General features: G+C 65.6%; 59 protein-coding genes, 1 pseudogene and 1 riboswitch (2 of these 61 cut by a window edge). Of the genes and pseudogenes, 24 read left to right on the plus strand and 36 right to left on the minus strand.

What is annotated here, in order from left to right; all coding sequences use genetic code 11:
* Positions 1 to 1835, plus strand: partial view of a PhoX family phosphatase gene (locus ASC68_RS06395; protein ID WP_055876593.1) — the 3' portion only. 139 nt of this gene lie to the left of the window's left edge; only the last 1835 of its 1974 coding nucleotides appear in the window; its start codon lies off the left edge, out of view; it ends in the stop codon at positions 1833 to 1835.
* A gap of 226 nt (positions 1836 to 2061) precedes the next feature.
* Here ASC68_RS06395 and ASC68_RS06400 read toward each other — a convergent pair whose 3' ends face one another.
* The 10 genes from ASC68_RS06400 to ASC68_RS06445 all read right to left on the minus strand — a co-directional run bounded on the left by ASC68_RS06400 (position 2062) and on the right by ASC68_RS06445 (position 12523).
* Positions 2062 to 3036, minus strand: coding sequence for an ABC transporter substrate-binding protein (locus ASC68_RS06400; protein ID WP_055876595.1), 975 nt, complete (start codon positions 3034 to 3036; stop codon positions 2062 to 2064).
* Between the two features lie 25 nt (positions 3037 to 3061).
* Positions 3062 to 3952 (minus strand): ABC transporter permease, encoded by an 891-nt coding sequence (locus tag ASC68_RS06405; protein ID WP_055876809.1) that lies wholly within the window; start codon positions 3950 to 3952, stop codon positions 3062 to 3064.
* A 221-nt stretch (positions 3953 to 4173) separates the two neighbouring features.
* A complete protein-coding gene (locus ASC68_RS06410; RefSeq protein WP_055876597.1) occupies positions 4174 to 5070 on the minus strand; it encodes an ABC transporter permease in 897 nt (298 codons plus the stop codon).
* Entirely contained in the window at positions 5067 to 5615 is a 549-nt protein-coding gene (locus ASC68_RS06415; protein ID WP_055876600.1) for a hypothetical protein, read from the minus strand. The genes ASC68_RS06410 and ASC68_RS06415 overlap by 4 nt, the downstream gene beginning before the upstream one ends.
* Positions 5616 to 5618: 3 nt before the next feature.
* Positions 5619 to 6419 (minus strand): ABC transporter ATP-binding protein, encoded by an 801-nt coding sequence (locus ASC68_RS06420; RefSeq protein WP_055876603.1) that lies wholly within the window; start codon positions 6417 to 6419, stop codon positions 5619 to 5621.
* A 4-nt stretch (positions 6420 to 6423) separates the two neighbouring features.
* On the minus strand, positions 6424 to 7878 hold the full coding sequence (hydA, locus tag ASC68_RS06425) for a dihydropyrimidinase (protein WP_055876605.1): 1455 nt from the start codon (positions 7876 to 7878) through the stop codon (positions 6424 to 6426).
* Between the two features lie 67 nt (positions 7879 to 7945).
* A complete protein-coding gene (locus tag ASC68_RS06430; RefSeq protein WP_055876608.1) occupies positions 7946 to 9196 on the minus strand; it encodes a Zn-dependent hydrolase in 1251 nt (416 codons plus the stop codon).
* Between the two features lie 2 nt (positions 9197 to 9198).
* Positions 9199 to 9618: a hypothetical protein gene (locus tag ASC68_RS06435; protein WP_055876611.1), complete on the minus strand. Its 420-nt coding sequence runs from the start codon at positions 9616 to 9618 to the stop codon at positions 9199 to 9201.
* A gap of 7 nt (positions 9619 to 9625) precedes the next feature.
* On the minus strand, positions 9626 to 11122 hold the full coding sequence (locus ASC68_RS06440) for a CoA-acylating methylmalonate-semialdehyde dehydrogenase (RefSeq protein WP_055876614.1): 1497 nt from the start codon (positions 11120 to 11122) through the stop codon (positions 9626 to 9628).
* 69 nt (positions 11123 to 11191) lie between these two features.
* On the minus strand, positions 11192 to 12523 hold the full coding sequence (locus ASC68_RS06445; RefSeq protein ID WP_055876616.1) for an aspartate aminotransferase family protein: 1332 nt from the start codon (positions 12521 to 12523) through the stop codon (positions 11192 to 11194).
* Between the two features lie 135 nt (positions 12524 to 12658).
* Here ASC68_RS06445 and ASC68_RS06450 point away from each other — a divergent pair, with 135 nt between their 5' ends.
* Together ASC68_RS06450 and ASC68_RS06455 are read left to right on the plus strand one after the other, a co-directional pair.
* The gene (locus tag ASC68_RS06450) at positions 12659 to 13330 is read left to right on the plus strand and encodes a TetR family transcriptional regulator C-terminal domain-containing protein (protein WP_055876812.1); all 672 of its coding nucleotides are present in this window, start codon (positions 12659 to 12661) and stop codon (positions 13328 to 13330) included.
* On the plus strand, positions 13327 to 14346 hold the full coding sequence (locus ASC68_RS06455; protein ID WP_055876619.1) for an ATP-grasp fold amidoligase family protein: 1020 nt from the start codon (positions 13327 to 13329) through the stop codon (positions 14344 to 14346). Before ASC68_RS06450 ends, ASC68_RS06455 begins: the two co-directional genes overlap by 4 nt.
* On the opposite strand, the gene ASC68_RS06460 is transcribed toward ASC68_RS06455, so the two are convergent.
* The 7 genes from ASC68_RS06460 to ASC68_RS06490 all read right to left on the minus strand — a co-directional run bounded on the left by ASC68_RS06460 (position 14297) and on the right by ASC68_RS06490 (position 20808).
* A complete protein-coding gene (locus tag ASC68_RS06460; RefSeq protein ID WP_248310499.1) occupies positions 14297 to 15223 on the minus strand; it encodes a DMT family transporter in 927 nt (308 codons plus the stop codon). The two genes, ASC68_RS06455 and ASC68_RS06460, sit on opposite strands and share 50 nt — an antisense overlap.
* A 6-nt stretch (positions 15224 to 15229) precedes the next feature.
* Positions 15230 to 15607, minus strand: a complete 378-nt coding sequence (locus tag ASC68_RS06465) for a hypothetical protein (protein ID WP_055876622.1) — start codon at positions 15605 to 15607, stop codon at positions 15230 to 15232.
* Positions 15608 to 15799: 192 nt separating this feature from the next.
* Entirely contained in the window at positions 15800 to 16264 is a 465-nt protein-coding gene (locus ASC68_RS06470; RefSeq protein ID WP_055876626.1) for a carboxymuconolactone decarboxylase family protein, read from the minus strand.
* A 30-nt stretch (positions 16265 to 16294) separates the two neighbouring features.
* Positions 16295 to 16798, minus strand: a complete 504-nt coding sequence (locus ASC68_RS06475) for an Rrf2 family transcriptional regulator (RefSeq protein WP_055876628.1) — start codon at positions 16796 to 16798, stop codon at positions 16295 to 16297.
* 78 nt (positions 16799 to 16876) lie between these two features.
* Complete coding sequence (locus ASC68_RS06480; RefSeq protein ID WP_082527962.1) at positions 16877 to 17905, minus strand: GGDEF domain-containing protein; 1029 nt, start codon at positions 17903 to 17905, stop codon at positions 16877 to 16879.
* A gap of 222 nt (positions 17906 to 18127) precedes the next feature.
* Positions 18128 to 19447, minus strand: coding sequence for an NAD-dependent dihydropyrimidine dehydrogenase subunit PreA (gene preA, locus ASC68_RS06485; RefSeq protein ID WP_055876635.1), 1320 nt, complete (start codon positions 19445 to 19447; stop codon positions 18128 to 18130).
* 11 nt (positions 19448 to 19458) lie between these two features.
* The gene (locus tag ASC68_RS06490) at positions 19459 to 20808 is read right to left on the minus strand and encodes an NAD(P)-dependent oxidoreductase (RefSeq protein ID WP_055876637.1); all 1350 of its coding nucleotides are present in this window, start codon (positions 20806 to 20808) and stop codon (positions 19459 to 19461) included.
* A gap of 499 nt (positions 20809 to 21307) precedes the next feature.
* Here ASC68_RS06490 and ASC68_RS06495 point away from each other — a divergent pair, with 499 nt between their 5' ends.
* The gene (locus tag ASC68_RS06495; RefSeq protein WP_082527963.1) at positions 21308 to 21619 is read left to right on the plus strand and encodes a septal ring lytic transglycosylase RlpA family protein; all 312 of its coding nucleotides are present in this window, start codon (positions 21308 to 21310) and stop codon (positions 21617 to 21619) included.
* A 77-nt stretch (positions 21620 to 21696) separates the two neighbouring features.
* Here ASC68_RS06495 and ASC68_RS06500 read toward each other — a convergent pair whose 3' ends face one another.
* The 7 genes from ASC68_RS06500 to ASC68_RS06525 form a co-directional block, all read right to left on the minus strand.
* Positions 21697 to 22383, minus strand: coding sequence for a hypothetical protein (locus ASC68_RS06500; RefSeq protein WP_055876642.1), 687 nt, complete (start codon positions 22381 to 22383; stop codon positions 21697 to 21699).
* A gap of 194 nt (positions 22384 to 22577) precedes the next feature.
* Positions 22578 to 22793 (minus strand): hypothetical protein, encoded by a 216-nt coding sequence (locus ASC68_RS06505; protein ID WP_156384622.1) that lies wholly within the window; start codon positions 22791 to 22793, stop codon positions 22578 to 22580.
* Positions 22777 to 22929, minus strand: a complete 153-nt coding sequence (locus tag ASC68_RS28930; protein WP_197421105.1) for a hypothetical protein — start codon at positions 22927 to 22929, stop codon at positions 22777 to 22779. Before ASC68_RS28930 ends, ASC68_RS06505 begins: the two co-directional genes overlap by 17 nt.
* Before the next feature lie 54 nt (positions 22930 to 22983).
* Positions 22984 to 23538 carry a phosphonate metabolism protein/1,5-bisphosphokinase (PRPP-forming) PhnN gene (gene phnN, locus ASC68_RS06510; protein ID WP_055876646.1) on the minus strand — a complete coding sequence of 185 codons (555 nt, stop codon included), beginning with the start codon at positions 23536 to 23538 and terminating at the stop codon, positions 22984 to 22986.
* Entirely contained in the window at positions 23538 to 24674 is a 1137-nt protein-coding gene (locus ASC68_RS06515; protein WP_055876649.1) for an alpha-D-ribose 1-methylphosphonate 5-triphosphate diphosphatase, read from the minus strand. Before ASC68_RS06515 ends, phnN begins: the two co-directional genes overlap by 1 nt.
* Positions 24652 to 25374: a DUF1045 domain-containing protein gene (locus ASC68_RS06520; protein ID WP_055876650.1), complete on the minus strand. Its 723-nt coding sequence runs from the start codon at positions 25372 to 25374 to the stop codon at positions 24652 to 24654. Before ASC68_RS06520 ends, ASC68_RS06515 begins: the two co-directional genes overlap by 23 nt.
* 100 nt (positions 25375 to 25474) lie before the next feature.
* Positions 25475 to 25966, minus strand: a complete 492-nt coding sequence (locus ASC68_RS06525) for a hypothetical protein (RefSeq protein ID WP_156387269.1) — start codon at positions 25964 to 25966, stop codon at positions 25475 to 25477.
* A 304-nt stretch (positions 25967 to 26270) separates the two neighbouring features.
* On the opposite strand from ASC68_RS06525, the gene ASC68_RS06530 reads away from it, so the two are divergent.
* Complete coding sequence (locus ASC68_RS06530; RefSeq protein ID WP_055876655.1) at positions 26271 to 27527, plus strand: glycerate kinase; 1257 nt, start codon at positions 26271 to 26273, stop codon at positions 27525 to 27527.
* 65 nt (positions 27528 to 27592) lie between these two features.
* Here the strand turns inward: ASC68_RS06530 and ASC68_RS06535 are convergent, their stop codons facing one another.
* On the minus strand, positions 27593 to 27793 hold the full coding sequence (locus tag ASC68_RS06535) for a hypothetical protein (protein WP_055876658.1): 201 nt from the start codon (positions 27791 to 27793) through the stop codon (positions 27593 to 27595).
* A 129-nt stretch (positions 27794 to 27922) separates the two neighbouring features.
* Between ASC68_RS06535 and ASC68_RS06540 the strand changes: the two genes are divergently transcribed.
* The 3 genes from ASC68_RS06540 to ASC68_RS06550 all read left to right on the plus strand — a co-directional run bounded on the left by ASC68_RS06540 (position 27923) and on the right by ASC68_RS06550 (position 30492).
* A complete protein-coding gene (locus tag ASC68_RS06540) occupies positions 27923 to 28861 on the plus strand; it encodes a Gfo/Idh/MocA family oxidoreductase (protein WP_055876660.1) in 939 nt (312 codons plus the stop codon).
* A 259-nt stretch (positions 28862 to 29120) separates the two neighbouring features.
* On the plus strand, positions 29121 to 29618 hold the full coding sequence (locus ASC68_RS06545) for a 2,4'-dihydroxyacetophenone dioxygenase family protein (protein WP_055876662.1): 498 nt from the start codon (positions 29121 to 29123) through the stop codon (positions 29616 to 29618).
* 145 nt (positions 29619 to 29763) lie between these two features.
* Positions 29764 to 30492: an SDR family oxidoreductase gene (locus ASC68_RS06550; RefSeq protein ID WP_055876665.1), complete on the plus strand. Its 729-nt coding sequence runs from the start codon at positions 29764 to 29766 to the stop codon at positions 30490 to 30492.
* On the opposite strand, the gene ASC68_RS06555 is transcribed toward ASC68_RS06550, so the two are convergent.
* Complete coding sequence (locus ASC68_RS06555) at positions 30482 to 30949, minus strand: anthrone oxygenase family protein (RefSeq protein WP_055876669.1); 468 nt, start codon at positions 30947 to 30949, stop codon at positions 30482 to 30484. The two genes, ASC68_RS06550 and ASC68_RS06555, sit on opposite strands and share 11 nt — an antisense overlap.
* Complete coding sequence (locus ASC68_RS06560; RefSeq protein WP_248310500.1) at positions 30946 to 31764, minus strand: NmrA family transcriptional regulator; 819 nt, start codon at positions 31762 to 31764, stop codon at positions 30946 to 30948. The genes ASC68_RS06555 and ASC68_RS06560 overlap by 4 nt, the downstream gene beginning before the upstream one ends.
* Positions 31765 to 31864: 100 nt before the next feature.
* On the opposite strand from ASC68_RS06560, the gene ASC68_RS06565 reads away from it, so the two are divergent.
* A complete protein-coding gene (locus tag ASC68_RS06565; RefSeq protein ID WP_055876674.1) occupies positions 31865 to 32488 on the plus strand; it encodes a TetR/AcrR family transcriptional regulator in 624 nt (207 codons plus the stop codon).
* Here the strand turns inward: ASC68_RS06565 and ASC68_RS06570 are convergent.
* The 3 genes from ASC68_RS06570 to ASC68_RS06580 all read right to left on the minus strand — a co-directional run bounded on the left by ASC68_RS06570 (position 32474) and on the right by ASC68_RS06580 (position 34381).
* Positions 32474 to 32983, minus strand: coding sequence for a hypothetical protein (locus tag ASC68_RS06570; protein ID WP_055876678.1), 510 nt, complete (start codon positions 32981 to 32983; stop codon positions 32474 to 32476). The genes ASC68_RS06565 and ASC68_RS06570 overlap by 15 nt on opposite strands.
* Positions 32980 to 33906 (minus strand): aldo/keto reductase, encoded by a 927-nt coding sequence (locus ASC68_RS06575; protein ID WP_055876681.1) that lies wholly within the window; start codon positions 33904 to 33906, stop codon positions 32980 to 32982. The genes ASC68_RS06570 and ASC68_RS06575 overlap by 4 nt, the downstream gene beginning before the upstream one ends.
* Before the next feature lie 85 nt (positions 33907 to 33991).
* Positions 33992 to 34381, minus strand: a complete 390-nt coding sequence (locus tag ASC68_RS06580) for a VOC family protein (protein ID WP_055876684.1) — start codon at positions 34379 to 34381, stop codon at positions 33992 to 33994.
* Positions 34382 to 34658: 277 nt separating this feature from the next.
* Here ASC68_RS06580 and ASC68_RS06585 point away from each other — a divergent pair, with 277 nt between their 5' ends.
* The 6 genes from ASC68_RS06585 (at position 34659) to ASC68_RS06610 (ending at position 42203) form a co-directional block, all read left to right on the plus strand.
* Complete coding sequence (locus ASC68_RS06585) at positions 34659 to 36254, plus strand: ABC transporter substrate-binding protein (RefSeq protein WP_055876686.1); 1596 nt, start codon at positions 34659 to 34661, stop codon at positions 36252 to 36254.
* Between the two features lie 57 nt (positions 36255 to 36311).
* A complete protein-coding gene (locus tag ASC68_RS06590; protein ID WP_055876689.1) occupies positions 36312 to 37319 on the plus strand; it encodes an ABC transporter permease subunit in 1008 nt (335 codons plus the stop codon).
* Positions 37319 to 38224 (plus strand): ABC transporter permease subunit, encoded by a 906-nt coding sequence (locus tag ASC68_RS06595; protein ID WP_055876692.1) that lies wholly within the window; start codon positions 37319 to 37321, stop codon positions 38222 to 38224. The genes ASC68_RS06590 and ASC68_RS06595 overlap by 1 nt, the downstream gene beginning before the upstream one ends.
* A gap of 4 nt (positions 38225 to 38228) precedes the next feature.
* The gene (locus ASC68_RS06600) at positions 38229 to 39065 is read left to right on the plus strand and encodes an ABC transporter ATP-binding protein (RefSeq protein ID WP_055876694.1); all 837 of its coding nucleotides are present in this window, start codon (positions 38229 to 38231) and stop codon (positions 39063 to 39065) included.
* On the plus strand, positions 39065 to 39901 hold the full coding sequence (locus tag ASC68_RS06605; protein WP_055876698.1) for a dipeptide ABC transporter ATP-binding protein: 837 nt from the start codon (positions 39065 to 39067) through the stop codon (positions 39899 to 39901). Before ASC68_RS06600 ends, ASC68_RS06605 begins: the two co-directional genes overlap by 1 nt.
* Before the next feature lie 154 nt (positions 39902 to 40055).
* A complete protein-coding gene (locus ASC68_RS06610) occupies positions 40056 to 42203 on the plus strand; it encodes a phosphodiesterase (RefSeq protein ID WP_055876701.1) in 2148 nt (715 codons plus the stop codon).
* Positions 42204 to 42415: 212 nt separating this feature from the next.
* Here the strand turns inward: ASC68_RS06610 and ASC68_RS06615 are convergent, their stop codons facing one another.
* The 3 genes and pseudogenes from ASC68_RS06615 to ASC68_RS06625 all read right to left on the minus strand — a co-directional run.
* The gene (locus ASC68_RS06615) at positions 42416 to 42850 is read right to left on the minus strand and encodes a Fur family transcriptional regulator (RefSeq protein WP_055876704.1); all 435 of its coding nucleotides are present in this window, start codon (positions 42848 to 42850) and stop codon (positions 42416 to 42418) included.
* Between the two features lie 3 nt (positions 42851 to 42853).
* The gene (locus tag ASC68_RS06620) at positions 42854 to 43693 is read right to left on the minus strand and encodes a metal ABC transporter permease (RefSeq protein ID WP_082527964.1); all 840 of its coding nucleotides are present in this window, start codon (positions 43691 to 43693) and stop codon (positions 42854 to 42856) included.
* Positions 43694 to 43703: 10 nt separating this feature from the next.
* A pseudogene (locus tag ASC68_RS06625) lies at positions 43704 to 44474 on the minus strand (metal ABC transporter ATP-binding protein); the annotation flags it as partial.
* A gap of 119 nt (positions 44475 to 44593) precedes the next feature.
* Here ASC68_RS06625 and ASC68_RS06630 point away from each other — a divergent pair.
* The 4 genes from ASC68_RS06630 to ASC68_RS06645 all read left to right on the plus strand — a co-directional run bounded on the left by ASC68_RS06630 (position 44594) and on the right by ASC68_RS06645 (position 49104).
* On the plus strand, positions 44594 to 45550 hold the full coding sequence (locus ASC68_RS06630) for a zinc ABC transporter substrate-binding protein (RefSeq protein WP_055876710.1): 957 nt from the start codon (positions 44594 to 44596) through the stop codon (positions 45548 to 45550).
* Positions 45551 to 45673: 123 nt separating this feature from the next.
* Complete coding sequence (locus tag ASC68_RS06635; protein WP_055876713.1) at positions 45674 to 46879, plus strand: metallochaperone AztD; 1206 nt, start codon at positions 45674 to 45676, stop codon at positions 46877 to 46879.
* Positions 46880 to 46930: 51 nt separating this feature from the next.
* Positions 46931 to 48127, plus strand: coding sequence for a GTP-binding protein (locus ASC68_RS06640; RefSeq protein WP_055876716.1), 1197 nt, complete (start codon positions 46931 to 46933; stop codon positions 48125 to 48127).
* Positions 48128 to 48195: 68 nt separating this feature from the next.
* The gene (locus tag ASC68_RS06645; protein ID WP_055876718.1) at positions 48196 to 49104 is read left to right on the plus strand and encodes an NAD(P)/FAD-dependent oxidoreductase; all 909 of its coding nucleotides are present in this window, start codon (positions 48196 to 48198) and stop codon (positions 49102 to 49104) included.
* Here ASC68_RS06645 and ASC68_RS06650 read toward each other — a convergent pair.
* Together ASC68_RS06650 and ASC68_RS06655 are read right to left on the minus strand one after the other, a co-directional pair.
* Positions 49079 to 49435: a DMT family protein gene (locus ASC68_RS06650; protein WP_055047697.1), complete on the minus strand. Its 357-nt coding sequence runs from the start codon at positions 49433 to 49435 to the stop codon at positions 49079 to 49081. The two genes, ASC68_RS06645 and ASC68_RS06650, sit on opposite strands and share 26 nt — an antisense overlap.
* Positions 49436 to 49506: 71 nt before the next feature.
* A complete protein-coding gene (locus ASC68_RS06655) occupies positions 49507 to 50700 on the minus strand; it encodes an FAD-dependent monooxygenase (protein ID WP_248310501.1) in 1194 nt (397 codons plus the stop codon).
* A 67-nt stretch (positions 50701 to 50767) separates the two neighbouring features.
* On the opposite strand from ASC68_RS06655, the gene ASC68_RS06660 reads away from it, so the two are divergent.
* The 5 genes from ASC68_RS06660 (at position 50768) to cobW (ending at position 54292) form a co-directional block, all read left to right on the plus strand.
* Positions 50768 to 51247: a MarR family transcriptional regulator gene (locus ASC68_RS06660; protein ID WP_082527967.1), complete on the plus strand. Its 480-nt coding sequence runs from the start codon at positions 50768 to 50770 to the stop codon at positions 51245 to 51247.
* 78 nt (positions 51248 to 51325) lie between these two features.
* Positions 51326 to 51925: a hypothetical protein gene (locus tag ASC68_RS06665; protein ID WP_055876723.1), complete on the plus strand. Its 600-nt coding sequence runs from the start codon at positions 51326 to 51328 to the stop codon at positions 51923 to 51925.
* 20 nt (positions 51926 to 51945) lie between these two features.
* Positions 51946 to 52166: riboswitch (cobalamin riboswitch) on the plus strand.
* Between the two features lie 95 nt (positions 52167 to 52261).
* Entirely contained in the window at positions 52262 to 52444 is a 183-nt protein-coding gene (locus ASC68_RS06670) for a CbtB-domain containing protein (protein WP_055876724.1), read from the plus strand.
* A gap of 31 nt (positions 52445 to 52475) precedes the next feature.
* A complete protein-coding gene (locus ASC68_RS06675; protein WP_055876725.1) occupies positions 52476 to 53243 on the plus strand; it encodes a CbtA family protein in 768 nt (255 codons plus the stop codon).
* Entirely contained in the window at positions 53240 to 54292 is a 1053-nt protein-coding gene (gene cobW / locus ASC68_RS06680) for a cobalamin biosynthesis protein CobW (protein ID WP_055876728.1), read from the plus strand. Before ASC68_RS06675 ends, cobW begins: the two co-directional genes overlap by 4 nt.
* Here cobW and ASC68_RS06685 read toward each other — a convergent pair.
* A protein-coding gene (locus tag ASC68_RS06685) for an acyltransferase family protein (RefSeq protein ID WP_055876731.1) crosses the window boundary here: on the minus strand, positions 54289 to 54590 show its end. 898 nt of this gene lie beyond the right edge of the window; only the last 302 of its 1200 coding nucleotides appear in the window; its start codon lies beyond the right edge, outside the window — the gene reads right to left on this strand; it ends in the stop codon at positions 54289 to 54291. The two genes, cobW and ASC68_RS06685, sit on opposite strands and share 4 nt — an antisense overlap.

The following is a 54590-nucleotide window of genomic DNA, read 5'->3' on the forward strand; positions in this document are numbered from 1 at the left end:
CCGGCCTCGGCTTCAGCCGCGCTGCCGCCGCCACCAACTCGCCCTCGAGCCTCACCTTTCCTGAGCTGAGCCGCGTCACCGACAAGACCGACCACTGGCCCGAGGGTTACTCTCGCCAGATCCTCATCAAGTGGGGCGACAAGCTGTTCGCCGACAGCCCGGCCTTCGACATCGCCAGCCTCGATGGCGCCGCGGCCGAAAAGCAGTTCGGCTACAATAACGACTTCACCGCCTTCCTGCCGCTGCCGCAGGGCAGCGAGGCGAACGACCACGGCCTGCTGGTGGTGAACCACGAATACGCCTCGCCCTACCTGATGTTCCCCGGCATGACCGATGAGGATTACCGGGAGAAGCTCACCGACGAGCAGATCCGTGCGGTCGCCGCGTCCACCGGCATCTCCGTCGTCGAGGTCAAGAAGGCCGGCAGCGAGTGGCAGGTCGTTACCGACGGTCAGTACAACCGCCGCGTCCATATGGGCACCGAGATGCGGCTGAGCGGCCCCGCGGCCGGCGACGACCGCTTGAAGACCAGCATCGACCCCACCGGCACCGTCGTCTTCGGCTCGATCTCCAACTGCTCGGGCGGCATCACCCCGTGGGGCACCATGCTCTCGGGCGAGGAAGGCGGCATGGATATCTTCGCCGGCGACTACACCACGCTGCCCGACCAGGAGCTGGTCGAGCGCCAGGGCTGGGATGAAGACGAGAACGACGGTTACGCGCTGGGTCGCGTCGACGCCCGCCTGAAGTTCGAGAACGAACCCAACGAGTGGCTGAAGTTCGACTGGGTGGTCGAGATCGATCCGTTCGATCCCACGGCCAAGCCGGTGAAGCGCACCGCGCTCGGCCGCTTCACTCACGAGGGCGCACAGGTCGCCGTGGCGCCGGATGGCCGCGTCGTCCTCTACATGGGCGACGATGACGACTTCGAGTATCTCTACAAGTTCGTCACCTCGAAACCGTGGAACCCCACCGACCGCGCCGCCAACAAGGACCTGCTCGATGAGGGGACGCTCTACACCGCCCGCTTCGATGCCGACGGCAAGCTGACGTGGCTGCCGCTGGTGCAGGGGCAGGAGCCGCTGACGCCGGAGAACGGCTTTAGCACCCAGGCCGACGTGGTGCTCCGCACCCGCATGGCCGCCGACCTGCTCGGCGCCACTCCGATGGACGCACCGGAAGGCTTCGTGCCGCATCCGAAAACCGGTCGCGTCTATATCGCCATGACCGAGAACGAGGATCGCCTGCCGGCCGGCGAGGGTGATGCCGGGGAACAGGTCAACGTCGCCAATACCCGCGCCCCCAACCCCGACGGACACATCCTCGAGCTCACCCCGCCCGGCGCCCCCGATGCCCCCGACCATGCCGCGACCGACTACACCTGGGACGCCTTCATCCTTTGCGGCGACCCCACCGATCCGGCCTCGTACGCCCTCTGCCACCCCGAAACCTCGGCCAATGGCTGGTTCACCGACCCGGATAACCTGTCGGTTGATCCCGCCGGCCGCCTCTGGGTCACCACTGACGGCCCGCCGGATGCCGGCTTCAACGACGCGCTCTATGCGGTCGATACCGAAGGGGACGGCAAGGCCCTGCCAAAACTGTTCTACTCGCCGCCGGTCGGCTCGGAAGTCTGCTCCCCGGCCTTCACTCCCGACGGCAGGACCATGTTCCTCTCCATCCAGCACCCGGGCGAACTGCGGCTCGAGGACGGCGAGGATTCCACCTCGATTGCCGACGCCGGCACCAACTGGCCCGATTTCATCGACGGCCAGGGCCCGCGCCCCTCGCTGGTGGTGATCAGCAAGGACGATGGCGGGGTGATCGGCAGCTGAGGACAGGGCGGGCTAACTGAAGCAGACGGCCCTCTTCCATCCTCCCCATAATGGGGGAGGCGCTCCGCCGGTTCACTTGGCACGAACCAAGACAGAGCTCCGACTCTTCACCTCCCCCTTTATGGGGGAGGCCGGGAGGGGCCGTCTCTATCAGTCAACGTACAAAAAAGGCGGGGATCGCTCCCCGCCTCGTCACTCCTGAAACCCCAAGTCTCAGGGAAAGTTTTCAGAGCTTGTCGGTGATCGCCGAGGTGAAGGCGCCCGACGGCTTGTTCTGGATGATCTTCTGGTCCAAGAGCGCCTTCTCGGTGCGGTCATAGGCGGCCGCGTCGAGCTTGAAGTCCTTGGCGTCGACGAGCTTGGCCACTTCGCCCATCATGTACTTCTGATGGTCGAGGGTCTGTGCACCGCTTTCGTCGTTGTCGATGACGATCTGGGCGGCTTCATCCGGATTGTCGATCGCGTACTGCCAGCCCTTCTGCGAAGCGCGGACGAAGCGCACCATCTTGTCGGCGAAGGCCGGGTCGGCGAGCTTGTCTTCCATCGCATAAAGGCCGTCCTCGAGCAGGTCGTTGCCGAGGTCGGTGTAGTTGAAGATCACCAGCTTGTCGGTGGTGAAGCCGGCGTCGATCGCCTGGCCCAGTTCGTTATAGGTCATCACCGAGATGCAATCCGCCTGCTTCTGCACCAGCGGCTGCACGTCGAACGACTGCTTCAGGACGTTCACGCCATCGGCGCCGCCCTCGGTCGGGATGCCCAGCTTGTTCATCCAGGCGTAGAACGGATACTCGTTGCCGAAGAACCAGACGCCGAGCGTGTGGCCCTTGAAGTCGGCTTCGGTCTGCACCGGGCCATCCTTCGGGCAGATCATCAAGAGGCCGGATTTCTTGAACGGCTGCGCGATATTGACGAGGCCGACGCCCTGTTCACGGGCCGCCAGCGCGCCGCCCATCCAGTCGACGATCACGTCGGCGCCGCCACCGGCGATCACCTGTTCGGGGGCGATATCCGGTCCGCCCGGCTTGATCGTGATGTCGATGCCTTCTTCGGTGTAGAACCCCTTGTCCTTGGCGACGAAGTAGCCGGCGAACTGCGCCTGCGTCACCCACTTGAGCTGTAAGGTGACCGGATCGGCCGCGTAAGCCGCGGTGGCACCGAGCGCCAGAGCGCCCGCCACCAGACCAACGAGAAGCTTCTTCATTTTTTGCGTTTCCCTTTTCCCCTGATTACGCCCGACCACCACGGACGGACGGATGCCAGAAGGTGACTGCCCGCTCGATGAGCGCCACCACCCAGTAGAAGACAGAGCCCGCCAACGCCGCCACGGCGATCTCTGCCCAGACCATCTCGACATTGAGCTTGCCGATCTCCGATGAGATGCGAAAGCCCATGCCGACGATGGGTGTTCCGAAGAATTCAGCCACGATTGCGCCGATCAGCGCCAGAGTCGAGTTGATCTTCAAGGCGTTGAAAATGAACGGCGCCGCAGCCGGCAACCGGAGCTTGAACAGCGTCGACCAGTACCCCGACGCATAGGTGCGCATCAGGTCGCGCTCCATGTGCCCGGCGGCGTTCAGCCCGGCGACGGTGTTCACCAGCATCGGGAAAAACGTCATGATCACCACGACGGCGGCCTTACTTGGCCAGTCGAAGCCGAACCACATCACCATGATCGGCGCGATGCCGATCAGCGGCAGCGCCGAGATGAAGTTGCCGAGCGGCAGCAAGCCGCGTTTGAGGAACGGCGAGCGGTCCACGGCAATGGCGACGAGGAAGCCGGCGCCGCAGCCGAGCGCGTAACCTGCCAGCACCGCCTTGAGGAAGGTCTGCTGGAAATCCGCCGCGATCCTCGGGATGTTGCCGATCAAAGTCTCCCAGATCCCTGATGGCGAGGGCAGCAGCACCTTGGGCACGTTGCCGCCCCGGGTGATCGCTTCCCAGGCGACCAGGATGGCAACGCCGAAGATCGCCGGGATCAGCACCCCTACGGCATCCGGCACCTCGTCCCGCGCAATCGCCAGCGCCAGCCGCTCGGCGAACAGCCAGGCAAACAGCCAGCTCGCCACCAGCGCGAACCAGTAGCCCGGCTCGGCCTGCTGCAGCGTTTCGAGCGCCATGACGAGCCCCACGGCACCGATCGCCGCCAGCACCCCATCGACCCAGTAGCTGACTTTTACCCGGAAACGGACGAGGCTCAGCACCGCCAGCACCAGGAACACGCCGACCAATGGGAACTCCCACACAGGCAGCGGTGCGCCTTCGGTCGAGGCGAAATCGAAGATCAGGGCCAGCAGCGCAAAGCCCGAGGCGAAAGCGGCGAGGACCCGTTGCAGCGCCGTCATGCTCGGGCTCCCAGCCGCTGGTTGGTTAGCCGCTCGGCCAACCCGACCAGCGCGATCAGCGCCCCGGCCAGCAGGGCGGCGGCCAGCAGCGCCGACCAGATCTGGATCGTCTGCCCGTAATAGGACCCGGCCAGCAGCCGTGCCCCGATGCCGTTGCTGGTGCCGGCCGGCAGCTCGCCGACAATGGCGCCGACGAGGCTCGCCGCCACGCCCACCTTCATCGAGGTGAAGAGATACGGCAGCGCAATCGGCCAGCGCAGCTTGGTGAACACCTGGAAGCGCGCCGCATTGTAGGTCCGCATCAGATCGAGCTGGATCGACTCGGGGCTGCGAAACCCCTTCACCATGCCGACCACCACCGGGAAGAAGCTGAGATAGGTCGAGATCAGCGCCTTGGGGATCAGCCCGGAAATGCCGACGGCGTTCAGCACCACGATCACCATCGGTGCAATGGCGAGGATCGGGATGGTCTGGCTGGCGATGATCCACGGCATCAGCGAGCGGTCCATCGCCTGGTTGTGGACGATGAACGCCGCGAGCCCGATGCCGAACACCGTGCCCATGGCAAAGCCGAGCAGCGTCGCCGAAAGCGTGATCCAGCCGTGGTAGACGAGGCTGCGCTTCGACGTCACCGCCTGCTCGACCGTGGTCTTCCAGAACTCGCCGACAATCTGGTGCGGCGCCGGCAGCAGCGGCTTTTCGGCGTTCAGCACATCATTGAGCTGCTGGTTGAAGCTGACACCGGTCACGTCGGTACGCTGGTAGAAATCCGACATCCCCTGCCAGTTCATCAGCACCGCCGCGACGTACCAGACGACGATCAGCGCCGCCACGACGATCAGGATCGGAACGAGACTGCCGCTCGTTTTGGCGGTTTGGGACGCAGCGCTCATGCCTCGGCTCTCCGCATCCCCAATGCAGGCCGCAGCCTGTCGAGCAGGTGCGTCGCTTCGCTTTGTGAGATGCCGCGCAGAAACTCGATCGACTTGGCACCGTAGTCAGCAACGATCGCCGAAGGTTTGGTTCCGCGACCCTGAAGAAATGCCGGGCCGCCAGATCCGTCCCTCCACATGAGGTTCTTGAGCTCCGCCGGCTTGTAGTGCCTGTCATACCGCAGCGGTCCGACATGCAGCGTGTGCGTGAGCGCCGTGGTGTTGGCAGTCACCGACTCGGCCCCCATGGTCGTCCATAGGACAGTCGCAGCCGCAGCGACCCAGCCGAACGCCCAGCCGATCAACCAGAACATCGTAAACAGCCTGGTCTCGCTGGGGAGATCAGCCGAAAAAATCCGAAACCCGAAAGACCCACCCATCGTCCAGCCCCCGAGCCAGACGAGTATGAACAAAGCGAGGAACCAGTTTCGCTTGTTGGCCAGGCGAAAGTGCAGTGCGCCGTCGCGGTGCTCTATTGCGGTGCGCGTTACCTCCTCGAAGCGCATCCGCTACTCCTCGTAGGAGTGGCCGGCCCTGAGGCCGTCGCGCACCCGGTGGGCGATGGCGAGGAACTCCGGCGTCTCGCGGATCTCGAGCGGCCGCTCCGCGGGGAGCGTGCTTTCGATGATATCGGTCACCCGTCCCGGCCGCGGGCTCATCACCACGATCTTGGTACTGAGGTACACCGCCTCGGGGATCGAGTGGGTGACGAAGGCGATGGTTTTCTGCGTCGCCGCCCAGAGCTTCAACAGTTCCGAATTGAGGTGGTCGCGGACGATCTCGTCGAGCGCTCCGAACGGCTCGTCCATCAGCAACAGGTCGGCGTCGAACGCCAGCGCCCGGGCAATCGAGGCCCGCTGCTGCATGCCGCCACTGAGCTGCCAGGGGAACTTCTTCTCGAAGCCCTCGAGGTTCACCAGCTCCAGCGCTTTGTTGATCCGCGCCTTCCGGTCGGCGTCGCCATAGCCCATGATCTCGAGCGGCAGCGCCACGTTGTTCTCGATCGAGCGCCACGGAAACAGCGCCGGCGCCTGGAACACATAGCCATAGGAGCGGTTGAGCCGCGCATCGGCCGGCGAGGTGCCGTTGACCGTGATGCTGCCTGAGGTCGGCTGCTCGAGGTCGGCGATGACGCGCAGAAACGTCGTCTTGCCGCAGCCCGAAGGGCCGATGAACGAAACGAACTCGCCCCGCTTGATCTCCAGGTTGACGTCGGACAGCGCCACCACGTCGCCATCCGCCGTCTTGAACGTAAGGCCGAGCCCCTTGGCCTCGACCACGCTCTGCGATTTGCCCCCATCAGTCGTCAAACCCTCAAACCCCCGTCGCCGGAATGCCGGTACGCTCTACCTTGCGCGGTGCGGTGATCTCTTTCCATGTCGAAAGCGCCCGGTTCACCGGGTTCTTCGCCTCACGTGCGACGAACTGGCCGTGGCCCTGCTCGGTACTGATCTGGTCTTCGGTTACCGCCAGCTGTCCACGCGTCAGCGTGAACCGCGGCAGCCCCTCGACCTCGATGCCCTCGAACACGTTGTAGTCGATCGCCGACTGCTGTTTGGCCGCGCTGATGGTCTTTTTGCGCTTGGGGTCCCACACCACGAGGTCGGCATCCGCCCCGACCAGGATGGCGCCCTTTTTGGGGTACATGTTGAGGATCTTGGCGATGTTGGTCGAGGTCACCGCGACGAATTCGTTCATCGTCAGCCGGCCGGTCTTGACGCCCTTGGTCCACAGCACCGGCATCCGGTCCTCGAGCCCACCGGTGCCGTTGGGGATCTTGGCGAAGTTGCCGATCCCGTTGCGCTTTTGCGCCGTGGTGAAGGCGCAGTGGTCGGTCGCCACCACCTGCAGCGAGCCTGAGGCCAGCCCCGCCCACAGCGAATCCTGGTGCTGCTTGTTGCGGAACGGCGGGCTCATCACCCGGCGCGCCGCATAATCCCAATCGCGGTTGAAATACTCGGTCTCATCGAGCACCAGGTGCTGGATCAGGGGCTCGCCATAGACACGCTTGCCCGCCTGCCGCGCCCGGCGGATCGCCTCATGCGCCTGCTCGCACGAGGTATGGACGATATAGACCGGCACCCCCGCCATGTCGGCGATCATGATCGCCCGGTTGGTTGCCTCTCCCTCCACCTCCGGCGGTCGCGAATAGGCATGCGCCTCCGGCCCGTTGTTGCCCGCGGCAAGGAGTTTGGCCGTCATCTGCGCCACCACGTCGCCGTTCTCGGCATGAACGAGGGGCAGGGCGCCGAGGTCGGCACAGCGCTGGAACGACGAGAACATCTCGTCGTCATCCACCATCAGCGCGCCCTTGTAGGCCATGAAGTGCTTGAACGAGGTGATGCCGCGATCGACCACATCGGCCATCTCGTTGAACACCTGCTCGCCCCACCAGGTGATCGCCATGTGGAACGAGTAGTCGCAGCTGGCCTTCGAGGTTTTGTTGTCCCACATCTGCAGCGCTTCGAGCAGCGACTGCTGCGGGCTGGGCAGGCAGAAATCCACCACCATGGTGGTGCCGCCACTCAGCGCCGCCCGCGTCCCGCTCTCGAAATCGTCGCTCGAATAGGTGCCCATGAACGGCATTTCGAGATGCGTGTGCGGGTCGATCCCGCCCGGCATCACGTAGCAGCCGCTGGCATCGAGCACCTCGCCACCGCTGAGGTTCTGCCCGATCTCAGTGATCCTGCCGCCTTCGACCCGGATATCGGCCATATAGGTGAGGTCGGCGGTAACGACGGTGCCGCCCTTGATGATCTTGCTGCTCATGCTCGGTCCCTGTCTTTGTTCAGTCTGCCCTCCCCAAGAGGGCCGAAAGCGCGCCGCGTGAGGCGCGCTACGATACGATCTCCGCCGTCTCCAGCACTGCCCGCAGCAGCACATCTGTCCCTGCCGCTGCCCACTCCTTCGAGATCTCTTCCGCCTCGTTATGGCTGAGCCCGTCGACGCACGGGCACATGATCATTGCCGAGGGCGCCACCCGGTTGATCCAGCAGGCGTCATGCCCGGCGCCCGAAACGATATCGCGGTAGGAGTAGCCGAGTTCCTTGGCTGCCTCGCGGATATTGCCCACCAGCGTCTTGTCGAAGGTCACCGGGTCGAAATGCCCGACCTGCTCGACCTCGAAGCCGATATCGAGCGCCTCGGCGGTGTTCTGGATGCCGTAGCGGATGCGCTCGTCCATCTCGTCCAGCACCTCTTTGTTCGGCGAGCGGATGTCGATGGTGAACACCGCCTTGCCGGCAATGATGTTGCGTGAGTTCGGATAGACCTGGATGTGCCCCACTGCGCCGACGGCCTCCGGCTGGTAGTCCATCGCCACTTCGTGCACCAGCTCGATCACCCGCGCCATGCCGAGGCTGGCATTGCGCCGCTTCGGCATCGGGGTGGAGCCGGTATGCGCTTCCTTGCCGGTCAGCGTCACCTGCAGCCACTTCAGCCCCTGGCCGTGCGTCACGACGCCGATATCGACGTTCTCGTCCTCGAGGATCGGGCCCTGTTCGATGTGGAGCTCGTAGTACGCATGGATCTTGCGCGCCCCGACCACCTCGTCGCCGCGCCAGCCGATCCGCTCCAGCTCCTCGCCGAAGCTCTTTCCGTCCTTGTCCTTGTGCGTATAGACGTCGGCCTGGTCGAGCACTCCGGCGAACACGCCCGAGGCCATCATCGCCGGCGCGAACCGCGCCCCTTCCTCGTTGGTCCAGTTGACCACCACGATCGGGCGCCGGGTCCGGATGTCGAGATCGTTGAGCGTGCGGATCACCTCGAGCCCGCCCAGCACCCCGAGCACGCCGTCATAGCGCCCGCCGGTCGGCTGGGTGTCGAGATGGCTGCCGACATAGACCGGATCGAGCCCCGGCTCGCTGCCTTCGCGCCGCGCGAACATGGTGCCCATCTGGTCGAGCCCCATCTCCATGCCGGCCGCCTCGCACCAGCGCTTGAACAGCGCCCGGCCCTTGGCATCGTCGTCGGTCACCGTCTGCCGATTGGAGCCCCCGGCAACGCCCGGCCCGATCTCGGCCAACTCATGAATGGAGCTCCACAGGCGTTCGGGGTCGATACGGAGGTTTTCGCCAGGAGCTGCCATAGTCAGTCTTTCGGATTGTGTTCGGATAGTGCCACAGCACCCCCTCGCCCCTCTGGGGAGGCAATGAGGTCGGATCCTTTGGCTATTTCATCGAGCCACACTTGCGCCTGGCGTGGTTCGCCAAAGGCGTTGCCTGCGTGTGCAGCCCGGCGCAGTTCGCGTAAGCGAACCAGTTCCGGCAGTTCAGTATAGCCGAGGCTCACTCGTGCTTGGGCGACCTGTTCTCCCAGATCGTCCACCCTTGCGACTGATTCCGGCAAATAGCGCGTCTCGAGATGCGCTGGGAGGAGGCCCTTGTTCCGCTCGAACAGGCCCCACCGCCCGCCTGCGCATTCCTTCAGCGCCTCAACCAGAGCATCGCGGAAGTCCCTCTCGAGGGACTGCCTTTGCTGCTCTAATTTTCCGAGACGCTGCGCTTTCACGTGGGCTCTATTTCTGGCTCGGGAAGCTGAACTCGGCGCCGCTCTTGATCCCGGCCGGCCAGCGTGTGGTGACCGTCTTGAGCCGGGTGTAGAAGTGCACGCCTTCCGGCCCGTAGATGCCGTGGTCACCGAAGATCGAGCGCTTCCAGCCGCCAAACGAGTGGTAGGCCACCGGCACCGGGATCGGCACGTTGATGCCGACCATGCCCACTTCGATCTTGTCGGCGAAGTCGCGTGCCGCGTCGCCGTCGCGGGTGAAGATCGCCGTGCCGTTGGCATATTCGTGCCCGTGGATCAGGTCGACCGCATCCTGGTAGCTCTGCGCCCTGACCACCGACAGCACCGGCCCGAAAATCTCCTCGCGGTAGATCTTCATGTCGGGCTTCACATGGTCGAACAGCGTGCCGCCGACGAAGAAGCCGTTCTCATAGCCCTGCAGCTTGAAGCCGCGGCCATCGACCACCAACTCCGCCCCGGCTTCGACGCCGGCATCGATATAGCCGACGATCTTGTCGCGCTGCGCCTGCGAGACGATCGGACCCATCTGCGCGTCCTTGTCGGTCGCGGGGCCGATCTTAAGCGCTTCGACCCGCGGCTTCAGCCGTGCGATCAGCGCGTCTGCCGTCTTGTCGCCCACCGGCACCGCCACCGAGATCGCCATGCAGCGCTCGCCGGCCGAGCCGTAACCGGCGCCCATCAGCGCGTCGGCCGCCTGGTCCATGTCGGCATCGGGCAACACGATCATGTGGTTCTTGGCGCCGCCCAGCGCCTGCACGCGTTTGCCGGCCTGGGTGCCGCGCCGATAGACGTATTCGGCGATCGGCGTCGAGCCGACAAAGCTCACCGCCTTGATGTCGGGGTGGTCGAGAATGGTATCGACCGCTTCCTTGTCGCCATGGACGACGTTCAGCACGCCGTCGGGCAGCCCGGCATCCATCAGCAGCTGCCAGGCGAACATCGGCGCGCTCGGATCGCGTTCCGACGGCTTCAAAACGAAGGTGTTGCCGCAGGCGATGGCCAGCGGATACATCCACATCGGCACCATGGCCGGGAAGTTGAACGGCGTGATGCCGGCGACCACGCCCAGGGGCTGCCGGTCGGAATAGCTGTCGATGTTCGGCCCGACATTGCGGCTGAACTCGCCCTTCAAGAGCTGCGGCACGCCGCAGGCGAAATCGACGCAGTCGATGCCGCGGGCCAGCTCACCCAGCGCGTCGTCATGCACCTTGCCGTGCTCGCGGCTGATCAGCTCGGCCAGCTCGTCAGCGTGCTTTTCCAGCAGCTCCTTGAACTTGAACATCACCCGCGCCCGCTTCATCGGCGTGGTCGCGGCCCAGCCGGGCAGGGCCTTCCTGGCGGCGGCGACAGCGGCATTCACTTCGTCGACGCTCGACAGCGGCAGCGTTGCGGTGGCCTCGCCGGTGGCCGGGTTGAACACCGGCTGAGTGCGCGGGCTCGTCGAGGTGACCAGCTTGCCGCCGATCGCATTCTGTATCGTCTGCATCACAGACCTCCGCTCGTTGGGTGTAGAACGTTCGTTCTATCGGGTGCGATATAGAACAATCGTTCCATTCTACTCAAGCGTCTTCAGGATGCTGCCCAAGGTGCCGATCAGCTCGTCGATCTGCGCCTTGGAGATGATCAGCGGTGGGCTCATCGCGATGATGTCGCCGGTGGTGCGGATCAGGATGCCGGTCTCGAAGGCTTTGACGAAGGCCGAGAAGGCCCGCTTGGTCGGCTGGCCGGCAATCGGCTCGAGCTCGATCGCGCCGATCAGCCCCAGGTTGCGGATGTCGATGACGTGCGGCAGCCCCTTGAGCGAGTGCAGCGCATCGGCCCAGTAGGGCGCCAGCTCCGCGCCGCGGGTCAACAAGCCTTCGTCCTTGTAGGTCTCGAGCGTCGCGAGGCCCGCCGCCGAAGCGATCGGGTTGCCCGAATAGGTGTAGCCATGCATGAACTCGATGACGTGCTCGGGTCCCTGCATGAACGCATCGTGGATCTCGGAGCTCACCAGCACCGCGCCCATCGGGATGACGCCGTTGGTCAGGCCCTTGGCCGTCACCAGGATATCCGGTGTCACGCCGAAATAGTCCGCCGCGAACGGTGTGCCGAGGCGGCCGAAACCGGTGATCACTTCGTCGAAGATCAGCAGGATGCCGTGCTTTTTGGTGATCTCGCGCAGTTTCTGCAGATAGCCCTTGGGCGGGATCAGCACGCCGGTCGAGCCGGCCACCGGCTCGACGATGACAGCTGCGATGGTCGAAGCGTCATGCAGCGTGACGATGCGCTCGAGCTCGGACGCGAGGTCCTCGCCGCCCCCTTCGCGCTCGCCGCGGGTGAACTGGTTCTTGCCCGGCGTATGGGTGTGCGGCATGTGGTCGACGCCGGTCAGGAGCGTGCCGAACATCTTCCTATTGGTGACGATGCCGCCCACCGAGATGCCGCCGAAATTCACTCCGTGATAGCCGCGCTCGCGCCCGATCAGCCGGAACCGTCCGGCATCGCCTTTGACCTTGTGATAGGCCAGCGCCACCTTCAGCGCCGTCTCGACCGATTCCGAACCGGAATTGGTGTAGAGCACATGGTCGAGCCCCTCAGGCGCGATCGATACCAGCGCGTTGGCCAGCTCGAACGCCTTGGGATGGCCCATCTGAAAGGCCGGTGCGTAGTCGAGCTCGGCCGCCTGCTCCTGGATCGCCTCGACGATCTTGGGGCGGCAATGGCCGGCATTGACGCACCACAGGCCCGCCGTGCCATCGAGCACTTTGCGTCCGTCGGAAGTCGTATAGTGCATGTCCTTGGCGCCGACGAACATGCGGGGCGCCTTCTTGAACTGTCGGTTCGCCGTGAACGGCATCCAGAACGCGCTCAGATCGTTCGGCGTGACATTGCGACGGTCGGACACCTTGGACTCCCCCGGAGGCTATTTGTTGAGTTCTGAGGTCAAGTATATTTGGCGCTTGACCTTTGGATGTGTTATCCAGAAATTTGACCAGTTGGAAAAAACGTTATCACTCCCATGCCGCCGATCAAGGTGAAAATGCTGGAGACCGAGGGCGGCAAAGGGGGCGCAAAGGCAGCGCCATCGAAGCGTCCAAGGGCGCAGACGCGCATCCAGCGCGAGAAGCAGGAAGTCATCCTCGAGGCGGCGCTCGATGTGTTCAGTCGCGAGGGATTCCGCGGCGCTACCATCGACCAGATCGCCGAAGCGGCGGGGATGAGTAAGCCCAACCTGCTCTACTATTTCCCGCGCAAGGAGGAGATCTACCAGCGCCTGCTCGCCGAGATGCTCGATATCTGGCTGGCCCCGCTGCGCGAGATCGATTCGGTCGGCGACCCGGTCCCCGAGCTCCGCTCCTACCTTCGCCGCAAGCTCGAGATGAGCCGCGACTATCCGCGCCAGAGCCGGCTCTTCGCCAACGAGATGCTGCAGGGCGCCCCGCGGGTGCTCGAAATGCTGGAGACCGATCTCAAGGCGCTGGTCGACGACAAGGCCAAGGTGATCGAAGGCTGGATGGATGCCGGCAAGATCGTCCGCACCGATCCCTACCACCTGATCTTTTCGATCTGGGCCACCACCCAGCACTATGCCGATTTCGACGTGCAGGTCCGCGCCGTGCTCGGCAAGGACCGCGGCGGCGAAGGCCGCTTCGAGGACGCCGCCCGCTTCCTCGAGAACCTGTATCTGCACGGGTTGTTGCCCAAGCAGTGAGCGGTTCCGGGACCAGCCGCACCGACCGCCTGATCTTTGCCGTGGTTCAGCTACTCTGCCTGCTGCTCTACCGCAGTCTGAGGCGCGAGTTCCGGCGTCGCCGCGGGCGGCTGCCCAATCTTGCCCAACCCACCGAGCACACCGACCTGGTGCAGTGGCGGAAGATCTTCGACCACGACCCGCGCTTTACCCTGTTCTCTGACAAGCTTGCGACCAAGTACTGGGCCGCCGAACACTTCCCGGATATCCGCGTGGCGATGCCGATCTGGGTCGGCACGACGCCGGAGGAACTGCCTGATGCGCTCGTCGTTCCCGGTAATGTCGTCAAGGCCAGTCACGGCTTCCGGATGAACCATTTCCCCGAGCGCACGCCGCTGCCGCGCACCGAGCTCAATGCACTGCTGCACAGCTGGCTGCAGCGCTCGCACTACATTCAGGACCAATGGGCTTATCGCGACATTCCGCGCCGGCTCTTCGTCGAGCCGCGCATCGGCAACGGAGCAGGTCTCGTCGAATACACCTTCCGCAGCCACGATGGCGTGGTCTCCGCCGGCTTCGTCTCGCTTGACCAGCATGCCGATAGCGAACGGCAGGCGCATTTCGATGGCGCCGGACGGCGCCTGCCGAACAAGCTCGGTGTGCCCGATACCATGCACCTACCCGCCGACTACGTCCTGCCGCCCAGCTACTTCGAGGCCATGGGGCTGGCGCAGCGGTTGAGCCGCGGCATCGACCATGTTCGGGTCGATTTCCTCGTCGACGGCGCGGACATCTATCTGGGCGAAATGACCGTTTATCCCAGCGCCGGCTACGGTCGCGAACGCGAGGCGTCCAACGCACCGCTGATCGAGCGGGCCTGGTTCGAGGCCTTCCACAACTGCTGGTTCCTCAGTCACCCCCAGCCTTGGCCGCTCTCGCTCTATCAGGGCGCCTTCCGCCGCTGGGTAGTGGAGCACCGGCGCGTGCTCAGTGCCGCTCCTTCAGCAGCGCCAGCACCACCAGCCCCAGTACGGTGATCGCCGCGCCGGCGGCGACGCTGAGGCTGGCCCAGCCATGCCCGGCCAGCCCCTCGAACACGATGACGAAGGCCGGCACCAGGTAGCCATAGGCAATGACCTTGGCCGCCGGCAGCCGGGCCGAGGCGAACTGGATCAGGAAGAAGCACACCGCCGTCGGGCCGATGGCGAGGTAGAGCACCACCCACCAGACCAGCGCCGGCAGGTGCGCCCAGTCGGTGGCGAGGATTTCGGGCAGGCCGTAAAGGACGATCCAGGCCGCTGTCGCCACCATGGTCCAGAAGCTCAGCACCAGCGCCGACTCGCCTCGGTTGAAGCGGCGCAGCAGCGGCGTGTAGATCGCGTAGGCGATGCAGCCGACGAAATAGATCAGCTCGCCCTGGCCGATATCGAAGCGCAGGAGCGCGTCGATATCGCCGCGGAAGATCACCCAGATCGCCCCGAGCCCGGCCAGCAGCAGGCTGACCAGTACCGCGAGCCCCGAGCGCTGCCCGACGATGAAATACGCCGTCACCGCTGTCATCAGCGGCACCAGCGTATAGACGGCGCTGGTCGCCACCGGCTGCGTCATGGTCAGCGCGATGAACATGGTGACGAAATAGACCGCAGTCAGGAAGCCGTTGATGCCGAAGCGCCAGGGCGCCGGCGGGAAGGCGAATGTCTGCCGCGCCACTCCGAAGGCGAACGCTCCCATCAGCATCGCCGCGAGGACGAAGCGCAGGGCGTTGAGCGGCACGGCGTGGATATAGGGCACGGTCAGTGCCCCGAAGGTGAACGAGCCGGCGATCAGCGCCGCGAACAGCAGCATGGCGAGATGCGACAGCACTCGCTGCCGCTTCGCGTCCGTGCTCTCGATGCTGGTGCCGGCAACGCTCACGGGTGGCTAGAGCGCGTAGGCGATGACGAGCAGGAAAGCGCCGCTGAGCCCGCTGTTCATGATGAACGACTGCACATGCGGCTTCTGCTCCTCGCCCGAAAATTCCCAGAACGGGTGGAACAGCAGGGTGGCGAGGGCCAGGAAAACAATCAACGCCAGCCCGCCGAGCACGCCGGCAACCGGCACAAATGGCGCCAGCACCGTCAAGGCGCCGCCGACGATCTGCAGGCCCACGCCGAAGGTCGCGGCCGCCTGCGGCTGCGCCACCTTCCTGCCGGCGAGGAAACTCGCAAGGCCCGGAATGCCCTTGATGTTGCGGATGCCGAAAACCACGAAAGCGCCGCCCAGCAGGAGGTGGGCGAGAACGAACAAAGTCGAGAACATGCGTGAAGCTCCTCGGATGTGTGCATAGCGCTTTCAGGAAAGGTTGCGAGACTTTTCCGCTCTGAAAGCGCGACCAATCAAAAAATCGGAGCACTTCGCCGCTTCGCCGAAGCGGTGAGGTGCTCTGGTTACAGAACAACGACGCACGAGGCAGGCCGGAATCGACACCGGCCCACCACAATTGTGCGGGGATCAGGCGGCAACCGTCTCCGGCGCGACGGCGTGCAGCGTCCTGAGCCCCACGGTGACGCGGTTCCACACGTTGATGGTGCTGATCGCCACGGTGATGTTGGCGATCTGCTCCTCGGTGAAATGCGCCCTCAGCGGCTCGAACGCCTCGTCCGGCGCACGTGTGTTCGCCAGGAGGGTCAGCGCCTCGGTCCAGGCCAGCACGGCGCGCTCGGCGTCGCTGTAGACCGGCGACTCGCGCCACACATTGACCAGGTTGATCCACTGGTCCGGCAGCCCGGTGTGCCGCGCTTCCCTGATGTGCATGTCGACGCAGTAGGCGCAGCCGTTGATGTGCGAGGCATAGAGCTTGATCAGGTGGATATAGCGGGCCTCGAGGCCGCTTTCCTTGACCACGAAACGGTCGAGCGCTGCTACGGCGCGGTAGGCGTCGGGCGCAACCTTGGTGATGTCGAGTCGAGCTCGCATGGCAAACAGTCCTTTTGCTTGGGGAAGGGGTTAGCTGGCGGCCGGGCGCCGCTCATGCCGTTCGCGGAAGGCGCAGCTGCGCCCTTCGATGGCGTTGCCGAGTTCGGTGTCCGGATTGTACGCCAGCTCGGCGATGCTGACCTTGCGCAGTTCATCGCGATAGGCGCGTTCCGCCTTCAGCATCGCGGCGCTCACGCCGCATGGCTTGGCGAAGAATTTCTGCGGCAGGGGATCTGGCCCTCGTTGCCGGATTTCGCTGCAGCGAAACGCCGGTCCGGCGCCTTCGAGCGCCAGCACCACGTCGAGCAGGGTGATCTTGTCCGCCGGCCGGCCGAGCCGGTAACCGCCGCGCGGTCCCGGCACCGAAGTGAGCAGGCCAGCTCCCGCCAGCGCCTGCAGGTGCTTGAGCAGGTAGCTGGTCGAAACACCGTGATACTCCGCCAGCGCTGCCGCCGGCATGGCGCCGTCCGGCTGCAACCCGCTCAGCATCAGCATGCAATGGATAGCCTGCTCCACCCCGTCGCCCAGCTTCATCGTCCGACTCCAATCATGGATACAATATATCCATGATTATTACGCAAGTCGAGTCCACCGATTGAGGTGGGTGAAAACTCAGGCAGCGGCGGAGATGATCGGGGAGTCGGCGAAAACGAAGGCGTGGCCGGGCAGGGCCTTGGCGCGGTAGAGCGCTGCGTCGGCAGCGGCCACCAGCCGGGCGCGGTCATCGCCGTGCTCGCTGCCCATGGCAATGCCGATGCTGGCGCCGATCTGGATCTGCGTCGCGCCCAGCCGCACCGGCTCGCTCAGCGCCACACCGATATCGGCTGCCAGCTCCGCCAGTTCCGCCCGCGATGTCGGCGGTGAGCGGAGAAAGGCAAACTCGTCGCCACCGATCCGCGCCACGCAGTCGCCGTCGCGCGCCAACCCTCTCAGCCGGTCTGCCACGATCCGCAGCAGGTCGTCGCCGGCGCCATGTCCAAAGCTGTCATTGACGTGCTTGAAGCCGTCGAGATCGAGATAGAGCAGCGCCGGGCCATCTGTCGTCTGCCCGAGCCGCTGGTCAAAGCCGAGCCGGTTGTGGAGGCCGGTCAGCGCATCCCGCGCCGCCAGGTCCTGCGCCGCGCGGCGCCGCGCCTCGAGCAGCCGCGCCAGCCGATAGAGCCGGTTCAGCACGATGCCGATGCCGCCGAGGAACAGCGCGCTGGCCAATAGCCGTATCGGCGCCAGGTGCTGCGCCAGTTCGGTGCCGATCCGCCGCGGCGTCCACATCAACTGGGTCTCGTATCCCGGAACCGCGATCGCCACCTCACCGGGCTGCATGCCGGCCGCCTCGCCGAAGCGCGCGCCCTTCAGCACAAAGTCCCGAGCCAGACGGGTCGCACCGGCTGCATCGGGCTGTCCGTCCTGCAGCACCACGGCAAGCGCCACTTGGGCGCGCTCGGTTTCAGCGCTGATCGCCGTTTCATTGATCGAAAGGACCGAATAGCCGGCGGCGATCACCACGCTTAGGCCGAGCAGCACGATGGCCACGATGCTGATGATCAAGAGGCGCCGCGGGTTAGGCAAGTCGAGGTCAGCCGCCATGGCAATAGCGTCGGCTCCAGCAGCCGAACCGACCGTGCCTGCACTACGCTGCGCCATTATCCCCTCCACGTCAGGGGGACGCTACGGCGCGGGAGTTTGCCAATCCCTTAGCGCCACCGCCTCTCGTCGGCGCATGGTTGAACAATGGTTACAGTGTCGGGCGTCGCCAATGGTGCGCCCCAACCGCCGGCCCCCACCTCCCATGGGGGGCAAGCGCAGCTTGGCAGCTCTCCTGCCTAGCGCAGCTCGGACGGGGTGGGCCCCACGCTCGGTGCGCGCCTATTCCGCCGGCTCAACCGACTTCCGCATCGGGTTGTTCGGGTGCGTCGTCCAGTTGGCGTAGGTCGGCTCCACCACCTTCTTGGTGCGCTCATCGAGCATGCCCGGCTCCAGCTGGATCATGGTGATGCAGTCTTCCACCGGGCAGACATTGACGCAGAGGTTACAGCCGACGCACTCGTCGTCCATCACCTCGAAGTGGCGCTTGCCGTCCTTCTCCTTGGTGATCGCCTGGTGCGAGGTGTCTTCGCAGGCGATGTGGCAACGGCCGCAGCTGATGCACTTGTCCTGGTCGATATGCGCCTTGGTGATGTAGTTGAGATTGAGGAACTGCCAGTCGGTGACGTTGCGGGTGGCGCGGCCGGTGAAATCCTCAAGCGTTGCGTGGCCCTTCTCGTCCATCCAGTTCTGCAGCCCGGAAATCATCTCTTCGACGATCTTGAAGCCATAGACCATGGCGGCGGTGCAGACCTGCACATTGCCGGCGCCCAGCGCCATGAACTCTGCCGCGTCGCGCCAGGTCGTGACCCCGCCAATGCCCGAGATCGGCAGGCCGTAGGTCTCGGGATCGCGGGCGATGTCGGCCACCATATGCAGCGCGATGGGCTTGGCCGCCGGGCCGCAATAGCCGCCATGCGTGCCCTTGCCGTCGATCGTCGGCATTGGCGCAAAGTTGTCGAGGTCGACGCCGGTGATCGAGTTGATGGTGTTGATCAGCGATACCGCATCGGTGCCGCCACTCTTCGCCGCGCGCGCCGGACGGCGCACATCGGTGACATTCGGCGTCAGCTTGGTGATCACAGGCATACGCGTATGCGCTTTGCACCAGCGCACGATCATCTCGATGTACTCGGGCACCTGGCCGACCGCGGCACCCATGCCGCGCTCACTCATGCCGTGCGGGCAGCCGAAATTAAGCTCGACACCGTCGGCCTCGGTCTCCTCGACCACGGCGAGGATGGACTTCCAGCTTTCCTCGGCGAGCGGCACCATGAGCGAGACGACCACGGCGCGATCCGGCCAGTTCTTCTTGACCTGTTTGATCTCCTGCAGGTTCTTCTGCAGGTCGCGGTCGGTGATCAGCTCGATATTGTTGAAGCCGAGCAGCCGCCGGTCGGCGCCCCAGATCGCGCCGTAGCGCGGTCCGTTGACGTTGACCACTGGCGGGCCTTCCTCGCCCAGCGTCTTCCACACCACGCCGCCCCAGCCCGCCTTGAAGGCGCGCTCGACATTGTACGCCTTGTCGGTCGGCGGCGCCGACGCCAGCCAGAACGGGTTGGGCGATTTGATCCCGACGAAATTGTTGCGGATGTCGGCCATGGCGTCCCTCCTCAGTTTCCAGCGAGATAGCGGTTGATGCTCTCGGCCGCGTCGCGCCCCTGCGCCACCGCGGTCACCGTCAGGTCGTCGCCGGCTGCGACGCAGTCGCCACCGGCCCAGACACCCGGCCGCGAGGTGCGGCCCTCGGCGTCGGTCTCGATGCGGCCGGCGATCAGCGCCAATCCAGCGGCCGTCTCGTCCTCGAGCGTCTGGCCGATGGCCTTGAACACCTGGTCGGCCGGCAGCGTCAGCGTGTGACCCATGCCGCTCAGGCGCCCGTCCTTGAGCTCGGTGTATTCGAGTTCGATCCCGGTCACCTTGCCGTTCTCGCTCAACACCCGCTTGGGCTGCAGCCAATGGCGGATGGTGACGCCCTTCGACGCCGCGAGATCCTGCTCGAAGCTCGAGGCGTTCATGTGCTCCTGCCCGCGGCGGTAGCAGATGGTCACTTCTTCGGCGCCGAGGAGCTTGGATTGCACGGCGGCATCGATCGCCGTCATGCCGCCGCCGATCACCACCACGCGGCGACCGACGGGGAGCTTGGAGAGATCGTCGCTCTGGCGCAGTTCGGCGATGAAATCGACCGCATCGGCAAGCCCGTGCGAGCCGTCCGTTTCGCCTTCGGCCCTGAGCGCATTGACACCGCCCAGCCCGACCCCGAGAAACACCGCGTCGTGGCGCTCCAGCAGGCCATCGAGCGACAGCTCGCGTCCCAGCGCCTGGCCCAGCTCGATCTCGATGCCGCCGATCGAGGTGACATAGTCGACCTCGGCCTGCGCGAAGCCGTCCGGCGTCTTGTACGAAGCGATGCCGTACTCGTTGAGCCCGCCCGCCTTGGGGCGCGCATCGTAGACCACCACGTCGTGGCCGTGCACGGCGAGCCGGTGCGCAGCGGCGAGCCCCGAGGGGCCGGCGCCGACCACGGCGATGGTCTTGCCGGTAGCGGGAGCGCGGGTGAAGAACTGCGCGTTCTCCTCCATCGCGATATCGGTGGCATAGCGCTGCAGCTGGCCGATCTTCACCGGCTTGCCTTCGGCCTCCATGCGCACGCAGGCGTCTTCGCACAGCTGCTCTGTGGGGCAGACGCGGGCGCACATGCCGCCCAGGATGTTCTGCTCGAAGATCGTCTCGGCCGCCCCCAGCGGGTTGTCCGTCGAGATCTCCCGGATGAACATCGGGATATCGATCTCGGTGGGGCAGGCGTTCATGCACGGCGCATCGAAACAGAAGTAGCAGCGATCGGCCTCGACGAAGGCCTCGTGCCGGTCGAGCGCCGGATGCAGGTCGGAAAAGTTGCGTGCGTACTGGCCGGGCTCGAGTCGCCCGGATGCGATGCCTTGTTTGAGCATTCCCCCGCTCATCGGCAGCTCCCTCTCTCCTTAGAGCCATTCCAGACTGAGGACGCTAACGCAGCTCCGAAATTTTATCAATTGGTCAAAAATAGGAATTTTGAGCTCACCCCGAAGCCTCCGCGCCAGCGGAAATTCCTGCGCAGCGGTTGGATCTGGTGGGCCGTTTGCCCGCCTTTCCGACCGAAATCGCGCCTTATTCTGTCTATCGGCAAGCCGCTTCGGGGGTGCTTTTGCGCTTGGTCGAGAAAAACTTCAGACCGCGGCATCCCTTCCGAGTCATTGGCTAAACCCGGGCAAGTTTCTGGAATCTCGCACAAAATCCTTACGACCCTCGGTAATGCTACTGATGCATTTCGGCAACGGTTGCACTTGGAAGGGCGGTGTTCATTTTCGGTTCATATTGTCGCCACACCGCCAAAGCCTTCTCCCGCCATCGTAAACAAGCGTGAGTAGTCCAAGGTTGAATAGGAAAATCGTTCTGGTCGCCGCAGCCCTCGTGACGGGCCTTATGACCTCAGTCACAGGCGCAATGGCAGATCAGTGCGGTGGGGCGTCCTGGTATGGACCAGGTTTCCACGGCAAGAAGACGGCCTCGGGCGAGCGGTTCAATGAGAATGCCATGACTGCCGCCCACAAGACGCTTCCCCTCGGCACGGTCGTGAAGGTCACGAACCAGCGGACGGGCAAGTCGATCAAGGTCACGATCAACGACCGCGGTCCTTTCGCCAAGGGCCGCATCATCGACCTCAGCAAGGCAGCCGCTGCCAGGCTCGGCACCAAGAATGCAGGTGTCGGCAAAGTGTGCGTCGCCAAGCTGTAAAAACCGAATGGCGCTCAGGACAGGGTTGAGACCTGTCCGCTTTGAGCGCGTGGCCAGTGGCCGATCGGTTCACAAGATCAGGGGTCGCCCGGGTGAGATGGGCGGCCCCTTTGCTTTGGCCTCAGGCTATCGCGCAGGGCCTGGCAACTGCGCCGGATTGCCCCGTCGGGCGAGAGCAGCAGCCAATCGGCGCGCGCCCAGACGAGGCAACAGAGGATCACGCTGGCCGAGAGCCAGTCGCCGGTAAAGCCGACCGCCGCCGAAAGGATCGCCGGCACCCGGCTGACCAGCACCAGATCCTTTGCAAGATCGCCGACGCTGGGCGACCAGCCGGCGAAGTTCAGCCGCACATTGCCGCCCCAGGCGCTTCCGAGTTTGCCCATGGCATGCAGCACCCCGGCGCTCAGCGCCAGCAGCGGGTTGCCCAGAACGAACAGCCCGAACGCCAGACAGATCGCGCCAGCAGTCGACCACAGGTCACCCTGCCGGTTCAGCGCCGCATTGGGTGGGGCGCCTCTGGCCCAGGCTCGGCTATAAACGATGCCGCCCCAGAAAAAGATCATTGTCGCCAGGCTCAGCGCCAGCGCTGCCTGGCTCCCTGCCAGGTGACGGATTACCTTGTCGAAGGTGTCGCCGCCGACCTGTGCGTCATGCAACCACACCGCGGCGATGAGGCCGGCGACAAATCCCAGCACATTGCCGCAGTTGTAGAGAAAGCCAGGTTCGTTCGCTCGGTGCAACGGGCCGGCAAATCGCGCTGCCATTCTCCGTCCTCCCCGGAGCCATGGTCGCGCGGCAACGTAATAACGCGCGCTACCGTAACTCCCCGCAACCGAGGTCTTTCCCTCGTCGATGCAGGAAAGTTAGCAGGCAGCGCGCCGAAGATTATTTGGCAACTATTTGCAGACAGCAGTTCTGGTCTGCTGTTCGGCCGCTTCATGCAAACGCTGAAACGACACTAGAGATCGTTTGCTGCGTTGAGTTCGCCGGTCGTCAGCCCGTCCCCCTCGGGGTCGAGCGGATGCGGCTCCGCCCCGATGATCGCCTCGATATCCACGGCCAGCTTGGTGAGATCGAGATCGGCAACCTTCTCCACTGGCTGCCGCTGCAGCGCGTGCTTGAGCGCCTCCTCGATCAGTTGGGTGCGCCGGGCTTCGTCAACCACCATTGCCATCGATCTTGATCCCTCCTTCGTCGACGCGGATCTCCAGCGCCGGCTTCTGCGATTCCTGATAGGCGATGTAGATGCCGAAGCCGACGGCGAGCGCCGCGAGCACGGCGATAACGGTGTAAAGCGAACTTCTGCTCATGCCGGTTCCTCTGACGCTGTTCAGAGGGGGCAACGCATTAACCCGGCCGCAGGTTCAATCGGCGATCGAGCGCAGCGCCCCGACGAATGAGGCGATCCCAGCGTCCAGCCCGGCCGAGTTGTCGATGATCTGAGGCACGATCCCCTCCGGCACCGGCGCGCCTTCGCGCTGCAGCCGGGCCTCGATGTCCTCGGCGCTTTCGCGGCCGCGCCCGGCGAGGCGCTTGGCCCGCACCTCCGGCCGCGCCGTCACCAACAGCACGTGGCAGCTGGGGTATTTTTCGATCGCCCGCTCGATCACCTTGCGCGAGGTGTTCACCACCACGATCCGTCCGGCCACCATTGCCGCGTCGATTGCCGCCGGTACGCCGTAGCAGAGCCCATGCGCTTCCCAATCCAGCGCATAGGCGCCGCGCAGCTTCTGTCGGCCGAACTCGTTGACGTCGACGCTGTCGTGATCCTCGAGCTCGACCATCGCGGTGCGGGTCACCACCCGGCGCGGGAAGCTGAAGCGCAGGTCGTCGGCGAGGGCCGCCTTGGCCGCGCCGATCAGCGTATCCTTGCCGGCGCCCGACGGTCCGACGACGAGGACGAGGGCGCCGTGGCTCATCAGCTGACCCGCTTGCCCTGCCGCCACACCGCGCGCACCACCGGCACCGGATCGGTCCGCCGCACCCGCACCAGGTCGGCGCGCTTGCCGACGGCAATCTCGCCGCGATCGTTGAGGTGCGCCGCCGCTGCCGGCCGCGAGGTCACCATGCCCACCGATTCCGGCAGCGTGATGCTGTCGGCCACTTCCGGCAGCAGGAACGCCGCGTAGATCAGCGAGAACGGCACATAGTCCGAGCTCAGCACATCCAGCACGCCGGCCCGCGCCAGCTCGGCCGCCGAGATATTGCCGTTATGCGATTTGCCGCGCACCACGTTGGGGGCGCCCATCAGCACCGCCATGCCGGCCTCGTGGCAGGCGCGCGCCGCCTCCATGGTGGTGGGGAACTCGGCAATCGCCATGCCGTCACGCACTGCCTCGTCGACATGCTCCACCGTCGCGTCGTCGTGGCTGGCGAAGGCCAGTCCGATCTCGCGGCCGCGTTTCAGGATCGCGGCGCGGTTCTTGTCGGCATAGAGCTCCCGCTCGGCCTGCCGGTCGGCGATGTACTGCGCCATCTCGGCGTCCGAGAGGCGGAGCTTCTTCTGGTAGTAGGCGATGTAGTGCTCGAGCGTGGTGTACTGGCGCGCCCCCGGCGTGTGGTCCATCAGCGAAGCGAGCCCAACGATCGGGTTGCTGCAATTGTCCTCGAAGTGCTGCGCCACGTCGGGCGTCGCCAGTTCGCACCTCAAATGAATGTGGTGATCGGCCCTGAGCCGGTCGCCGGCATCGGCCTCGGCCACCGCGTCGACCATGGCGCGCACATCGGCGGTGATGTCGCCCACTTCCGGGTCCGAACCGATCCGCACCGCGTCGAACACGGTGGTGATGCCGGCGCCGGCAACCTGCGCGTCATGGCTCTGCAGCGCCGCAATGGCGTTCCAGGTCACGCCCGGCCGTGGCCGGTAGTGGTTTTCGAAATGATCGGTATGGAGTTCGACGAGGCCCGGGATGACATAGTCGCCCTCCATGTCCTCACCGGCCCGCACCGAGCCGGTGTCGATCGCCGCGATGACTCCGTCGCGCACCAGCACCGAGCCGGTCACCACCTCGTCATTGAGAACGATACGAGCGTTAGCGAGCGCGAATTCGCTCATCGGCGGCCTCCCCAGTAAGAATGAAATCGCCGAGGCGCACGAACGGCGCCCCCGGCTCAGGCTCGTGGAACAGCACAAGCCTGTCCAGCATAGTTTCGGCTTCAGCGAGTGCTCCGAAATGCGCCGCGGCAGCGCGCGAATAGGCCTCGCGCTCATGCTCGGGCAGCCGGTCGGTCAAGGTCATGTGGAAGCGGAACTGCTCGAACACGTACGGGTAGCCGAAGCGGTCCATCAGTTCGATCTGCCGCTCGCTCAGGTGTCCGCCCTTGAGCCGCCGCTCACGCTCGGCCGCCGATGGCAGCGCGCGGAACGGTTCGAACACCTCGACCACCTCGGCTGCAAAGTCGGTGAGTTCGCGCGGCTGGTCTGCCGGGATCAGCGCCAGGAAGCCGTCGATCAGGTGAAGTTTCAGCCGGCCGATCGCCACCGGCTCCGCCTCGGCGGCGAAATCGGCCAGCCCGTCCTCGAGCTCGGCGCGCGACTTGCCGGCGGCCAGCGTCATCGGTGCCTTGAGCGTGGCGTGGAAGCCGTAGCGCCGGGCCGACACGCTCCGGTCGAACAGCGCGTCCCGCGCCGTGCCGGCGAGCGGACCGTCGATCGTTGCCCCGCTCAGCGGATCACGTCCCAGCCACTCGGCGGATTTCGCCCAGAGCGGCTCGGCCGCACCGGGGGCGTAGTAGATGGCAAAACGTTCGGGCATCGGGACTTCAGGCTCGGCAAGGGACGGGGCTGACTAGCCCCGTTCGATGTCAGTTTTTTGTCAGTCCGACAAGCTGTCCACTGCCGGGTTCAGACGAAGCTCAGATGACGCGCGCCACGCAGTCGGCGGCCTCGCTTGCCGCGCTGTCGAGGACATTGTCCGCCACCAGCGTCTCACCGCCGGCCAGCGGGTTCAGCAGCGCAAAGAAGCCGCGTTTGCCCTCGCTCTTCAGCTGCCACTTGATCCGGGTTCCCGGCGGCAGCTCTTCGGCGCTGTGATTGACCACGACGATAGCGTTCGGCTTGCCCGAAACGGCGCAGCTCAGCTGGACTGTCAGCCCGAAATGCCGGGTCTGCAGCATCGGCTCAGGGACATAGTCGGACGACGAGTCGCCGTCCCCGCTATCGGCCGTAACCGGCGGGACAAGCTCGTCCGCCGGTCCGGTGCCGGCCGCCGGACCGGTTCCGTCGGTTGGGCCGCCGGGCAGCAGCAGGTCAACCTCATCTGCCACCACTGGCAGAACAGCCGCCGTGAGGGGCGACAACATCAGTGCCGCGAGCAACGCGCCCGCGAGAGGACGAATTCTGTTCATTGTTGTTTCCTGCGCAGGCCCATCGATCGCGTCCACGATCGGTGCCTGACTATGTCGCTGGTTTCCTGCGGCGGCAACTAGGTCCCGACGCTTGAACTTCGCGTGAGGTGGCCATTTCGCCCTTGTTCAGCAAGACCAGCTGTTAACGTTGCGCATCGGACACAGACGAGGCCGATGCATTTTCTGCGCGCCTTCTGGCAGAAATGAGCTGTACCGGGCATGAACGCGTTGCCGCATCGCCCGGTGCTTGCCTCGACGGGGCGACGCCGCCAATATCGCGGCAAATCAGTACCCCCGGGGCTTCATGGATCGCGACCTTCTCGAACGGCTCTATCATCGCGCCGTCGACGCCGCCCAGCCGCAGCACGCCATCGCCGCCAACCTGCCGGAGCCGCCAAGGGGACGGACCGTCGTCATCGGCGCCGGCAAGGCCTCCGCGCAGATGGCGCGGGCCTTCGAGCTGGCCTGGCCCGGGCCGATCCACAGTGGCCTCGTGGTCACCCGCTACGGCTACGCCACGCCCTGCGAGCGCATCGAAATCGTCGAGGCCGCCCATCCGGTGCCCGACATGGCCGGCTACCTCGCCGCCCGCCGGCTGATGGAAAAGGTCTCCGGCCTCGGCCATGACGACCTGGTGGTGGCGCTGATCTCGGGCGGCGGCTCGGCGCTGTTGCCGCAGCCGGCGGCCGGGCTCAGCTTCGAGGACGAGCAGGCGGTCAACGAAATCCTGCTGGCCTCGGGTGCGCCGATCTCGGTGATGAATGTCATCCGCAACGAACTCAGCGCCATCAAGGGCGGCCGCCTCGCCGCCCTGGCCTCGCCGGCCCGCGTCGCCACGCTCATCGTCTCCGATATCCCCGGCGACGACCCGTCGCTGGTCGCCTCCGGACCGACAGTGCCGCTGAGTTCCGGCCGCGCCGAAGCGCGCCACCTTGCCTCGCTCTACCGGCTGAAACTGCCGGCGGCCGCCGAAGAGCTGCTGGCCTCCGATCTCAACCCCGCGCCACGCGCCGGCGATCCGCGCTTTCACCACAACACCGTCCGCATCATAGCGTCCGCCGCCTTGTCGCTGGAGGCCGCGGCCGCCGAGGCGCGGTCCGCGGGGCTAGAGGCCCATATCCTCTCCGATGCGATCGAAGGCGAAGCGCGCGACGTCGCGTCGGTTCACGCCGCGCTCGCGCGTGAGATCAAAACCCGCAACCGTCCGTTCGCCAAGCCCGCGCTGCTGCTGTCGGGCGGCGAGACCACCGTCACCATCCGCGGCGATGGCCGGGGCGGCCGCAACGCCGAGTTCCTGCTCGCCTTCGCCCTCGCCATCGATGGCATCGAGGGCATCACCGCGCTCGCCGCCGATACCGACGGTATCGACGGGGCAGGGGATAATGCCGGCGCCATCTGCGATGGCCACACCGCGGCGAGGCTGCGCGCCGCCGGCATCGACCCACGTCGGGCTCTCGCCAACAACGACGCCTACAACGCCTTCCGCGCCGTCGGCGGCCTGCTGCTCACCGGCCCCACCGGCACCAACGTCAACGATTTTCGCGCCATCCTCGTGCGCTGAGAACGGCAGTCGGGAGTAGGCCGTCGGCAGTCGCAGCACTACCTATCGACTGCCGACTGCCGAGGTTATTCCTCGACCCAGGAGTCAAACTCGCCGTTCTTGCTGAGGCGCGCCACCATGTAGCCGCCGCGGCTCCGCGGCCGCACCTCGTAGTCATAGTCCTTGCCGTCCATCGCCCGCTGCAGGTTGGCAGCGCTCTCGGCGCTTTCCGCCGAGGCGAACACCTGCGGCACGCTGTTGCCTTCACTGACGAATGCCCGCGACATCACAACTCTCCCACCTGACGCCTCAGCATAGCCCACCTTAGGCAGCCGGACGATTTTCCTTGGTGGGGAACTTCCCTTTCCTTCGCCCATGCCTTTAAGTGCCGCCCGCTTTCAGGGAGTGTTTCGGCAATGGCCAAAAAGAAGATCGCCGTCATCGGTATCGGCAAGATCGCGCAGGATCAGCACCTGCCGGTGATCGACAAGAGCCCGGATTTCGAGCTCGCGGCCTGCGTCTCGACCCGCGGCCTCGGCCATCGCGACGTGCCGGTGTTCAAGACCCCGGCCGAACTCTACAAGGCCATGCCCGAGGTGAAGCTGGTCGCCATCTGCACCCCGCCCGGCGTCCGCCACGCCTATGTGCGGCAGGCGATCGATGCCGGCAAGGATGTGCTGCTGGAAAAGCCGCCGACCCCCACCATCACCGAGTTCGAGGACCTCGTCGCTTATGGCGAGAAGAAGGGCAAGGTGCTGTTCCAGACCTGGCACTCACGCTACAATGCCGCCGTCGACACCGCCAAACTGATCCTCAAGGACGAAGGTGTCGCCTCGCTTCGCATCGACTGGCGCGAGAGCGTCCGGAAGTGGCACCCCGGCCAGGAATGGGTGTGGGAGCCCGGCGGCTTCGGCGTCTGCGATCCGGGCATCAACGCCATGTCGATCTTCACCAAGATCATGCCGTTCCCGGTCTTCGTCGACAGCGCCAAGCTGAAGTTCCCGGCCAACCGCCAGACCCCGGTCGATGTCGAGATCGTCTTCAAGTCCGGCGAAAAGCACCAGCCCAAGCTCAGCGCCGGCTTCAACTGGCTGGAGGAGTCGGGCGAGATCTGGACCATCGCCATCGAGACCCGGAAGGGCACGCAGCTGAAGCTCGAGCGCGGCGGCACCGTGCTCACGGTCAATGGCAAGGAAACCGTCGCCAACCCCTCCGAGGAGTATGAGGCGATCTACGAGCGCTTCGCCAAGCTGTTGAAGAAGGGCAAGTCCGAAATGGACGGTTCGCCTCTGCGGCTGGTCGGCGATGCCTTCCTGCTCGGCGCCCGCGAGAACGTCGACGAGTTCCACTGGTAAGGACGCTTCAGGATGGGCCGGTGGCTGTGGACCCCCACCCCTGTCCCCTCCCCGCAAGGGGAAGGGAGACGCCCTCACTGACGCCGGTGTTTTGGTCTCCCTCCCCATTCTTAGGGGGAGGGGACAGGGGTGGGGGTCAGCCCGCGCCGGACGATCGGTTGATGCGTTGTCGAATGCGCGACGCCACTAGACGTAGGTCGACTGGCAGGGTTAGCTCGCACCGCATACAGCTACCATACCAGTGACGAGGAGACCTGCCATGTACGAGACCTTCAACGGCTCGGCCCATCCGATGGCGCCCCGGGAAATCGCCATCACCGCCGTCCCCGAGGATGAGCGGGTCTGGGTGCCGCAGGCCGAGGGGGTCTGGTTCCGTCCGCTGTTCCTCAACACGCTGCAGGGCCAGTGGTGCAACCTGCTGCGCGTCCGCCGCGCCGGCATTCTGAGCCGCCACCTCCACCCCCAGCCGGTGCACGGCTACGTCATCAAGGGCCGCTGGCACTATCTCGAGCACGACTGGGTGGCCGAAACCGGCTCCTATGTGTTCGAGCCGCCGGGCGAGATCCATACCCTGACCGTGCCCGAGGACACCCCGGAGATGATCACTTTCTTCAACATCTCGGGCTGCATGGTCTATCTCGACAAGGACAACAAGCAGGTCGGCTTCGAGGACGTCTTCACCAAGATCGACATGTGCAAGAAGCACTACGAAAAGGTGGGGCTCGGGGCGGACTACGTGGACCAGTTCGTACGCTGACCCTTCCTTCCCTCTCCCCTTGAGGGAGAGGGTGCCCGAAGGGCGGGTGAGGGGCAGTTGCGATATCCGTCCCCTCATCCGTCTCGCTACGCTCGCCACCTTCTCCCTCAAGGGGAGAAGGAAGAAACCGATGGGATAGGCCTCAATGACTAGCTGGGCATCCGAATTCTACGCCAAGAAGACCGTTGTCATCACCGGCGGCACCTCCGGCATCGGCCAGGGCATCGGCCGCGCCTTTGCTGATGCCGGGGCGGTGGTGCATGTCACCGGCGCCACCCAGGCCGAGGTCGAGGCGGGCGCCGCTGCCGAGCCGCGCTTCCGTTACACAGAGCTCGACGTGCGCAATTCCGAACAGGTCGCCGAGTACGCCGCGACCTTCGGCAGCGTTGCCGCGCTGATCAACTGCGCCGGGGTGAACCTCCGCGCTGCCGAGCACACCGTCGACGGCTTTGCGACGGTCATCGATATCAACCTCAACGGTTCGATGCGCACCGCTTACGCCTTCAAGGACAAGCTCGCGGGCGGCGCCATCCTCAATATCGGCTCGATGTTCTCGTTCTTCGGCGCCCCGCACGCCCCGGCTTACGCGGCGTCGAAGCACGCCGTCGCCGGCCTCACCAAGTCGCTCGCCACTGCCTTTGCCAAGGAGCAGATCCGCGTCAATGCCCTCGCCCCCGGCTGGATCGAGACGGCGATGACCGCGGTGCCGCGCGCCAACGAGGCGCGCAACGCTGAACTGATGGGCCGTACCCCGCTCGGCCGCTGGGGCACTCCGGCGGACCTGGCGCCTGCCGCCCTGTTCTTGTGTTCGCCGCTCGCCGGCTTCATCACCGGAGCGATCCTGCCGGTCGACGGCGGCTACCTCATCGCATAAGCGAGATCAGCAAGAGGAGCGTCGCGAGCATTGCGGCGCCGGACCGGATCGAGTTCCACCGGGTCCAGTCCCTGAGGTAGGTGGCCCAGTAGGCGGTGCCCTCGGGGCTGGGGCCTTCGAACCTGGCCAACCGGTTGTTCATCGGCACATTGATCGCCATGCTCACGCCGAACGTGCCGATGACGTAGGTCAAGGCACCGGCCGCGGCCCACGGGCTGCCGCCCGCCACGAACACCGCCAGCACCAGCGCCAGCCCGAGGATCGCGGTCCCCATGAAGGCGCCGAGAAAGCCGGCATTGAGCACAGTCACGTTGATGGCGTTCATCACCGCGATGGCGTTGGCGGGTGGCTGCTGGCCGATTGCCGGCATGATGAAGTTCGAGAACCCGAAGAAGGTTCCGCCGATCAGCGCTGCGCCGAGCGCCACGACGATACTGAGGATATCGATCCAGTTCATGGTTGCCTCCAGGCGCCCTTGGCTGCCGCTTCGCGTGCAAAGTCGGCAACGTCCTTCGGTTGCCGCCCGAGTACCCGCTGCACCCCATCGGCGAGGGATTCGTTACGGCCGTCCAGCACCTCGCTGAACAGCTCTTCGAGCAGCCCCGCAATCTCTTCAGGCATTTCGCTGCCGGCGAGCGAGTCGAGGAACTCATGGGCCGGCATAGTGCGGAACGTCACGTTGCTGCCGCTCGCGCGATTGATCTCGGCAACCACCTCGGCGAAGGTCAACAGCCGCGGGCCGGTAACCTCGTAGAGCTGGCCGATATGCCGGTCGTCGGTCAGCGCTGCGGTCACCACGTCGGCGATATCGTCGCAATCGACGAACGGCTCGCGTACCGCGTCGACCGGCAATGCCACCTCGCCGCCGAGCACCATCTCGAGGAACTGTCCCTCGTCGAAGTTCTGGTTGAACCAGCTGGCGCGCACCACGGTCCAGTCGGCGTCCGAGGCGATCAGCTGCTGCTCGGCCCGCTGCGCCTCCGGCTCACCCCGGCCGGACAGCAGCACCAGCCGCTTTAGCCCCAGCGACAGAGCCAGTTCGGTAATGGCGCCGATCGCCTCGGCTGCGCCCTTGATCGCGATATCCGGGTAATAGGTGATGTAGGCGCTGGCAGCCCCCTCAAGCGCTGCCGCCCAGGTGCCGCGGTCGGTCCAGTCGAACCCCGTCGACCGCGAGGCCAGCCGCACCGGCAAGCCGCGTACTTCGAGGCGCTCCGCAACCCGCGCGCCGGTCTTGCCGCGGCCGCCAATGATCAGGATCGGTTTGGTCATTTCATGCTCCATTCGCAAAACATGAGGAAGTCTCATGTTGCGGAAGGTGATAAATCCTCATATTATCGACGTCAAGCAGAAATGTGAGGATTATTCACTTATGGCCGAAGCCGCCGAAACCGCCGTCCCGGCGCGACGCACCCCGCAGCAGCAGCGCAGCCGCGAGCGGGTCGAGCGCATTCTCAATGCGGCCAAGGGGCTGATCGAGCGGAGTGGCAGCGACGCCATGAAGATGGGGGAACTGGCCGCCGAGGCGGAAATCTCGATCGGCTCGCTCTACCAATACTTTCCAGACAAGGCGGCGGTGATCGGGGCGCTGGCCGAGCGCTACAATGAAGAGGGCCGCGCCTGCATTCGCGATGGCCTCGCCGGGGTCAGCGATGCGCCTGACTTCCGCCGGGCCTTCGGCGAACTCATCGATATCTATTACGGCCTGTTCCTGGCCGAGCCGGTGATGCGCGACATCTGGTCGGGCACCCAGGCCGACAAATCGCTGCACGGCATCGACCTCGCCGACAGCCACGAGAACGGCGCGCTGGTCGGCGCCGTGCTGCAGCGGATCTATCCCGATGCCGATCCAGCGGAACTGCTCAACCGCGCCACCCTGGTGATGTACCTGGGCAGCGCCAGCATGCGCCTTGCCATTTCGGTGGGCCGCAAGGAGGGCGACGCTTACGTCGGCAACTTCAAGCGCATGGCAGTCGCCGAGTTACTCGGCGACTGAGGCCGCCGTTGGCGGCACGCGCGGCGCACAGAAGTACAGCGCCTGGTTGATCACGTAGAGCGACCCATCGAGAGTGAAGCCGTTCCTGGGCAGGTCCGGCCCGGCTTTCGGGTCGAGAAAGGCGAGGCCGCCGTTCTTCAGCGCCTCGAGCAGTGGCGCCACGTCGCCCTCGATGCGGGCGTTGTAGGGCGAACCATCGGGCTTGGCGTCGACTTCGTGTCCGTCTTCCTTGTCGATATCGATCCGCCATCGTCCGGCGTCGCCGCCCGGACGGCTGGTGTGCAGATGAATGCCGATTTCGAAATCGTCCTCGCAACGCACCGCGAGGCAGACGAATTCCTTTGGCGTCGATCCGGCAGCACAACCCAGAGCCGCCCGGTCGCCTTCGCCCTGTAGCGGCGAATAGTGCCAGCCGGCTTCCTGGGCGAGGGCAGGGGCGGCGAGGGTGCCAAGCGCCCAAGCCAACAGCGCTGCGGCCGCAGCCGTCGACGTCATTTGCCGGCGTCCGTCAGCAACTGCAGGTCCTCGGCACTCAGCGTCAGGTTGGCGCCGCGCATCAGGCTCTGCACCTGCTCGACCGATGTCGCCGAGGCGATCGGTGCGCCGACGCCCGGCTGCGCCGCGATCCAGCTGAGGGTGACCTCCGCCGGCAGCGCCCCGGTCCGCTTGCTGATCGCGTCCAGCGCCTCGAGGATGCGATAGCCTTTGGGGTTGAGGTATTTCTCCACCACCGTTTGGCCGCGCGGGCTCTTCTGCGCGTCGGCGGCGCTGCGATACTTGCCGGCGAGGAAGCCGCGCGCCAGGCTGAAATAGCCGATCCCCGAGACGCCCTCGGCCACGCAGGTCGCCTGCACCTCTTCGAACTTCATGCGGTCGTAGAGGTTGAACTCGTTCTGGATCGTCTCGTAGCGCGCCAAGCCGTCGGCCTTCGAGATGCCGAGCGCCTCGCTCAACAGCGCCGTGTCCTGGTTGGACGAGCCGATATAGCGGACCTTGCCGGCCTTCACGACCTTGTCGAGCGCCTCGAGCGTTTCCTGCTGCGGCGTATTCGGGTCGGGCCAATGGGTCTGGTAGAGGTCGATATAGTCGGTCTGCAGCCGTTGCAGCGAGGCGTCGACTTCCTCCTCGATCCATTTGGCGCTGAGGTCGCGGTGCCCCTGGCCCATGTCCGAGCCGACCTTGGTGAACACCAGCACCTTGTCGCGATTGCCGCGCGCCTTCATCCAGTTGCCGATGATCGTTTCGGACTTGCCTTTGCCATAACTGTCGGCGGTGTCGAGCGCCGCAAAGCCGCCATCGAGGAATGCGTCGAGCACCGGATAGGCCGCCTGCTCCTCCAGCGTCCAGCCCAGCACGTTGCAACCGAAAACCAAGGGGTCGATGAAAAGCTCGGTGCGGCCGAGGCGGCGCTTGCTCATGGTGATCTCCAGTATTGGTGAGGGACAGGCAGGAAGGCCCGGTGAGCCTAGCCTTGCCATCCATCGGCGACAAGCGATGGACGTCTCAACCCTTGGGCTGAATCAGGTCCCATTTGTTGCCGTAGAGATCCTCGAACACCGCCACCGAGCCATAGGCTTCGTTGCGGGGCGCCTCGAGGAACCGCACACCGCGCGCCGCGTAAGTGGCGTGGTCGCGGGCGAAATCGTCGGTCTCGAGGAAGAAGCCGACCCGCCCGCCGGTCTGGTTGCCGATATGGGCGGATTGCGCGGTCCCGTCCGCCTTCGCCAGCAGCAGTCTGGCCCCGCCGCCATCAGGCGTCACGGTGACCCAGCGCTTGCCGCCACCCATGTCGAGGTCGCTCGCGAGCGCGAATCCGAGCTTGTCGACATAGAACGAGATGGCGTCGTCATAGTCGGCGACGACGAGGGCGATTGTGGCAATGGACTGGCTCATGTGCCGATCATTTGCGGCAGCGCGTCGCGACCGTCAATTGCCGCGGTGTGAAATCGATCCCACCTGCGCAACCGCTTTACCTGCCGGGAAACTCAGGTTTGCGGCGATAGCGGCTTTGTTGAAACGGCATTGCGTATGACGAGGCTTTGACCAACCGGTAAAACTGGGCCATTGCGTGGCGGCAGAAAAAGCGCTTTGTTGCGCGCCAAGCTCCGGCCGGCGGAAGGGACTCTGCCGTTGAATGCCGGGGCGTAATGCTTTTCGGGAGACAACCATCATGCATTTGATGAAAACCCTGCTCGCCGCCACCGCGCTCGTCGCGGTGATGGGCGGCAGCGTCTATGCCAAGCAGCTCGTGTTCTGCTCGGAAGCCTCGCCGGCGCACTTCGACCCCGGTCCGACCACCGGTGGTAACGACTTCGACGCCAGCTCGCGCACCATCTATGACCGCCTCGTCGAGTTCGAACATGGCGGCACCGCCGTGCAGCCGGGTCTCGCCGAGAGCTGGGAAGTCTCGGCCGACGGGCTCGAGTACACCTTCAAGCTCCGTCCGGGTGTGAAGTTCCACACCACCTCCTACTTCACGCCCACGCGTGAGCTGAACGCCGACGACGTGATCTTCTCGCTCGAGCGGCAGTGGAAGGAAGACAATCCGTGGAACAAGTATCTCGAGGGCATCTCGTGGGACTATTTCCAGGGCATGGACATGCCCAAGTTCCTCAAGTCGATCGAGAAGGTCGATGACCTGACCGTCAAGATCACGCTGAACGAGCCCAACGCGCCGATGCTGGCCAACCTGGGCATGGACTTCGCCTCGATCGTTTCGAAGGAATATGCCGACCAGCTCGCCGCTTCGGGCAACCTGGCCGACTTCTCCAACAAGCCGGTCGGTACCGGTGCCTTCGTGTTCGTCGACTACCAGACCGATGCCGTCATCCGTTACCAGGCCTTCGCCGACTACTGGCGTGGCAAGGTGGCGATTGACGACCTGATCTTCGCCATCACCACCGATCCGGCGGTGCGTGCGCAGAAGCTCAAGGCCGGCGAATGCGATATCATGTCGTATCCCGCCCCGGCCGATATCGAAGGCCTCAAGGCCGACACCAACCTGCAGGTGATGGAGCAGGAAGGCCTGAACATCGGCTATATGTCCTACAACACCACCGTCGCTCCGATGGATAACGTGAACGTCCGCAAGGCGCTCTCGATGGCCATCAACAAGCAGGCGCTGGTCGATGCGGTCTACCAGGGCGCTGGCCAGGCGGCCAAGAACCTGATCCCGCCGACCATGTGGTCCTATGACGACAAGATCGTCGACACTGCCTACGATCCGGAAGGCGCCAAGAAGCTCCTCGCCGACGCAGGCGTTTCGGGCCTGACCCTCGACCTGTGGGCCATGCCGGTCAGCCGTCCGTACAACCCGAACGCGCAGCGCGCCGCTGAAATGATCCAGGCCGACTGGGCCGCGGTCGGCGTCACTGCCAACATCGTCACCTACGAGTGGACCGAATACCGCGAGCGCGGCAAGCAGAAGGACCGCCCGGGTGCGTTCCAGATCGGCTGGACCGGCGACAACGGTGATCCGGACAACTTCTTTGCGACGCTGTTCTCCTGCTCGGCCATTGGCGTGTCCAACTACTCGAGCTGGTGCAACGACGACTTCGAGAAGGTCATCCAGGACGCCAAGAAGGTCTCCGACCCGGCCGAGCGTACCGCGCTCTACACCAAGGCCCAGGAAATCTTCAAAGCCGAAGAGCCGGCCCTGACCATGGCGCACTCCAAGGTCTTCATGCCGATGAACAAGCGCGTCCTCGGCTACACTATGGATCCGCTCGGGATTCACCGCTTCGACAATGTCGACGTGACCGAATAATTAGAGATAGAGTTCGAGGGGCGGCGCCATCACCGGCGCCGCCCCTTGGCGTACCCAATGCTGCGATTCATCCTCCAGAAACTCGCCCTGATCGTGCCGACCATTATCGGCATCACGATCGCGTCGTTTGCCTTCATCCGCCTGCTCCCCGGCGACCCCATCCTCGCGATGGCCGGCCAGCACGGCGTCACCCCCGAACGCTACGAGATCCTGAAGGAACAGTTCGGCTACAACCTGCCGATCTGGCAGCAGTACTTCAATTACGTCGGCGGCATCCTGCAGGGCAATTTCGGTATCTCGCTCGCCACCAAGCGGCCGGTGATCGATGAATTCCTGACCCTGTTCCCGGCAACCGTCGAGCTGGCGCTGTTCGCCATGCTGATCGCCGTGGCGCTCGGCATTCCCGCCGGCATCTTTGCCGCCATCAAGCGCGGCTCGTGGTTCGACCAGATCACCATGGGCGTGGCGCTCACCGGCTATTCGATGCCGATCTTCTGGTGGGGGCTTCTGCTCATCATCTTCTTTTCCGGCTATCTCGGCTGGACCCCGGTGTCGGGTCGCATCGCGCTCAACTTCTTCTTCCCGCGCATCACCGGCTTCATGCTGATCGACAGCCTGCTCGCCGGTAAACCCGATGGCTTCATCTCGGCGCTGCGCCACCTGATCCTGCCGGCGATCGTGCTCGGCACCATTCCGCTCGCCGTCATCGCCCGGCAGACGCGCTCCGCCATGCTGGAAGTCCTGGGCGAGGACTATGTCCGCACCGCCCGCGCCAAGGGCCTCGACCCCAACCGCGTCGTCGGCGTTCACGCCTTCCGCAACGCGCTGATCCCGGTCGTCACCACCATCGGCCTGCAGATCGGCCTGCTGATGGCCGGCGCCATCCTCACCGAGACGATCTTTTCCTGGCCGGGCATCGGCAAGTGGATGATCGACTCGATTTCTAAGCGTGACTACGTCTCGGTACAGTCGGGCCTGCTGCTCATCGCGTTGATCGTCATGGCGGTGAACCTCATCGTCGACATCCTCTACGCCGTCATCAATCCGCGCATCAGGGTGCAGTGATGGCCGCAGAAACCACCACCACGACCTCCACCGCTCCGGGCCGCTTCAGCGGGTTGCGCGAGTTCTGGTACTATTTCTCGACGAACCACGGGGCTGTCCTCGGCCTCGCCGTGTTTCTGCTGCTGATCCTGGTTGCCTTGTTCGCGCCAGTGCTGGCGCCGTTCTCGCCCGACCAGCAGTTCCGCGAGTTCATCCGCATGGCACCGCCCTGGGCCGGCGGCACGCAGCCGCAATTCTTCCTCGGCACGGACGAGGTCGGCCGCGACATTCTCTCGCGCCTGATCCACGGCTCACGCTACTCGCTGATGATCGGCTTCATCGTCGTCACCGGCGCGCTGATCGTCGGTGTCACGCTCGGGCTGCTCGCCGGCTATTTCCGTGGCTGGGTCGATGCGCTGATCATGCGCGTCATGGATATCATCCTCGCCTTCCCCTCGCTGCTCCTGGCGCTGGTGCTGGTGGCGATCCTCGGCCCCGGCCTGTTCAACGCCATGCTGGCCATCGCGCTGGTGCTGCAGCCGCATTTCGCCCGCCTGACCCGCGCCGCGGTGCTGAGCGAGAAGAGCCGCGAGTATGTCACCTCGGCCAAGGTCGCCGGCGCCAGCCACATCCGGCTGATGTTCGTCACCATCCTCCCCAACTGCCTCGGGCCGCTGATCGTCCAGGCGACGCTGAGCTTCTCCAACGCCATCCTCGAGGCGGCGGCGCTCGGCTTCCTCGGCATGGGTGCGCAGCCGCCGACGCCGGAATGGGGCACCATGCTGGCGCGGGCCCGCGAGTTCATCACCAGCGCCTGGTGGATCGTCACCATGCCCGGCCTCGCCATCCTGATCACGGTTCTCGCCATCAACCTCGTCGGCGACGGCCTGCGCGATGCGCTCGATCCCAAGCTCAAGCGGAGCTGAGGCGATGCACCTGCTCGAAGTCAAAAATCTCACCGTCAGCTTCGATACCTCGGTCGGCGTGTTCAACGCCGTCAAAGGCATCGACATCCATGTCGACGCCCGCGAAGTCCTGGCTATCGTCGGCGAGAGCGGTTCCGGCAAGTCGGTGGCGATGCTTGCCGTCATGGGCCTGTTGCCGCCCACCGCTCATGTCAGCGCCGACAAGATGACCTTCGACGGCAAGGACCTGCTCGCCATGTCGGCTGCCGACAAGCGCAAGATCATCGGCAAGGACGTCGCCATGATCTTCCAGGAGCCGATGACCAGCCTGAACCCCTGCTTCACGGTGGGCTTCCAGATCGAGGAAGTGCTGCGCTTCCATCTCGGCATGGGCAAAGCCCAGCGCCGCGCCCGCGCCATCGAATTGCTCGATCAGGTCGGCATCCCCAACCCGGCGGAGCGGCTGAAATCCTATCCGCACCAGATGTCAGGCGGGCAGAACCAGCGCGTCATGATTGCCATGGCCATTGCCTGCAACCCCAAGCTGTTGATCGCGGACGAACCGACCACGGCGCTCGACGTCACCATCCAGAAGCAGATCCTCGATCTCCTGGTACGGCTGCAGGCCGAGCACGGCATGGGCCTGATCATGATCACCCACAATATCGGCGTCGTCGCCGAAACCGCCGACCGCGTCGTGGTGCAGTATAAGGGGCGCAAGATGGAGGAGGCGGGCGTGCTCGAGCTCTTCACCGCGCCGAGGAGCTCCTACACCCGCGCGCTGCTCGCGGCGCTCCCCGACAACGCCACCGGCGACCGGCTGCCGACCATTACCGGCACCAACTTCGAGGAGGCCGTGTGATGAGCACCGTCCTCGAAGCCAGGAACCTGGTCCGCGACTATCACATCGGCGGCACGTTGTTCGGCGGCGGCCGCACTGTGCATGCGGTCAAGGGCGTCAGCTTCAAGCTCGAACAGGGTAAGACCCTGGCCATTGTCGGCGAGTCCGGCTCGGGCAAGTCGACGCTGGCCCGCATCCTGACGCTGATCGACCGGCAGACCGACGGTGAGCTGCTGATCGACGGCGAGACCATCGACATCAAGAAGAGCGGCGTCACCGCCGCCATGCGCCGCAAGGTGCAGATCGTCTTCCAGAACCCCTATGGCTCGCTGAACCCGCGCCAGAAGATCGGCAACGTGCTGATGGAGCCGTTGCTCCTCAATACCGATATGCCGGCCGCCGAACGGCGCGACCGCGCCCTCGACATGCTGGTCAAGGTCGGGCTGCAACCCGAGCACTTCAACCGCTATCCGCACATGTTCTCGGGCGGCCAGCGCCAGCGCATCGCCATCGCCCGCGCCATCATCCTGAAGCCCTCGCTGCTGGTGCTCGACGAGCCGGTCTCGGCGCTCGATCTGTCGGTGCAGGCGCAGATCCTCAACCTGCTCGCCGACCTGCAGGACGAGTTCGGGCTCACCTACGTGTTCATCAGCCACGACCTCAGCGTGGTCAAATACATCGCCGACGAGGTGATGGTGATGTACCTGGGCGAGGCGGTGGAGCAGGGGACGCGCGACAAGCTGTTCTCCAACCCCGAGCATCCCTATACCCGCTCGCTGTTCGCCGCGACGCCAGGCGCCGATGTCGAGAGCATCAAGGCCAGGTTGGCGAGGAAAGCAGCTCTGGCCTCAGCCTGATCTGCCGCACACTTTAAGCCGGTGTTAAGCCTGGGCCCGTAGCGTTCGGCGATGCTTCCCACGCCGGTGTCACTACTTGCCCAAAGCTGCCAAAAGCACGTCGGCTGCGGCCGCTAGCGCCCGCAGCGCGCGCAAGCCGGCGCGCCGATCGGCATTGCTGAACTTCACTTTCTGGATCGCCCTGCCGGCGGTCGCTGTCTATTTCGGCGTCTGCGCGCTGGTGTTCGTCGCCATGCATCTGATGAGCGCCGAAATGAACGCCATCGATTCCGATCGCGGCAAGAGCGCTATCGCCGCCGCCGTCGAATCCCTGGTGGTCGGTCTCGCCGAGAGCACTGCCGATGAGGCAACCTGGACCGAGGCCTATATCAACACCTATATCGAGCCCAATCCGGCCTGGCTCGACTCGGTCTGGGGCGCCACCGCGCGCATCTCCGATACCTATGACACCGCCATTCTCACCGATATGAGCGGCAATATCATCTTCGGCGAAACCAGCCGCGGACCGGTGACCGGTACGCTCGCCGAGCTGTTCAGCGGTGTGCCGCAACTGCTCGAACGGCTCGAGGCGGGTATCGCCAGGGCCGGCGACGATGCGACCGTTTCCAACCTGTCGCGCAATGCCCGTGGCGCTGCGGCGCTGGCCGGCGCGGTGGTCCACGGCAATTCGGGCCAGGCCAGCATCCCGCGCGAGCAGCGCCGCGTGCTCTGGCTCGCCCGCCAGCTCGACGACATCATGCTGCGCGACGTCGCCACCCGCTTCCAGCTGCCGCTGCCACGGCTCGTCGAGGTGCCCAAACCCGACCATGACGCGATGGCGCTCACCGACGCGGCGGGAGCGGCTATCGCCACCATCGACTGGCCGCCTCGCCGTCCCGGCGATCCCGCCTTCGCCCACACCGCGACCATCGCCGTGCTGGTGATGCTGATCATCGGCGTCCTGATCTTCGTCGTCCTTGCCGCCTTCCGTCACTCGATCAAGCTGCGCACCGCTTCGGAAGAGCGCGACTGGTACAATGCCCGCTATGACGGCACGACCGGGCTGCTGAGCCGCTTCGGCCTCGAGGAGCACATCGCCCAGGCGATCCCCAGAAAGCGCGGCGAACTGCCGGTTGCCGTCAGCCAGATCAACGTCGACGGCCTGCAGGATATCGTCGGCCTCTATGGCCGCGAGGCCGCCAATGAACTGCTGGTGGCGCTGGCCGAGCGCTTCGAGACGATCACCGATGGGGAGGCAGTGCTCGCCCGTACCGGCCCGACCGAGCTGTCGCTCGCTCGCCTCGGCGAGGACGCCGGCGAGAAGATCCGCGGTTTCGCCGACCGCATCCTGGCCGGCGCCGGCGAACCGGTACCGGTCGGCAACCTCAAACTGAAGATCGGCCTGAGCATCGGCGTCGTCGATGCGCCGACTCGCCGTGATAACGTTGGCAATCTGATCCGCATGGCCGAGACCGCCGTAGCGCGGGCCCGCGAGACCGGCGGCAACCACACCGTGGCCTACGACCCGGCCATCGAGGATGAGCGTCGCCGCCGCATCGAGCTGCAGGCCGATATCAGGCGCGGGCTGGAGGCCGGCGAGTTCGACCTCGAATACCAGCCGATCATCGATTTCCGCACCCAGGCCATCCTCGGGGTCGAGGCGCTGATGCGCTGGAACCGCCGCGCTGCCGGCCCAATGGGGCCGGGCGAGTTCATCCCCGCCGCCGAAGCCTCTGGCCTCATCGACGATCTCGGCATGTTCGCGCTGCGCCGCGCCATCGAGGAGATCGGCCCGCTCGGCGAGCTGAAGATTTCGGTCAACGTCTCGCCGGCCCAGCTCCGCAACCCGACGCTGCCACAGACGGTCTTTGCGACGCTCGACGAATGGGGCGTCGCCGCCAGCCGGCTGCAGCTCGAAGTGACCGAGTCCTTTCTCGTCTCCCACCCCGATCGCGCCATCCGGCTGATCGAACAGCTGCGCCAGTCGGGCATCATCATCGCGCTCGACGACTTCGGCACCGGTTATTCCTCGATCGGCTACCTGAAGCAGTTCCGCTTTGACCGGGTGAAGCTCGATCGCTCACTGGTCGCCGAGATCGACAGCGACCCGGTGCAGGCGGCATTGGTCGAATCCACCATGATCTACGCTTTCGCCATGGGCCTCGCGGTCACTGCCGAAGGCGTCGAGCGGCGCGAGGAGGCAGCGCTGCTGTCACGCCTCGGCTGTCGCGAATTCCAGGGCTACCTGTTCGCCCGCCCGCTGCGCCTGGCGCAACTCGAACGCCTGCTGCAGGGCGAGCAGGCTTTGCGTCAGGCGAGCTAGCTATCGCATATGGAGCACTGACAGTAGTTGGATGGCCTTCTCCCCTTGTGGGAGAAGGTGGCCGAAGGCCGGATGAGGGGTTCTCTCCGCGTACTCATCCGCCCTTCGGGCACCTTCTCCCACAAGGGGAGAAGGCAAGAGGTGCCCATCGCAGTCATATGCGATAGCCCTGCCCCCACGGGGAGGGGAGCTGACCCGAGCGAAACCGCCCCCTAAGCCGCCTGCCGGCACTCCGCACAGCGGCCGCGCAGCTCGATCGTAGTCCGCTCCAGCCCGAAGCCGGTTTCCCCGGCCCAGGCGGCGAGCCGCGCTGTCACCTCAGGGTCGGCGAATTCGTCCACCCGCCCGCAGCCCGAGCAGATGGCGAAGGCCGCCGTGCCGCTGGCGCGCCCGTGGCAGTTGGCATCGGCGCAGCAGACGAAGGCGTTGAGCGATTCCAGCCGGTGCGCCAGCCCGTGCTCGATCAGCTTCTCCAGCGCCCGATAGACCTGCAGTGGCGCCCGCAGGCCCTCGTCGCGCAGCTTGTCGAGAATGTCGTAGGCCGAGAGCGGCGCCTCGGCATTGTTGAGCGTCGTCAGCACCAGTTCCTGGTTGCGCGTCAGGTCGCGCGGCCGCTCATGGTGGTGGGCTTCGTGGCTATGGGCCATGGCTCAGGCCTCCCGTCTGGCGCGCCATAAATGGACCGGCAGCGCGATGGAAATGAGGAACAGCGCAAGCGCCGCAACGACGATCGACGGGCCGCTTGGCGTATCGAAGCGGAGCGAGCCGAACAGCCCGCCCGCCACTGCCAGCGCCCCGACGCCGGCCGAGATCAGCGCCATCTGCTCGGGCGTGGCGCTCAGCCGCCGTGCGGTCGCCGCCGGAATGATCAGCAGCGCCGTGATCAGCAGCACACCGACGATCTTCATGGCGATGGCGATCACCGAAGCGAGCAGCAGCATGAAGACGATCCGCGTCACCTCGGGCCGCATGCCCTCGGCTTCCGCCACCTCGGCATTGACCGTCGCCGCCAGCAGCGGCCGCCACATCGCGGCGAGCACGGCGAGGATCACCAGGCCACCCAGGTAGATCACCACGATATCGCTGACCGACACGGCGAGGATGTCGCCGAACAGAAAGCCCATCAGGTCGACCCGGATACCGCTGAGGAACGCCACCACGAGGCCGATCGCCAGCGCCGAATGGCTGAGGATGCCGAGCAGCGCGTCGGTCGACAGCGTCTGCCGCCGTTGTAGCAGCAGCAGCGCCCCGGCGACGGCCGCGGCGATGATGAACACCCCGAGCGTCATGTTCACCTGCAGCACCAGGCTGAGCGCCACCCCGAGCAGCGCCGAATGCGCCATGGTGTCGCCGAAATAGGCCATGCGTCGCCAGACGATGAAGCAGCCGAGCGGCCCGGTCACCAGCGCCAGCCCGATCCCGGCGATCACCGCTCGGGTGAAGAAATCCTCAAGCATGGCGGTGCCCTTCATGGTCGTGTTCGTGCACATGCTCGTGTGCGTCGACGATCCGCCCGTCCGCCTCCTCGACCCGCCCATCGGGCAGGTGGGTATGGTCGTGGTGGTGCTGGTACACCGCCAGCGCATTGGCGGCGCGGGCGCCGAACAGGCTGAGATATTCCGGGCTCCGCGCCACCGATTCCGGCGTGCCACGGCAGCAGACATGGCCGTTGAGGCAGATCACCGTATCGGTCGCCGCCATCACCACGTGCAGGTCATGGCTGATCAGCAGGATGCCGCAGCCGGTCTCGTCACGGATCTTGCCGATCAGGTCGTAGAGCGCCACTTCGCCGGAGAAATCAACGCCCTGCACCGGCTCGTCCAGCACCAAGAGGTCCGGCTTCCGGATCATCGCCCGCGCCAGCAGCGCCCGCTGGAACTCGCCGCCCGAGAGGTGCTGCACCTCGGCATTGGCGAGGTGCGCCACGCCGGTCGCCGCCAGCGCCGCATCGATCTCGGCTCTGGGATAGCTGCCGGTCAGCGACATCAGCCGCCGCACCGTCAGCGGCATGGTCCAGTCGATCGACAGCTTTTGCGGCACATAGCCGATCCGCAGCCCGGCCTTGCGCGACACCGTGCCGGCATCGGGCTTCAGCACCCCGGTCACCAGCTTCGCCGTGGTCGATTTGCCCGAGCCGTTCGGCCCGATTAGCGTGACGATCTCACCCTTGCGGATCGTCACGTCGACGGCCTCGACCAGCCAGCGGCCATCACGCCGCACGCCGGCGCCGGCCACATCCACCAGCACCTCGTGCCCTCGATGTGCATCCATGAAATTCACGATTCCGTCTCTTGCTGACGTTCTACCATTACGTTATAGCGTAACACATCGATAGCGTAATGTCATAACATATCGCGTACTCGAGCTGTGTTTCAAACAGGGGTCTTCCGATGCAGAAACCGTTCTTCCTGGCGCTTGCTGCGGCGCTCAGCTGGCCCACCCTGGCGCTTGCCGAGGTGCCCAGCGTTGTCGCCACCATCAAGCCGCTGCATGCGCTGGTCGCCGCGGTGATGGGAGATCTCGGCACGCCGGCGCTCATCGTCAAGGGCGCCGCCTCGCCGCACAGCTACAGCCTCAAGCCCTCCGACGCGCAAGCGTTGCAATCGGCCAACCTGGTGTTCTGGACCGGTCACGGCCTCGAGCTCTTCCTCGAGGATTCCATCGACACCCTGGCGCCCAAGGCCACCATCGTCGAGCTGAGCAAGGCTCCCGGCATCGAGCTGTTGCCGCCGCGCGAGACCGGCACCTTCGAGCATCACGATCACGATGAAGCGGAGCACGGTGATGAGGCGGAGCCCGCCGGCGAGACGCATGAGCACGAGCACGGCGAGGAGCAGGATCTGCACTTCTTCCTCGATCCCGGCAACGCCAAGGTGATGGTCGCGGCCATCGCCGACAGTCTCGTCGCTGCCGATCCGGAGCATGCCGACATTTACCGCGCCAATGCCTCAAGGGAGACCGCCGACCTCGACGCCCTGATCGCCGAGACCGCGGCCAGCCTCGCCCCGATCAAGGATCGCCCCTTCGTCGTCTTCCACGATGCCTACCAGTATTTCGAGAAGCGCTTCGGGCTGAACGTCGCCGGCTCGGTCACCCTCAGCCCCGAAATCGCCCCCGGCGCCGACCGCATCAATGAGATCCGCGCGAAGCTGAAGACACTCGACGCGGCCTGCGTCTTCGCCGAGCCGGTGTTCGACCCGCGCATCGTTACCGTGCTCACCGAGGGCACCACGGCCAAACAAGGCGTGCTCGACCCCGAGGGCGCCAACCTCGATGAAGGCCCGGGCCTCTATCGCCAGCTGATCGAGAACCTCGCCACCAGCCTCAAGGCCTGCCTCGCGCAGTAGCCTGAGGGGGGGCGCCGCGCCACCCGGCGGCCCCTATCCCCTCGCTTTTTCGCCGACCGCCCGCGCGCCATCCGGCGCGCGAACCCTTCCGCTCGACCTCGATTTCACCTTGGGAGACTACCGATGCCGCGCCTGCTGCACCACCTGATCCTGCCTGCCATGGCCCTGTCCTTCTGCGCCACCCCCGCTTGGGCCGAAGAAGAGGCCACCTTCTGGCGGCTGTTCGTCGCCGACCACGCCAAGCCGCTCGTCACCGCCATTGACCTCGGCACCGACCAGATCGCCGGCAGCTTCGAGCTCGGCAGCCCGGCAAGCCTCTACACCACTCCGAGCAAGGCCGCCGTCTATGCGGTGCAGGGCGAGGCCGACCGTGTCTCCGCCATCGCTTCCGGCATCGCGCTGGGCGACCACGGCGATCATGCCGACCTCGACGTCAGTGCGCCCAAACTGCTCGATGCCGCCGTCGCCGGCGACAAGCCGGTGCACTTTGTCGAGCACCATGGCGACATCGCGCTGTTCTTCGATGGCGAAGGTGTCGCCCGCCTGCTCTCCGAGACGGACTGGCTTGCCGGCAATGCGGCGACCCGTGACCTGAAGGTTGCCGCCCCGCACCATGGCGTTGCCGCGCCGCTCGGCGAATACACGCTGATCTCGCGCCCCAGCGCCGAGGACCCAAAGGCGCTTCCCGTCGGCATCGATGTCTATGGCGCCGACGGCGCCACCATCGGCGATCTCCATGCCTGCCCGGACCTGCATGGCGAAGCCAGCTCCGGCGACACCCTCGCCATCGCCTGCGCTGCCGGCCTCTTGCTGGTGAAGGCGAGCAAGGACGGCCCGGAGCTGCAGCTGCTGCCTTATTCGGCCAGCCTGCCGGAGGGAAAAGCCACCACGCTGCTCGGCGGTGTCGCCATGCAGTATTGGCTCGGCAACTATGGCGCCGATCGCGTTGCCATCATCGACCCCTCGGCAGCCGAGCCCTTCCGCCTGGTTGATCTGCCCAGCCGCCGCGTCCACTTCGCCATCGACCCCGAGCGCGTGAAATATGCCTATGTCTTCACCGAGGATGGCGCATTGCACCGGCTCGATGTCGTCTCCGGCGCCATCGACAAGACGCTGCAGCTGACCGAGCCCTACTCGATGGATGGCGAGTGGAGCCTGCCGCGGCCGCGGCTTGCTGTCGCCGGCGACCACATCGCCGTCACCGATCCGCTGGCCGGCGCCATCCACCTCGTCGATGCCGAGAGCTTTGCGCTTGCCCGCGACATCGCGGTGGCCGGCGCCCCCTACAACATCGTCGCCGTCGGCGGCTCCGGCCACACGCACGAGTGATACATCACGCCCCGCCGCGAGGCGGGGGCCCCTCCCATCGAGCGAAACGTCATGAAACGTCTCCCCGTCACCGTGCTCTCCGGCTTTCTGGGCGCCGGCAAGACCACGCTGCTCAACCACATCCTCAACAATCGCGAGGGGCGCCGCGTCGCCGTCATCGTCAACGACATGAGCGAGGTGAATATCGACGCGACGCTGGTGCGCGAGGGCGGCGCCGAGCTGTCGCGGGCCGATGAGCAACTGGTCGAGATGTCGAACGGCTGCATCTGCTGCACGCTGCGCGGCGACCTGTTGCGCGAAGTCCGTGCCCTGGCCGAAGCCGGCCGCTTCGACTACCTGCTCATCGAATCGACCGGCATCTCCGAGCCCTTGCCGGTCGCCGCCACCTTCGAGTTCCGCGATGCCCTGGGTGACAGCCTCAGCGACATTACCGACCTCGACACCATGGTCACCGTGGTCGATGCCGCCAACCTCGCCGCCCAGTTCGGCTCCACCGATCCGCTTTCCGCCCATGGCGAGACCCTCGGTCCCGACGATGAGCGCAGCCTCGCCCACCTGCTGGTCGACCAGATCGAGTTCGCCGACGTCATCGTATTGAACAAGGTCGCAACCGCCACGCCGGAGGCGCTCGCCGCGGCGCGCCGCATCATCCGTTCGCTGAACGTCGGCGCGCGCGTCATCGAGACCGATTTCAGCCGCGTCGCCATCGACGAGATCCTCGGCACCGGCCGCTTCAACTTCGATCGCGCCGAGCAGCATCCGCTGTGGTTCAAGGAACTGAACGGCTTTGCCGACCACATTCCGGAAACCCTCGAATACGGCATCCGCTCCTTCGTCTACCGGGCGCGCCGGCCATTCAACCCGCTGTTGTTCAACGGCTTCGTCGCCCGGGCGCACCCTGGCGTCATCCGCGCCAAGGGGTTCTTCTGGCTCGCCACCCGGCCGCATTATGTCGGTGAACTGAGCCAGGCCGGCCAGTTGGTCTCGACCAGTCGACGGGGGCTCTGGTGGGCCGCCGTGCCGCAGCAACGCTGGCCCGACGATCCGCAGTGGGAAACCGCGATGTCGGCCTATCTCGACCCCATCTGGGGCGACCGCCGGCAGGAGCTGGTCTTCATCGGCACCGATCCGATGGATGAGGCGGCGCTGCGCCGGGCGCTCGATGACTGCCTGATCCCGGCGCGCGCCTTCACCCCATCGGCCTGGGAGCGCCTCCCCGATCCGTTCCCGGCCTGGTCGCCGGCCTGATGCAAATCCCGGCCCGGCGGAACATCTCGCCGCCGCCACCATTCCTCGTTCGAAACAGGACAACAAACATGTACGACGTCATCATCATCGGCGGCGGCTTTGCCGGCCTTGCTGCCGCAACCCAACTGGGTCGCGCCCGCCGCAAGGTGCTGGTGCTCGATACCGGCAAGCCACGCAATCGCTTCGCCGAACACTCGCATGGTTTCCTCAGCCGCGATGGCGCCGTGCCGGGCGAACTGCTCGCCGAGGCTCGCCGTCAGCTCGAAATCTACGGCACCGTAGAGCTCCGCAACGCCGAGGCCATTGCGGCGTCAGGTGCGCTCGACGGCTTCAGCATCGAACTCGCCTCACACCAGCAGCTGGCCGCGCGCCGGCTGATCATCGCCCACGGCGTCACCGACGATACCAGCGGCATTCCCGGCATGGCCGAATGCTGGGGCAAGACCGTGCTGCATTGCCCCTATTGCCACGGCTACGAGGTCGCCGATCGTCGCCTCGGCCTGATGCTGCGCGACGGCGATATCCTCGACCGCGCTCGCTTCTTTCAGGAGTGGACCAGCGACCTGACGCTGTTTGCCAATGGCGGCCCGGTCGATCCGATCGTCCGCGCGGCGCTCGCCGATATGCGGGTGAAGCTGGTCGAGGCGGCGCTGGTGCGCTTCGATCACCGCGATGGCGTGCTGCAATCGGTGGTGACCACCGCCGGATCGACGCCGCTCGACGCCATCTTCGTCCATGCGCCGATCCAGCTCGCCAGCAACCTCGGCCTCCAGCTCGGCTGCGAAACCAAGGCCGGAATGGCCGGCGATTTCTTCCTCGTCGATCACCTGCAGCAGACCAGCATTCCCGGCGTCTATGCCGCGGGCGATGCGGCGCGGCCCATGCACAATATCAGCTTCGCGGTCGCCGACGGGGCAGGGGCGGGCGTCTTCGCCCACCAGTCGCTGGTGGCTACTTCAGCGGCCCGCGGAAAATGAAGAAGGCCCCGGCGAAAATCAGCCCGAAGCCGACGGCGTGGTTCCAGGTGAGCTTCTCGCCCAGAACGAATACCGCGAAGCCGGCGAACACCGTGAGGCTGATCACCTCCTGGATGGTCTTTAGCTCCGCCGCTGTGTAGGCGCCGTAGCCGATCCGGTTGGCGGGCACCGCCAGCCAGTATTCCACCAGCGCGATGCCCCAGCTGACCATCACCGCCACCCACATCGCCATGTGCGGGAATTTCAGGTGCCCGTACCAGGCGACGGTCATGAACACATTGGAGCCGATCAAGAGGAGGATCGGCATCACCGTCTGGAAGGTGAAAGGCATTGGGGGCACCAGGGTCGAATCAGTTGGCTCGACCCATTGATCGCCGGGCCCCGTGGCGGCCGCAAGGCCGCTCAGTTCGGCCGGACCAGTGGTGTATCGTCGGCGCGAAAGGCGAACAACTGCTCCTGCCCACGCTGGCCGAGCGGCACGAACAGCGGCAGCGCCAGATCGCGCACCCGCCGCGCCAGCCAACCCTGTGCCTTCTTGGGCATGCCGCCCTGCCGGCCGAGCTGCACCGCCGCCTCCACCCGGTCCCGCCGCAATGCCTCGAAACGCCGAAAGGCGTTTTCAGGCGTCGCCTCCGCCTCGAGACAGGCCGCCAGCACCAGCGCGTCCTCGAGCGCCATCGATGCGCCCTGGCCCGAATGCGGGGTCACCGCATGCGCCGCATCGCCGATCAGGATCACCCGCCCCTTCGACCAGTAGGGCAGGCTCGGCACGTCGTAATCGGGATAGATCCGGCTCACCTGCGGCGCGGCAGCCGCGATGATCCGCCGGTTGACCGCGGGATCGGTGCGATGCAGCGCCTCGAAATACCCGGTCGCCGCCTGGCGGTCGATCAGTTGCGCCTGCTGCTCGTCGGCGGGAAAACTGTTGAACCAGTAGACCGGCCCGCCCGGGTCCTTGATGTAGCCGAAGAACGCCCGCCGCCCGAAGGTCATCAGCATCCGCCCATCGGTCGGCGCCACATCCGGCACATCGACGATGCCACCGCTCCCCAGCAGGCCGTTATAGGCAGGTGACGGCAGCCCGGGCATGGTGAGGCTGCGCACATTGGAGCGGAGGCCATCTGCCCCCACCAACACGTCGAAACTGTGCGTCACGCCGTCAGCGGTCGTCGCCGCCACCTCGGTCTCGAGGTTGGCGACCGCGCTTACCGGCGTCTCGAACTGGATCGGCACTCCGGCTGCCCGCGCCGCGGCCAACAGGATTTCGCCCAGCGCGCCGCGCCGGATCGTCACTGAAGGCGCGCCGAACTGTGCCGCATGGCGGGCATAGTCGACCGTGCCGAGCGCCCTGCCGTGTTCGTTGTGGAGGACAATGGCGCGCGTTTCGACCCCGTGCCGCAGCGCCTCCGCCGCGAGGCCAAAGCCGCGCAGCGCGTTCATGCCGTTGGGCGCCAGCGTCAGGAAAATCCCCTCGTCGATCACCTGTTTCTCGCTGCGCTTCTCGAAGACAACGGGTGCGAAGCCGCGCCTGACCAGTGCCAGGGCCAGGCCGAGCCCAGCGGAGCCGGCGCCAACGATACCGATGCGTGCTTTCATTCTTGCCTCACCTGCGCGACGCCGCATATCATGCGTCCGTCGTATTATTCGATGAGCATATAGTTAGATGATCGAAGTAAATTCGTCAAGCGACGCGAAGGCGGAGCTGGTCCAGCGGCTCGGCACGCTGATCGTGCGCTGGCAGGAAGCGACGCAGCGCTATGACGAGGAGGTGGGAGCGATGTTCAAGCTCGGCCCGGCCGAGCGCCTGTGCCTCAGCTTCCTCACCAGCGGTCCGCAAACCGCCAGCGCCATCGCTCGCGCCACTCGCCTCACCCCGGCCGCTGTCACCTCGCTGATTGACCGGCTCGAGGCGCGCAACTTCGTCCGCCGCCAACCCGATCCGCATGATCGGCGCAAGGTGCTGGTGGAACTCGCCGAGGCCACCACCGCCGTCATCGAGAAGGCCTACGCCCCGATGGCGATCGCTGGCGCCGAAGCGCTGGGCAAGCGCAGCCTCGACGAGCTGCGCCTCCTCACCGAGGTGATCGAGGAGGTCCTCGCCATCCAGAACCAGATGACCGAACGGCTGCAGTCGGGCCGGTGATCGTGCCCAGCTTCCGCCGCAAGGCCTGCCCAGACTCACCTGGCTCAGCTAGATTCGGCGGGTCAACGGAGGTCGACAATGCGTGCGCTGGTCCTGTTTCCCCTGTTGCTGTTGGCGGCGCCCGCCCTGGCTGCCGACATCGTCTGCGAGGGCCCGTTCGCCGGTGACAGTTCCGAGGCGCGGCTGATCGAAGCCTTCGGCAAGGACAATGTGGTGACTGGTGATGTCCCGGGCCCCGAGGGCTCTACCGTGCTCGCCACCACCATCTTCCCAAACGATCCCGCCAAGACCATCGAGTTCGGCTGGTGGGACGAGGAAAAGCACGAGCGCATCGCTTACTTCACCGTGCCGCCGGGTGACACCGCGCCGGGTGGCCTCAAGCAGGGCCTGACCGTCAAGGAAGTTGAAGCCCTGAATGGCGGGCCGTTCCAGCTCTACGGCTTCTTCTGGGATTATGGTGGCGCCGCCAGCTTCGAGGGCGGCAAGCTCGCCCCGCCCGAGGGTGGCTGCTCGGTCAGCGTCCGCTTCGCCGTCGGCGACTATCCGGCCGACCTCAATGTCGATGCCATCTCCGGCGACATGCAGATCTCGTCGAGCGAGCCGCTGCTCGAAAAGGTCGATGCGCGTGTCGATACCGTCACCGTCGGCTACCCCGATTCCGCTGCCGCGGAAGATTGACCGCGCCCCCTCCTGCGGCGTAACGATAACCCCACGTTGGTTCCTCAACCCCGTTCGGGCGAGGGGATCAAAAGGGAACACGGTGCGGCGTACCCATCAGGGACCAAATCCGTGGCTGCCCCCGCAACTGTAAGCGGCGAGTGCCTCCGACTATGCCACTGCCATCCTTTGGGATGTTGGGAAGGCCGGAGACCACGGTGACCCGCGAGTCAGGAGACCTGCCAGCGTCCGGGAGTGTTTCAGGAAAAGTTGTCAGACTTTTCCGGTTCGAAACGCGACCCCCGGAAAGAGCTCGGGCGATACGCCCACTTTCATCCGCACGGAGGGTGCAGGCTTATGAATACTCAGGTCCAGACGGCGTCGGTCGCCCGTCTTTCTGTCTCGCAACGGCTCATCGCAGGTGTGCTGGCATTGTTTATCGGCTTCGTCCTCGTCGGCGGCGTCGGTTTTGCCAGTGACATGGCGATCCACAATGGCGCGCACGATACGCGCCATGCGCTTGGCTTCCCCTGCCATTGAGCTGACTCAGCTCTAAGCACACGAGACATCGATGAAACTCTTCCAGCGAATCTTTTTCGCTGCGGTCCTTGCCGGACTCGCAGCCGGCTTGGCCATGAGCGCCGTGCAGCAATGGCGCGTCGCGCCGCTGATCCTCGCCGCCGAAGTCTACGAGAACGCCGCCCCCGAGGCGCCGGCCGTCGCCGAGCACAGCCACGAGGCCGGCACGCCCGCGCATGAGCATGCCGAAGCCGCGCCGGCCCACGAGCATGACGAAGACGCCTGGGCGCCGCAGGATGGCGCCGAGCGCATCGCCTACACCGTGCTGGCCAACCTCCTCGGCTGCATCGGCTTCGCCTTCGTGCTCGCTGCCGTCTCCGTGCTTTCCGGCATCGAGATCACCGCCCGCAATGGCGTGATCTGGGGGCTCAGTGGCTTCATCGCGTTGCAGCTCGCCCCGGCCCTTGGCCTGCCGCCGGAACTCCCCGGCATGCCCGCTGCAGATCTCGTCGCCCGCCAGGTCTGGTGGGTCGGCACGGCGCTCGCCACCGGCGCCGGCATCCTCGCCATCGCCAAGCTCCACAACTGGACCGGCATCGTCATTGCAGCCGTGCTGATCCTCGCGCCGCACGTCATCGGCGCACCGCAACTGGTCGGTGAACACGCCACCGCCGTCCCCGCCAATCTCGCGACCAGCTTCGCCGCGGCGACCCTCGCCACCGGCGCGCTGTTCTGGCTGATCGTCGGCCCGCTGTTCGGCTGGCTCAACGAGCGCCTCGCCAGGTCTTCCGCCTTCGCCCTGAAAGGTGCCCACGCATGAGCAAGATCCCCGTTACCGTCATCACCGGCTTCCTCGGCGCCGGCAAGACCACCCTGGTCCGGCACCTCCTCGCCCATGCCAGGGGCAAACGCATCGCGCTGATCATCAACGAGTTTGGCGAGCTCGGCGTCGACAAGGAAATCCTCGCCGGCTGCGGTGATGAAACCTGCCGCGAAGAGGACATGATCGAGCTGAGCAATGGCTGCATCTGCTGCACCGTCGCCGACGAGTTCATCCCCACCATGCAGGCGCTGCTCGAGCGTGAGGATCGCCCCGACCACATCGTCATCGAGACCTCCGGCCTGGCGCTGCCGCAGCCGCTGATCCGCGCCTTCAACTGGCCCGAGATCAAGTCCGAGGTGACCATCGACGGCGTCGTCACCGTCGCCGACGCGGCGGCGCTCAGCGAAGGCCGCTTCGCCAATGACGAACAGGCGGTCGACGCGCTCCGTTCCGCCGACGCCATGCTCGACCACGAGACGCCGCTCGGCGAGCTGTTCGAGGATCAGCTGATCGCTGCCGACATGGTGATCCTCAACAAGGCCGACCTCGTCACCGACGCCCAGCTCGACACCATCGAAGCCCACCTCAAGGCCGAGATGCGTCCGGGCACCGGCGTGGTCCGCGCCCGCAACGGCCATGTCGATGTCGCGGCGCTGCTCGGCATGGGGCTCTCGACCGAAGACAACCTCGCCGGACGCGAGAGCCATCACGAGCTCGAGCACGGTGGCGAAGGCCACGAGCACGATGATTTCGATTCCTTCTCCGTCACCCTCGACGGCGTCACCAGCAAGGATCATCTGCTCCAAACCATCGAGGCGACCATCCGCGCCCATGACGTGCTCCGTCTCAAGGGTTTTGCCGCACTCCCCGGCGCCCCGGCCCGTCTCGCCATCCAGGCGGTTGGACCGCGCGTCTCCGCCTATTTCGACCGGCCGTGGAAGCCGGGCGAGGCGCGTCGGACCGCTCTGGTGGTGATCGGGGAATCGCCGCTCGACCATGCGGCGATCACCCGGAGCCTCGAGGGTGCCATCGCGGCTGCGGCCTAACTGGCGGCGACGACCTGTGACGCGGGCCGGATCGCTTCGGCCCGCCACGCCAGCCCGAACAGCGGGCGCAGCGGTGGCACGCGCTTGATCGCCTCGGTCAGCACCACGCAACCGACAACCGTTGCGACGGTGATGATGCCGGCCTCCAGTCCCACCGGCAGCAGCAGGCCGCCGACCCAGAACCCTACGGCCACGATGAGGGTCTGATGCAGGATGTAGTACGGGAACACCGCCTCGGTGAGGAAGCGCAGCACGGGACCGCTGCGGTTGAGGTAGCGCTGCGCCAGCCCCAGCATCG

The organism is Devosia sp. Root105, from assembly GCF_001424865.1.
GTDB lineage: Bacteria > Pseudomonadota > Alphaproteobacteria > Rhizobiales > Devosiaceae > Devosia_A.

Bases quoted from the DNA above. Each gene is read 5' to 3' on its own strand.
- ASC68_RS06400 (WP_055876595.1), bottom strand. From the start codon at position 3,036: ATGAAGAAGCTTCTCGTTGGTCTGGTGGCGGGCGCTCTGGCGCTCGGT.
- ASC68_RS06405 (WP_055876809.1), bottom strand. From the start codon at position 3,952: ATGGCGCTCGAAACGCTGCAGCAGGCCGAGCCGGGCTACTGGTTCGCG.
- ASC68_RS06410 (WP_055876597.1), bottom strand. From the start codon at position 5,070: ATGAGCGCTGCGTCCCAAACCGCCAAAACGAGCGGCAGTCTCGTTCCG.
- ASC68_RS06415 (WP_055876600.1), bottom strand. From the start codon at position 5,615: ATGCGCTTCGAGGAGGTAACGCGCACCGCAATAGAGCACCGCGACGGC.
- hydA (WP_055876605.1), bottom strand. From the start codon at position 7,878: ATGAGCAGCAAGATCATCAAGGGCGGCACCGTCGTTACCGCCGACCTC.
- ASC68_RS06430 (WP_055876608.1), bottom strand. From the start codon at position 9,196: ATGGCAGCTCCTGGCGAAAACCTCCGTATCGACCCCGAACGCCTGTGG.
- ASC68_RS06440 (WP_055876614.1), bottom strand. From the start codon at position 11,122: ATGCAGACGATACAGAATGCGATCGGCGGCAAGCTGGTCACCTCGACG.
- ASC68_RS06450 (WP_055876812.1), top strand. From the start codon at position 12,659: ATGCTGGAGACCGAGGGCGGCAAAGGGGGCGCAAAGGCAGCGCCATCG.
- ASC68_RS06465 (WP_055876622.1), bottom strand. From the start codon at position 15,607: ATGTTCTCGACTTTGTTCGTTCTCGCCCACCTCCTGCTGGGCGGCGCT.
- ASC68_RS06470 (WP_055876626.1), bottom strand. From the start codon at position 16,264: ATGCGAGCTCGACTCGACATCACCAAGGTTGCGCCCGACGCCTACCGC.
- ASC68_RS06475 (WP_055876628.1), bottom strand. From the start codon at position 16,798: ATGAAGCTGGGCGACGGGGTGGAGCAGGCTATCCATTGCATGCTGATG.
- ASC68_RS06480 (WP_082527962.1), bottom strand. From the start codon at position 17,905: ATGGCGCAGCGTAGTGCAGGCACGGTCGGTTCGGCTGCTGGAGCCGAC.
- preA (WP_055876635.1), bottom strand. From the start codon at position 19,447: ATGGCCGACATCCGCAACAATTTCGTCGGGATCAAATCGCCCAACCCG.
- ASC68_RS06490 (WP_055876637.1), bottom strand. From the start codon at position 20,808: ATGAGCGGGGGAATGCTCAAACAAGGCATCGCATCCGGGCGACTCGAG.
- ASC68_RS06495 (WP_082527963.1), top strand. From the start codon at position 21,308: ATGACCTCAGTCACAGGCGCAATGGCAGATCAGTGCGGTGGGGCGTCC.
- ASC68_RS06500 (WP_055876642.1), bottom strand. From the start codon at position 22,383: ATGGCAGCGCGATTTGCCGGCCCGTTGCACCGAGCGAACGAACCTGGC.
- ASC68_RS06505 (WP_156384622.1), bottom strand. From the start codon at position 22,793: ATGGCAATGGTGGTTGACGAAGCCCGGCGCACCCAACTGATCGAGGAG.
- ASC68_RS28930 (WP_197421105.1), bottom strand. From the start codon at position 22,929: ATGAGCAGAAGTTCGCTTTACACCGTTATCGCCGTGCTCGCGGCGCTC.
- phnN (WP_055876646.1), bottom strand. From the start codon at position 23,538: ATGAGCCACGGCGCCCTCGTCCTCGTCGTCGGACCGTCGGGCGCCGGC.
- ASC68_RS06515 (WP_055876649.1), bottom strand. From the start codon at position 24,674: ATGAGCGAATTCGCGCTCGCTAACGCTCGTATCGTTCTCAATGACGAG.
- ASC68_RS06520 (WP_055876650.1), bottom strand. From the start codon at position 25,374: ATGCCCGAACGTTTTGCCATCTACTACGCCCCCGGTGCGGCCGAGCCG.
- ASC68_RS06525 (WP_156387269.1), bottom strand. From the start codon at position 25,966: ATGAACAGAATTCGTCCTCTCGCGGGCGCGTTGCTCGCGGCACTGATG.
- ASC68_RS06530 (WP_055876655.1), top strand. From the start codon at position 26,271: ATGGATCGCGACCTTCTCGAACGGCTCTATCATCGCGCCGTCGACGCC.
- ASC68_RS06535 (WP_055876658.1), bottom strand. From the start codon at position 27,793: ATGTCGCGGGCATTCGTCAGTGAAGGCAACAGCGTGCCGCAGGTGTTC.
- ASC68_RS06540 (WP_055876660.1), top strand. From the start codon at position 27,923: ATGGCCAAAAAGAAGATCGCCGTCATCGGTATCGGCAAGATCGCGCAG.
- ASC68_RS06545 (WP_055876662.1), top strand. From the start codon at position 29,121: ATGTACGAGACCTTCAACGGCTCGGCCCATCCGATGGCGCCCCGGGAA.
- ASC68_RS06550 (WP_055876665.1), top strand. From the start codon at position 29,764: ATGACTAGCTGGGCATCCGAATTCTACGCCAAGAAGACCGTTGTCATC.
- ASC68_RS06555 (WP_055876669.1), bottom strand. From the start codon at position 30,949: ATGAACTGGATCGATATCCTCAGTATCGTCGTGGCGCTCGGCGCAGCG.
- ASC68_RS06560 (WP_248310500.1), bottom strand. From the start codon at position 31,764: ATGACCAAACCGATCCTGATCATTGGCGGCCGCGGCAAGACCGGCGCG.
- ASC68_RS06565 (WP_055876674.1), top strand. From the start codon at position 31,865: ATGGCCGAAGCCGCCGAAACCGCCGTCCCGGCGCGACGCACCCCGCAG.
- ASC68_RS06570 (WP_055876678.1), bottom strand. From the start codon at position 32,983: ATGACGTCGACGGCTGCGGCCGCAGCGCTGTTGGCTTGGGCGCTTGGC.
- ASC68_RS06575 (WP_055876681.1), bottom strand. From the start codon at position 33,906: ATGAGCAAGCGCCGCCTCGGCCGCACCGAGCTTTTCATCGACCCCTTG.
- ASC68_RS06580 (WP_055876684.1), bottom strand. From the start codon at position 34,381: ATGAGCCAGTCCATTGCCACAATCGCCCTCGTCGTCGCCGACTATGAC.
- ASC68_RS06585 (WP_055876686.1), top strand. From the start codon at position 34,659: ATGCATTTGATGAAAACCCTGCTCGCCGCCACCGCGCTCGTCGCGGTG.
- ASC68_RS06590 (WP_055876689.1), top strand. From the start codon at position 36,312: ATGCTGCGATTCATCCTCCAGAAACTCGCCCTGATCGTGCCGACCATT.
- ASC68_RS06595 (WP_055876692.1), top strand. From the start codon at position 37,319: ATGGCCGCAGAAACCACCACCACGACCTCCACCGCTCCGGGCCGCTTC.
- ASC68_RS06600 (WP_055876694.1), top strand. From the start codon at position 38,229: ATGCACCTGCTCGAAGTCAAAAATCTCACCGTCAGCTTCGATACCTCG.
- ASC68_RS06605 (WP_055876698.1), top strand. From the start codon at position 39,065: ATGAGCACCGTCCTCGAAGCCAGGAACCTGGTCCGCGACTATCACATC.
- ASC68_RS06615 (WP_055876704.1), bottom strand. From the start codon at position 42,850: ATGGCCCATAGCCACGAAGCCCACCACCATGAGCGGCCGCGCGACCTG.
- ASC68_RS06620 (WP_082527964.1), bottom strand. From the start codon at position 43,693: ATGTGCACGAACACGACCATGAAGGGCACCGCCATGCTTGAGGATTTC.
- ASC68_RS06630 (WP_055876710.1), top strand. From the start codon at position 44,594: ATGCAGAAACCGTTCTTCCTGGCGCTTGCTGCGGCGCTCAGCTGGCCC.
- ASC68_RS06635 (WP_055876713.1), top strand. From the start codon at position 45,674: ATGCCGCGCCTGCTGCACCACCTGATCCTGCCTGCCATGGCCCTGTCC.
- ASC68_RS06640 (WP_055876716.1), top strand. From the start codon at position 46,931: ATGAAACGTCTCCCCGTCACCGTGCTCTCCGGCTTTCTGGGCGCCGGC.
- ASC68_RS06645 (WP_055876718.1), top strand. From the start codon at position 48,196: ATGTACGACGTCATCATCATCGGCGGCGGCTTTGCCGGCCTTGCTGCC.
- ASC68_RS06650 (WP_055047697.1), bottom strand. From the start codon at position 49,435: ATGCCTTTCACCTTCCAGACGGTGATGCCGATCCTCCTCTTGATCGGC.
- ASC68_RS06655 (WP_248310501.1), bottom strand. From the start codon at position 50,700: ATGAAAGCACGCATCGGTATCGTTGGCGCCGGCTCCGCTGGGCTCGGC.
- ASC68_RS06660 (WP_082527967.1), top strand. From the start codon at position 50,768: ATGATCGAAGTAAATTCGTCAAGCGACGCGAAGGCGGAGCTGGTCCAG.
- ASC68_RS06665 (WP_055876723.1), top strand. From the start codon at position 51,326: ATGCGTGCGCTGGTCCTGTTTCCCCTGTTGCTGTTGGCGGCGCCCGCC.
- ASC68_RS06670 (WP_055876724.1), top strand. From the start codon at position 52,262: ATGAATACTCAGGTCCAGACGGCGTCGGTCGCCCGTCTTTCTGTCTCG.
- ASC68_RS06675 (WP_055876725.1), top strand. From the start codon at position 52,476: ATGAAACTCTTCCAGCGAATCTTTTTCGCTGCGGTCCTTGCCGGACTC.
- cobW (WP_055876728.1), top strand. From the start codon at position 53,240: ATGAGCAAGATCCCCGTTACCGTCATCACCGGCTTCCTCGGCGCCGGC.